General features: G+C 39.8%; 43 protein-coding genes and 1 tRNA gene (1 of these 44 running past the window's edge). 26 read left to right on the forward strand and 18 right to left on the reverse strand.

Annotated features, from left to right (window positions below):
* Positions 1–377, reverse strand: a 377-nt coding sequence (locus J4N25_RS25805; protein WP_500784473.1) for a thiamine pyrophosphate-binding protein, incomplete at its 3' end; no start/stop codon positions are given.
* A gap of 193 nt (positions 378–570) precedes the next feature.
* On the opposite strand from J4N25_RS25805, the gene J4N25_RS25810 reads away from it, so the two are divergent.
* The 4 genes from J4N25_RS25810 to J4N25_RS25825 are packed head-to-tail and all read left to right on the forward strand — an operon-like array spanning position 571 to position 8,123.
* Complete coding sequence (locus tag J4N25_RS25810; protein ID WP_207424784.1) at positions 571–3,873, forward strand: phage tail-like protein; 3,303 nt, start codon at positions 571–573, stop codon at positions 3,871–3,873.
* Position 3,874: 1 nt separating this feature from the next.
* Positions 3,875–5,086: a T9SS type B sorting domain-containing protein gene (locus tag J4N25_RS25815; protein ID WP_207424785.1), complete on the forward strand. Its 1,212-nt coding sequence runs from the start codon at positions 3,875–3,877 to the stop codon at positions 5,084–5,086.
* Between the two features lies 1 nt (position 5,087).
* Positions 5,088–6,062 carry a PorP/SprF family type IX secretion system membrane protein gene (locus J4N25_RS25820; protein ID WP_207424786.1) on the forward strand — a complete coding sequence of 325 codons (975 nt, stop codon included), beginning with the start codon at positions 5,088–5,090 and terminating at the stop codon, positions 6,060–6,062.
* Between the two features lie 9 nt (positions 6,063–6,071).
* Positions 6,072–8,123 carry an OmpA family protein gene (locus J4N25_RS25825; protein WP_207424787.1) on the forward strand — a complete coding sequence of 684 codons (2,052 nt, stop codon included), beginning with the start codon at positions 6,072–6,074 and terminating at the stop codon, positions 8,121–8,123.
* Between the two features lie 68 nt (positions 8,124–8,191).
* Here J4N25_RS25825 and bcp read toward each other — a convergent pair whose 3' ends face one another.
* The 4 genes from bcp to J4N25_RS25845 all read right to left on the reverse strand — a co-directional run bounded on the left by bcp (position 8,192) and on the right by J4N25_RS25845 (position 11,630).
* Positions 8,192–8,656: a thioredoxin-dependent thiol peroxidase gene (bcp, locus tag J4N25_RS25830; RefSeq protein ID WP_207424788.1), complete on the reverse strand. Its 465-nt coding sequence runs from the start codon at positions 8,654–8,656 to the stop codon at positions 8,192–8,194.
* A gap of 2 nt (positions 8,657–8,658) precedes the next feature.
* Positions 8,659–10,392, reverse strand: a complete 1,734-nt coding sequence (locus J4N25_RS25835; RefSeq protein ID WP_242696032.1) for a M23 family metallopeptidase — start codon at positions 10,390–10,392, stop codon at positions 8,659–8,661.
* The gene (locus tag J4N25_RS25840) at positions 10,379–10,990 is read right to left on the reverse strand and encodes a fumarylacetoacetate hydrolase family protein (RefSeq protein WP_207424790.1); all 612 of its coding nucleotides are present in this window, start codon (positions 10,988–10,990) and stop codon (positions 10,379–10,381) included. Before J4N25_RS25840 ends, J4N25_RS25835 begins: the two co-directional genes overlap by 14 nt.
* Positions 10,991–11,057: 67 nt before the next feature.
* Positions 11,058–11,630, reverse strand: coding sequence for a T9SS type A sorting domain-containing protein (locus tag J4N25_RS25845; protein ID WP_207424791.1), 573 nt, complete (start codon positions 11,628–11,630; stop codon positions 11,058–11,060).
* Positions 11,631–11,822: 192 nt separating this feature from the next.
* Between J4N25_RS25845 and J4N25_RS25850 the strand changes: the two genes are divergently transcribed.
* The 9 genes from J4N25_RS25850 to J4N25_RS25890 all read left to right on the forward strand — a co-directional run bounded on the left by J4N25_RS25850 (position 11,823) and on the right by J4N25_RS25890 (position 27,479).
* Positions 11,823–13,766 carry a KUP/HAK/KT family potassium transporter gene (locus J4N25_RS25850; RefSeq protein ID WP_207424792.1) on the forward strand — a complete coding sequence of 648 codons (1,944 nt, stop codon included), beginning with the start codon at positions 11,823–11,825 and terminating at the stop codon, positions 13,764–13,766.
* A gap of 221 nt (positions 13,767–13,987) precedes the next feature.
* Positions 13,988–15,007, forward strand: a complete 1,020-nt coding sequence (locus tag J4N25_RS25855; RefSeq protein ID WP_207424793.1) for a FecR family protein — start codon at positions 13,988–13,990, stop codon at positions 15,005–15,007.
* A 68-nt stretch (positions 15,008–15,075) separates the two neighbouring features.
* A complete protein-coding gene (locus J4N25_RS25860; protein WP_207424794.1) occupies positions 15,076–18,417 on the forward strand; it encodes a SusC/RagA family TonB-linked outer membrane protein in 3,342 nt (1,113 codons plus the stop codon).
* A 25-nt stretch (positions 18,418–18,442) separates the two neighbouring features.
* A complete protein-coding gene (locus J4N25_RS25865) occupies positions 18,443–19,993 on the forward strand; it encodes a RagB/SusD family nutrient uptake outer membrane protein (RefSeq protein WP_207424795.1) in 1,551 nt (516 codons plus the stop codon).
* Positions 19,994–20,070: 77 nt separating this feature from the next.
* A complete protein-coding gene (locus J4N25_RS25870; RefSeq protein ID WP_207424796.1) occupies positions 20,071–21,582 on the forward strand; it encodes an arabinan endo-1,5-alpha-L-arabinosidase in 1,512 nt (503 codons plus the stop codon).
* Between the two features lie 169 nt (positions 21,583–21,751).
* Positions 21,752–23,734: an alpha-L-arabinofuranosidase family protein gene (locus J4N25_RS25875; protein WP_207424797.1), complete on the forward strand. Its 1,983-nt coding sequence runs from the start codon at positions 21,752–21,754 to the stop codon at positions 23,732–23,734.
* A gap of 3 nt (positions 23,735–23,737) precedes the next feature.
* On the forward strand, positions 23,738–24,754 hold the full coding sequence (locus J4N25_RS25880; protein ID WP_369410886.1) for a family 43 glycosylhydrolase: 1,017 nt from the start codon (positions 23,738–23,740) through the stop codon (positions 24,752–24,754).
* Positions 24,755–24,983: 229 nt separating this feature from the next.
* Complete coding sequence (locus tag J4N25_RS25885) at positions 24,984–26,162, forward strand: aldose epimerase family protein (protein ID WP_207424798.1); 1,179 nt, start codon at positions 24,984–24,986, stop codon at positions 26,160–26,162.
* Positions 26,163–26,462: 300 nt separating this feature from the next.
* Positions 26,463–27,479: an endonuclease/exonuclease/phosphatase family protein gene (locus J4N25_RS25890; RefSeq protein ID WP_242696033.1), complete on the forward strand. Its 1,017-nt coding sequence runs from the start codon at positions 26,463–26,465 to the stop codon at positions 27,477–27,479.
* Between the two features lie 149 nt (positions 27,480–27,628).
* Here the strand turns inward: J4N25_RS25890 and J4N25_RS25895 are convergent, their stop codons facing one another.
* The gene (locus J4N25_RS25895) at positions 27,629–27,826 is read right to left on the reverse strand and encodes a DUF3606 domain-containing protein (protein ID WP_207424799.1); all 198 of its coding nucleotides are present in this window, start codon (positions 27,824–27,826) and stop codon (positions 27,629–27,631) included.
* Positions 27,827–28,144: 318 nt separating this feature from the next.
* Between J4N25_RS25895 and J4N25_RS25900 the strand changes: the two genes are divergently transcribed.
* Together J4N25_RS25900 and lysA are read left to right on the forward strand one after the other, a co-directional pair.
* Positions 28,145–29,458 carry an aspartate kinase gene (locus tag J4N25_RS25900; protein ID WP_207424800.1) on the forward strand — a complete coding sequence of 438 codons (1,314 nt, stop codon included), beginning with the start codon at positions 28,145–28,147 and terminating at the stop codon, positions 29,456–29,458.
* Positions 29,459–29,527: 69 nt separating this feature from the next.
* Positions 29,528–30,685, forward strand: coding sequence for a diaminopimelate decarboxylase (lysA, locus tag J4N25_RS25905; protein ID WP_207424801.1), 1,158 nt, complete (start codon positions 29,528–29,530; stop codon positions 30,683–30,685).
* Here lysA and J4N25_RS25910 read toward each other — a convergent pair.
* From J4N25_RS25910 to J4N25_RS25940, 7 genes are all read right to left on the reverse strand, one after another.
* A complete protein-coding gene (locus J4N25_RS25910) occupies positions 30,657–31,247 on the reverse strand; it encodes a chemotaxis protein CheB (RefSeq protein WP_207424802.1) in 591 nt (196 codons plus the stop codon). The genes lysA and J4N25_RS25910 overlap by 29 nt on opposite strands.
* Positions 31,229–32,056 carry a CheR family methyltransferase gene (locus J4N25_RS25915; RefSeq protein ID WP_207424803.1) on the reverse strand — a complete coding sequence of 276 codons (828 nt, stop codon included), beginning with the start codon at positions 32,054–32,056 and terminating at the stop codon, positions 31,229–31,231. The genes J4N25_RS25910 and J4N25_RS25915 overlap by 19 nt, the downstream gene beginning before the upstream one ends.
* A 1-nt stretch (position 32,057) precedes the next feature.
* Positions 32,058–32,426: a response regulator gene (locus tag J4N25_RS25920; protein ID WP_207424804.1), complete on the reverse strand. Its 369-nt coding sequence runs from the start codon at positions 32,424–32,426 to the stop codon at positions 32,058–32,060.
* 4 nt (positions 32,427–32,430) lie between these two features.
* Positions 32,431–36,045 (reverse strand): response regulator, encoded by a 3,615-nt coding sequence (locus J4N25_RS25925; protein WP_207424805.1) that lies wholly within the window; start codon positions 36,043–36,045, stop codon positions 32,431–32,433.
* A complete protein-coding gene (locus J4N25_RS25930) occupies positions 36,026–37,555 on the reverse strand; it encodes an ATP-binding response regulator (RefSeq protein WP_207424806.1) in 1,530 nt (509 codons plus the stop codon). The genes J4N25_RS25925 and J4N25_RS25930 overlap by 20 nt, the downstream gene beginning before the upstream one ends.
* A 215-nt stretch (positions 37,556–37,770) precedes the next feature.
* Complete coding sequence (locus J4N25_RS25935) at positions 37,771–38,946, reverse strand: glycosyltransferase family 2 protein (protein WP_207424807.1); 1,176 nt, start codon at positions 38,944–38,946, stop codon at positions 37,771–37,773.
* A gap of 23 nt (positions 38,947–38,969) precedes the next feature.
* Positions 38,970–39,890: a glycosyltransferase family 2 protein gene (locus tag J4N25_RS25940; protein WP_207424808.1), complete on the reverse strand. Its 921-nt coding sequence runs from the start codon at positions 39,888–39,890 to the stop codon at positions 38,970–38,972.
* Between the two features lie 67 nt (positions 39,891–39,957).
* On the opposite strand from J4N25_RS25940, the gene J4N25_RS25945 reads away from it, so the two are divergent.
* The 5 genes from J4N25_RS25945 (at position 39,958) to J4N25_RS25965 (ending at position 46,915) form a co-directional block, all read left to right on the forward strand.
* A complete protein-coding gene (locus J4N25_RS25945; RefSeq protein ID WP_207424809.1) occupies positions 39,958–40,497 on the forward strand; it encodes an Asp23/Gls24 family envelope stress response protein in 540 nt (179 codons plus the stop codon).
* A gap of 5 nt (positions 40,498–40,502) precedes the next feature.
* Positions 40,503–41,642, forward strand: coding sequence for a PP2C family protein-serine/threonine phosphatase (locus tag J4N25_RS25950; RefSeq protein ID WP_207424810.1), 1,140 nt, complete (start codon positions 40,503–40,505; stop codon positions 41,640–41,642).
* A 10-nt stretch (positions 41,643–41,652) separates the two neighbouring features.
* Entirely contained in the window at positions 41,653–41,979 is a 327-nt protein-coding gene (locus J4N25_RS25955; RefSeq protein ID WP_207424811.1) for an STAS domain-containing protein, read from the forward strand.
* A gap of 64 nt (positions 41,980–42,043) precedes the next feature.
* Positions 42,044–42,547 (forward strand): hypothetical protein, encoded by a 504-nt coding sequence (locus tag J4N25_RS25960; protein WP_207424812.1) that lies wholly within the window; start codon positions 42,044–42,046, stop codon positions 42,545–42,547.
* A gap of 75 nt (positions 42,548–42,622) precedes the next feature.
* On the forward strand, positions 42,623–46,915 hold the full coding sequence (locus J4N25_RS25965; protein ID WP_207424813.1) for a two-component regulator propeller domain-containing protein: 4,293 nt from the start codon (positions 42,623–42,625) through the stop codon (positions 46,913–46,915).
* A gap of 316 nt (positions 46,916–47,231) precedes the next feature.
* Here J4N25_RS25965 and J4N25_RS25970 read toward each other — a convergent pair whose 3' ends face one another.
* The 3 genes from J4N25_RS25970 to J4N25_RS25980 form a co-directional block, all read right to left on the reverse strand.
* On the reverse strand, positions 47,232–47,411 hold the full coding sequence (locus J4N25_RS25970; RefSeq protein ID WP_207424814.1) for a spore protein: 180 nt from the start codon (positions 47,409–47,411) through the stop codon (positions 47,232–47,234).
* Positions 47,412–47,436: 25 nt separating this feature from the next.
* Positions 47,437–47,507, reverse strand: a tRNA-Cys gene (locus J4N25_RS25975).
* Between the two features lie 35 nt (positions 47,508–47,542).
* The gene (locus J4N25_RS25980; protein ID WP_207424815.1) at positions 47,543–48,301 is read right to left on the reverse strand and encodes a TrmH family RNA methyltransferase; all 759 of its coding nucleotides are present in this window, start codon (positions 48,299–48,301) and stop codon (positions 47,543–47,545) included.
* On the opposite strand from J4N25_RS25980, the gene tamL reads away from it, so the two are divergent.
* The gene (gene tamL / locus J4N25_RS25985; protein WP_242696034.1) at positions 48,292–50,643 is read left to right on the forward strand and encodes a translocation and assembly module lipoprotein TamL; all 2,352 of its coding nucleotides are present in this window, start codon (positions 48,292–48,294) and stop codon (positions 50,641–50,643) included. The genes J4N25_RS25980 and tamL overlap by 10 nt on opposite strands.
* Here tamL and J4N25_RS25990 read toward each other — a convergent pair.
* Positions 50,640–51,176, reverse strand: coding sequence for a hypothetical protein (locus tag J4N25_RS25990; RefSeq protein ID WP_207424816.1), 537 nt, complete (start codon positions 51,174–51,176; stop codon positions 50,640–50,642). The two genes, tamL and J4N25_RS25990, sit on opposite strands and share 4 nt — an antisense overlap.
* Positions 51,177–51,505: 329 nt before the next feature.
* Between J4N25_RS25990 and J4N25_RS25995 the strand changes: the two genes are divergently transcribed.
* The 5 genes from J4N25_RS25995 (at position 51,506) to J4N25_RS26015 (ending at position 57,133) form a co-directional block, all read left to right on the forward strand.
* Positions 51,506–52,009, forward strand: a complete 504-nt coding sequence (locus J4N25_RS25995) for a CHRD domain-containing protein (RefSeq protein WP_207424817.1) — start codon at positions 51,506–51,508, stop codon at positions 52,007–52,009.
* Between the two features lie 32 nt (positions 52,010–52,041).
* Positions 52,042–52,653 carry an RNA polymerase sigma factor gene (locus J4N25_RS26000; protein ID WP_207424818.1) on the forward strand — a complete coding sequence of 204 codons (612 nt, stop codon included), beginning with the start codon at positions 52,042–52,044 and terminating at the stop codon, positions 52,651–52,653.
* A gap of 11 nt (positions 52,654–52,664) precedes the next feature.
* Positions 52,665–53,675 (forward strand): FecR family protein, encoded by a 1,011-nt coding sequence (locus J4N25_RS26005; protein ID WP_207424819.1) that lies wholly within the window; start codon positions 52,665–52,667, stop codon positions 53,673–53,675.
* Between the two features lie 73 nt (positions 53,676–53,748).
* Positions 53,749–56,292: a TonB-dependent receptor domain-containing protein gene (locus J4N25_RS26010; protein WP_207424820.1), complete on the forward strand. Its 2,544-nt coding sequence runs from the start codon at positions 53,749–53,751 to the stop codon at positions 56,290–56,292.
* 40 nt (positions 56,293–56,332) lie between these two features.
* Positions 56,333–57,133: a DUF4249 family protein gene (locus tag J4N25_RS26015; protein WP_242696037.1), complete on the forward strand. Its 801-nt coding sequence runs from the start codon at positions 56,333–56,335 to the stop codon at positions 57,131–57,133.
* A gap of 65 nt (positions 57,134–57,198) precedes the next feature.
* Here the strand turns inward: J4N25_RS26015 and J4N25_RS26020 are convergent, their stop codons facing one another.
* A protein-coding gene (locus tag J4N25_RS26020) for a porin family protein (RefSeq protein WP_207424822.1) crosses the window boundary here: on the reverse strand, positions 57,199–57,671 show its 3' portion. It continues 190 nt past the right edge of the window; 473 of the gene's 663 nt are visible here — the last part of the coding sequence; its start codon lies beyond the right edge, outside the window; its stop codon occupies positions 57,199–57,201.

Here is a 57,671-nt window from a genome sequence, read left to right on the forward strand (position 1 = left end):
GATAAGCCCTGACCTAAAGAGCCAGAAGCCATACGTATACCAGGAAGACCTTCGTGTGTAGTTGGGTGACCTTGTAACCTTGAATTCAGCTTACGGAAAGTAGCCAGCTCTGCTACATCAAAATATCCTGACCGGGCAAGTACGCTATAGAACACCGGAGAAATATGGCCATTGGAAAGGAAGAACAGGTCTTCGCCTTTCCCATCCATATTAAACTTGGGATCGTGTTTCATGATATGGAAGTACAGGGCTACCAAATAATCGGTACAACCTAGTGAACCTCCAGGGTGGCCCGACTGGCACTGATGCACCATACGGACAATATCACGACGTACCTGCGTTGCGATATCTTTTAATTTAGCTATATCTGGATTCATAATTTTCAGAAAGTGTCAAAAATAATTATTTCCCTTGAATGCCACCGTTTTAGCCCTTTTAAAATTATTAACAATTCCTTATAAATTATGTAACCTACTTAATTCTCTCACGTAAAAGGACATAAATTTTATCTAAAGGAAAATTTTTGATTAACGATGCCTCGCTAACCATTGAGTGTTAATGTTTTAGGCCATGAAGAAAAAAATGTTAAATATTTTGAATAAAAGGGCATGGGCAATTTCTTGCTTAATGACCTTTATTGCCTTTTCACAAGTAGCTAAAGCTCAGACTGGTTCTGTTGGTATTGGAACCACAAAGCCTAACACTTCGGCTATTCTTGATATTACTTCAACAAACAAAGGACTACTTATTCCAAGGTTAACTGAAAGTGAAAAGGAGACCTTGCAATCTACCGGGTCAACGAATGTTAGTGCAACGGGACTTTTGATCTATAACACTACCACTAATAAATTTAATTTCTGGCTTAATGATCGTTGGATAGAACTTACCACCAACCAGAGTTTAATTGGGAACGGCTTGTCTGCTTACCAGGTGTGGCTTAATATTGGTCATACCGGATCAGAACAAGATTTCTTGCTTTCTTTAAAAGGCAAAGATGGAGCTACCGGGCCTGCAGGCCCATCAGCTTTTGAATTATGGAGATCTTTACCAGGAAACTATTCAAAGACGGAAACAGATTTTCTTTCATCTATAAAAGGTCTTGATGGTAGAAATGGACTTAATGGAAAGGATGGACAGTCTGCTTTTGAATTATGGAAAAGTTTTACGGGAAATTCAACTAAGACTGAAGCTGAATTTTTATTGTCCCTCAAGGGTAAAGACGGTGTTAATGGCACCAATGGTATTGACGGAAAAGATGGCATAAATGGAACTAATGGCGTTAACGGCAAGGATGGGTTAAATGGTAAAGATGGCCAATCTGCTTTTGACATTTGGAGAAGTATAGCTGGAAATGAGAATAAAACGCTGCAGGACTATTTTGCGTTCTTCAAGGGTAAGGATGGTGCTGACGGAGTAAATGGAGTAAATGGGACTAACGGAGTTAATGGTACAAACGGTAGAGACGGGCAGTCAGCATACGAACTTTGGAGAAGTATCCCTGGCAATGAAAGCAAAACTTTAAGTGATTACTTTGTGGCCATTAAGGGTAAAGATGGGTCAAATGGGATCGATGGAAGAAATGGAACTAATGGCATCGATGGAGAAAATGGCCTTTCTGCATATGAGTTATGGAAGAGACTTGCCGGTAATGAAAATAAAACTGAGGAAGAATTTTTTGCTGCTTTTAAAGGCAAGGATGGCACCAACGGTACAGATGGTAGAGACGGGCAGTCAGCATACGAACTTTGGAGAAGTATTCCTGGCAATGAAAGCAAAACTTTAAGTGATTACTTCGTGGCCTTTAAGGGTAAAGATGGGTCAAATGGCATTGATGGAAGAAATGGAACTAATGGCATCGATGGAGAAAATGGCCTTTCTGCATATGAGTTATGGAAGAGACTTGCCGGTAATGAAAATAAAACCGAGGAAGAATTTTTTGCTGCTTTTAAAGGCAAGGATGGAACCAACGGAACTAACGGAAGAGACGGCCAATCAGCTTTTGACCTCTGGAAAAGTCAGGCGGGAAATGAGAATAAAACAGAGGCCGATTTCCTTTCCTATATGAAAGGTGAAGACGGAGTCAATGGACGGACAGCCTATGAAGAATGGTTGAGAGCCGGAAATTCAGGTTCAGAAGCTGTATTTCTACAGTCATTAAAAGGGCTTAACGGGCAATCAGCTGTTGAACTATGGCGACTCCTACCAGGAAATACTAACAAATCCGAAGCAGAGTTCCTGGCCTCACTTCAGGGAAAGGATGGAGTAAATATCACCAATATCAGTTTAAACGCTTCAGGCGAATTGGTGTTTCAAATGAGTAACGGAGATACCAGAAATGTTGGAGAGGTTAAAGGGAAGGATGGGGTAAGTATTACCAATGCAACTCAAAACGGCTCTGGAGAACTTCTGATATCCTTAAGCGACGGTACTATTAAGAATGCAGGGCTTGTCAAAGGTACGGATGGTACTAATGGAATTAGTATTACCAACGCAAGTCAAAATAATAGTGGAGAACTTTTGCTCACATTTAGTGATGGAAATATTAAGAACCTGGGTGTTATTAAAGGTATTGACGGGACTAATGGCACTAACGGAACAAATGGAACCAATGGAGTTAGCATAACAGGTGCGACACAGAATACTTCAGGGGAACTTATTTTAAGTTTCAGTGATGGTACGACAAAGAATGTTGGTGTTATAAAAGGTACTAATGGAACCAATGGGATTAGTATTACGAATGCATCGCAGAATCCCAACGGCGAACTGATTATATCTTTTAGTGATGGCTCTGTAAAGAATGTAGGGGTAATAAAAGGTATAAACGGAACTGATGGTACAAATGGAATTAGTATTTCAGGTGCAGCACAAAATCCGGCGGGAGAACTAATATTAAGCTTTACTGATGGAACATCAAAGAACGTTGGTTTAATTAAAGGAACAAACGGTGTTAATGGCTTAAGTATTACCGGCGCTTCACTTAATGATACCGGGGAGCTCATTTTGACGTTTAGTGATGGTTCCAGCAAGAATGTAGGTATTGTAAAAGGAGCTGACGGAATAAAAGGGGATAATGGATTAGGTATTACGAATGCTGTTATAAATACCTCGGGAGAATTAGTATTAACATTTAGTGATGCTACAGAGAGAAATGTAGGAGTAGTTAAAGGCGCTGATGGAACTAATGGTACTGATGGAACTAATGGAAGAGACGGACTTAATGGTACCAACGGGAAAGACGGTTCTAAATGGTATGTTGATAGTGACGTGCCGGCAGAAGTAATAGGATTGGAAGGAGATTACTATCTGGATAATCTTACTGGTGACGTTTATGCTAAAACGGCTTCTGGATGGGGAACTCCTGTTGCCAATATCATACCTAGCTCATCTAATGTTTGGTCTCTCGGAGGTAATACAGGAACCAGTCCGGCTGCTTCTGGTACAAGTGGGAGTTACATTGGAACGACAGATAAAAAAGACTTCATTTTTGCCACTCAAGCCATAGAGCGTATGAGGATAAAGGAAAACGGCAATATTGGAATCGCTACTACAAATCCCGGCGCAAAACTTAGCGTAAATGGTACATTTATCCTCGGACAACAAGGTTCGGTTTTAACTAAAATCCTTAAATCCTCCTCAACGATAGATGTTCCGGAGCTTCCTCCGAACAGCTCACAGAAAATTACCCTTACGATTACTGGCGCATCGGTTGGATCGACTGTAAGTATATCACCAAAGTCAGAGTTGCCAGACGGAATAATAATTAGTTATGCCAGAGTATCAACAAGTGGTACTGTAGAAGTGAAATTCTACAACGCTAGCTCAAGTGCCAAAAATCCAGATCTTATGGAATATTACATTACTGTTGTTGAATAGCATGAGATTAGCCTGGAAACATATTGTTTTTGCAGCCTCCTTGCTTTCCCTGAAGGCAGGGGCGCAAGTTGTGAATACAGGGCAATCCTTGCACTTGGATAACAATAGTTTACTTTATATTAGCGAAGGCTATCGCCATGATGATGGACAAATCTCAGGAGATGGCACTATTGAGATCAAAGGGAATATAGTCAACAATTCTTCAAATACGGTATTTGGCAGCGCGTCAAAGGCAACGGTATTTCTAAACGGAAATATCCAGAATATTAGTGGAAACCCTTTAGATTTTCCCAATCTCAAGCTAGGAGGTTTTGGAGATAAAGAACTAAAAACAAACGCTACTATTACCAGCTCTTTGTCTTTGGATGATCGCTTACTGAATATTGGTGATAACAGGCTTTCAATTATCAACCCCAATGTAGATGCGCTTAATAGAAGTACAGGTTTTATTACTACTAATGAAAACGGAGCTTTGATACGGAATACGAATAGCAATGGGCAGTACTTATTCCCATTGGGTTCGATTAAAAATAATCCGTCCTTTAAGAAGTTCAATTCGATCGATGTAAATCCCTTGTACCGGCCCGTAATTATTGAGCCTGAAAATCAGGAGTCGAATACTTATACATTAAACCTGGTTAATCAGAATCCTGATCTCTTGTATCCTGTATCGAAGAGAACATCAGATATAGAGAGAGTTAGTGATAAATACTTTTATATTCTCGATCATACATCAGGAGCATCAAAGTTTGCCACAAAGTTTTTCCAGGTAAAAGCTATTGAAAATAATGCAGCGATCGTGCAATGGTCTAAAGAGCATTCGAGGTGGGAAAAGGTATCAACCGGTGTTGAAGAAGGTATCCTCGGCGACAGGTTAGACCGCTCCCTAACTTATACTTCACCCTCTGGTACCAAAAACCAGATAGTCTCATTTGCTGATATTCCCTTTATCTTTTATAATGCTTTCTCTCCGGATGGAGATGGGAAGAATGATACCTGGCAGATCCAGAATATTGAACTTTATCCAGAGAATACATTAACAATTTTCAATCGTTGGGGCGATGAAGTGTATAGGACAAGAAATTATTCCCCTACTAATGCCTGGGATGGATCAAACCTTCAACCCGGAACCTATTTCTACGTATTAAGTGTGAATGTGAATGGTAATACCAATACCTATAAAGGATTTATTACCATGGTTAAGAAAAATTAATATGAGATTTTGTCTGCCTTTTATATTTGCTATTATCACCATAAATGTATTCGCGCAGCAAGATGCGCAGTACAGTCAGTATATGTTTAATACTATGGTGATAAACCCAGCATATGCAGGATATAAAGGCATTTTCAATGCGAGTTTATTACACCGTGATCAGTGGTCGGGATTTGAAGGTGCGCCGCAAACACAATCAATCGTAATTGATGATGCCTGGGGAAGAGATGACCGCGTAGGCCTGGGATTGGCTATTGTAAATGACAAGGTAGGAATTCAACGACATTCTTCTGCTCATGTGAATTACGCATATCGTTTGCCTGTTTCTGACAATGATGACAGGCTAGCTTTAGGTCTGTCTCTGGGCGTATCTCAATTTATGCTTAATGGTAGTGACGCTACTACCCAGGATGCTGAAGATCCTAATTTCAGTAACAGGGGTAACTACTTTGTTCCGGATGCCCGTTTCGGTGTTTATTTCTCAAATAATAAGCTCTATGCCGGGATTTCGGGAACCAACCTTTTGGCCGACGTTGTAGACTATGATAGAGTGGGGCAAAATACAATAGCTAAACAAGCTCCTCATTTTTTTCTTACAGGCGGATACTTGCTCGATATTAACGAGGACACTAAATTTAAGCCTTCTTTCTTGGTAAAGGAAGATACCAAAGGCCCTACCAGTATTGATATAAATTCATCCTTTTTACTGAAGGAGAAGCTGTGGTTGGGGGCGTCTTACCGCACGGGTGTTAATTTGTGGAAAAAAAGTAATTGGAATAACTCTTTATTTAGGCAAAATTCGCTAGTTGGAGTGGTAGAGTTCTATTTCCGGGAAAAGTTCCGTGTGGGCTATGCTTATGATTATTCATTATCGAAACTCGTAGCATACACTAACGGAACGCATGAGATATCAGTAGGAGTGATATTAAACAGTAATAGGAAAAGTTCTGCCCTGCTTACTCCGCGTTATTTTTAACTTGCTTAAATGAAGTTTACACGAGTTTTTATTGCTTGTCTTATTTTTCTTCTAGCTAACCTTTACCCTGGAAACATCTTTTCAGACAACATAGAGAAGGCCGATTACTACTATCAGAAGTATGACTATAAGCTAGCTCTGGATATCTACGAGAAGATTTACCGGAAGAAGCCATCGCTTGAACTGGCTGAGAAAATAGCTAATTGTTACAGGTTTATAAACAACTCCGAAGAGTCCGAAAGGGCCTACAAGCGTGTACTGTCTTATTCCGGTTTTGATCCTGTAAACTATAAATACTACGCCGACGCTCTCAAACAAAATGGTAAATTTGATGAAGCAAAAGCGAATTACCAGCTGTTTGCTCAGAACGTTCCTTATAGAAAGGAAGAGGGGATCCGTCTGGTGAATTCTACTGATGTTGCCAGAATGTGGCTGGAGAATCCCGACCCTAGCGTTAAAATAGAAAACCTTAGTTTCCTGAATAGCTCAAACTCTGAATTCTCTCCAACCGGTTATCTTGATGGTTTAGTTATTACTTCAGACAGATGGTTTGTTAAAGATAACAAAGGAGCCAAAAGTAAGGAGGTTTTTGGCTGGACAGGTAATCCATACCTTAAACTTTACTTTATCCCGAAAGTTGAGGCTACTGCCGATATAAACTTTTTGGATGCAACACTGAACGATGAGTTTCATAACGGACCAGCAGTGTTTACTGCCGACGGAAATGAGATTTATTTTACACGAACCGAAACACCTAAGACTACTAAAGATAGAAAGGCTGCAGTTATTACTAAAAAATTATTTCATGCAGTTAAGGTAGGTACTTCCTGGTCGAAGCCCAAACCTTTGCCTTTTAACAGTAGCAGCTATTCTGTTCAGCACCCCGCGCTTTCTCCAGACGGTACTATCCTTTACTTCGCTTCGGATATGCCTGGAGGTACAGGAGGGATGGATATTTATGCTTCCAAGAAAGCTGCTGATGGAAGTTGGTCTGACCCTGTAAGTTGCGGTCCTAATATCAATACATCGGAGGATGAGGTATTCCCAGTAGTTCGTAAAGATGGTCGTTTTTATTTTGCATCAAAAGGGCATGTAAGTATGGGGGGACTTGATCTTTTTACATCAGAAGGATCCTACGATAAGTTTTCTATTGCTGAAAACCTGAAATCTCCGCTTAACTCAACCAAAGATGATTTCGGTGTTTACTTCAAGGATGAAAAAGGAGGGTATTTCTCTTCGAACAGAAATGGAGGAAAAGGTCTTGACGACATTTATAGCTTCGACTTTGTCACTTCAACGCCCGTTCTTGCAAATGAAACACCAAAACAAGAAGAAGCAGAAGCTTTGGTTTTTGCTGTAGAGGGACTGGTAATAGACAAAGCATCACGCCAGCCTTTAGCGAATACCGAGATTGTTCTTGTTAATAGGAACACTGGTGAGCAAATTTCGTCTTTCTCAGATGTTCAGGGAAGGTTTAATTTTAATTTAAGTCCTGAAACCAGGTATGTAGTAAGTGGTAACAGAGAACGTTACTACTCAAGAAAAGAGGGTGAATTATCTACGGTAGGATTAAAAGAATCGACAGTTTTTAATGTTAAGTTCGAGTTAGAGCGAGCCGAAGATGCATACATTGTGAAGCTTGAAAATATCTACTACGATTTCAACAAGTGGAACATCCGTCCGGATTCATACCGGAATTTGAATAAAGTAGCAGCTTTCTTAAGCAAGATTAATAGTTCAAATATTCAATGTCGGGCGCATACAGATAGTAGGGGAAAGGCAATTTATAATCAGTGGTTGTCTCAAAAGAGGGCAGAGTCTGCGGTTGCTTACCTTGTCAATAAAGGTGTTGCTTCAAACAGGTTAAGTGCAGTAGGTTTGGGAGAAACGGAGTTATTGAACAAGTGCAGCGACGGGATCAAATGTTCGAGAGATCAGCATCAGTTAAACAGGAGGACTGAATTTAAGATACTGAAAGTAAAAACGAAATCTTCAACTGTTCAGCCGGCAGTAGAAACCTCTACAATGTTCTCCAGCAATACAAGGATTCAGAATAGGTAGGGAAATTTTACCGATAAAAAGAAAAGGCAGGTGAGCTAAAGCGCACCTGCCTTTTCTTTTATTAATGATTAAAGGCCCAGAAGATCCAGAACCTGTTTTGACGACTCTTTCGTGTCTACTTTATCAATGATCTTTTTGATTACCCCTTCGCCGTCGATGATAAAGGTTTTTCTCCCAGTCCCCATATATTTCTTTCCATACATGTTCTTCTCTACCCACACGCCATAGGCCTCAACAATCTGCTTGTCTTCGTCAGAGATTAGGGTAAAGGGTAAGGAATATTTAGTGACAAATTTCTGATGAGATTTCTCATCATCGGTACTAACGCCGACAATGGTGAAGCCTTTCTGCTGCAATGACTGATAGTTATCCCTGAAGTCGCATGCTTCTGCTGTACAGCCAGGAGTATCGTCTTTTGGATAGAAATAAAGGATTACATCATTACCAGCGAAATCGCTTAGAGAGACGGTATTTCCGTTTTGGTCTTTAGCCGAAAAAGCAGGAGCTTTGTCGCCTTCTTTTAATTCTGCCATAGTTATCGATAAAAGGTTGCTGAATAAAATTTAATATTTTTTTGCATATCACTTACCCTTAATTCAAAAAGATGTTTTCCAGATGAGGTAAGTGAATCAAATTTATGCCAAATGGTAGAGGTTTTCAAATCGTATTCTACCAGTACCCATTTTCCATCGATATACCCGCTAACATTCCTGACTCCCGAAAGATTATCAGAAACCTTGAATACAACCCTTTCCGCTCCGGAAAGATCTTTTCCATCACTGATATTAACCGGCCTTATGGTAGGAGCAACGGTGTCCATGGAAACATAAAAAGTACCAAATGTGCGGGGGGAACCCTTTACAAAACCATCTTGTTCATCAAAAGTTCCACCCGCGTACCCTCCATTAGCATTGACGATCACCAATTTACTTTTCAAATGAGCAGGAACCTCTTTCGTTGGCTTTATCGCTATCGTTATGTTTTCATGCAGTGGGACTAAACGAGTATGAGCGGTATGAAAGTTTGACCAGTATCCCGGTTTAGAGGTTCTCGAGTAATTGAAATTGATACTGCTGTATAAAACTCCCTTTGGGAGCGAGATCTTAAAGTCCTCCGTAGAGTATTCGTTAACTGTATTATATGGAAACTCTTTGATTCCTTGGCTAGGTTTGCTTGCTACTATCGATTCCGGATCGTTTTTCACCTGGAATTCAAGTGTGCTTGTGTTGCCTTTAACGTCTTTTACCAGATACTTTACAATATGTACATCTTCATCGTTTAATGTGATCAGTCCCCGGTTAATCACGTTCTTATAGATGCCTAAAGGATTACCTGGCTCGATAAAGCTTTTTTGAATAGTAGTACCATGAGTCAGATGCCATGAATAATCAGTATGAGAATTAACTGCCCGTGAATTACTGAAAGCAAATCTTTCAAGAACAGAGGAATATATTAATTTCTCATCCAGATATAGCTCAGTAGAATAAACGCCATTTTTGTTTCCTCCAGCTACTTGCTGATCAAAAGTCACTATTCCAAATCCGCTCTCGCCATTGATGCTAATGGTACCCTGGCTAAGCCTGTATGCTCCATTTGATCCCACCACTGAGAAAGACTTACGCGGAGTTGTAGGACTAAAATCTTGCCCGTTTAATTGATATAAGTATAGTCCGGTGATGTGTGGGGCGACATTGTCTGGCACTTCAAGACCAAATAGCTGTGGATTAATTGTTTCTTCTGTTTGACTATCCCTCAGTTCGAAATGTAAGTGCGGACCACCAGAGCTTCCTGTATTACCGGACCAGGCAATGATATCACCCTTTTTTACGGGTATCTCAATTGGCAGGAGAGGGAAATCAACGTCGAAGCTCTGCTTACGGTACTGGAAATCCTTCACCTGCAAGCTAATCCGGTCATTAAAGCGTTGAAGATGGGCGTAAACAGAAGTATAACCGTTAGGGTGTGCGATATACACCGCGTTTCCAAAACCTCCCACCTGAACCCTTAGTCGCGATATATAACCGTCAGCTACTGCGTAAACGGGATATCCTTCGCGCTGATTCGTTCTGAAGTCTAGTCCCGAGTGGAAGTGGTTAGCTCTGATCTCCCCGAAAGACCCGGCAATACTAGGTCGTAGATCCAGAGGCGGCCTAAATTCATTAGGGTATGATTTAATAGAACTACTTTCCTGAGCGAAAGCTGAAAGTTGTAGTACTGAAAATGTTAATAGAGTAAGTGCGCGTTGAAGTAAGTTCTTATTTAATCTCAAAGTCCAAAAGTTTTTCATCCTCGATATATCCCTCGAGCCTGTCCCCAATATTAATTTTGCCTACTCCATGCGGAGTTCCGGTGAAAATAAGATCACCTTTTTTCAGCGTGATAAATTGAGATACAAACACAATCAACTTTTCAAACGAAAATATAGTGTCTTTTGTGTTGCCTTTTTGAACGGTGTTGTTATTAATGTCGAGCCGGAAGTTAATATTATAAAGGTCGGAAAACTCAGATTTGGGAATAAACCGGCTGATCGGGGCAGAATTGTCAAATGATTTAGCAAGCTCCCAGGGCAGGCCTTTTTCTTTATGTTGTTGCTGGATATCGCGGGCAGTAAAGTCTATACCAAGGCCAATTTCTTCGAAATAGTTAGCAGCGAATTTTTCTGAGATATGCTTGCCTTCTTTAGCTACTTTAAGAACAATTTCAATTTCATAGTGGATATCGTTTGAAAAATCCGGGTGATAAAATGGCTTGTTGTCTTTTAAGACAGCTGTATCCGGTTTCATGAATATCACCGGTTTGGAGGGTACAGGGTTATTTAATTCCTTTGCGTGCTCAATGTAATTTCTACCTACTGCTATGATCTTCATATATGACAATAATCAACCAAATATTTTGGGTGTCGAAGATACGATAAATAGAAGAGGAAATAGTTTGTTAAAGTACAGAAATCCGCTTAACAATAGTCTCATTGCCTACTACAAGGCGGATGAAATAGTAACCACTGTTTAGCTTATTATTGATATTGAAAGAACTGGTCTGTTCGCCTGCGCTCATTTTTTGAGATAGCAAGGTAGCTATTTCATTACCCAGTACGTCCATTATCTTAATCGTAACGTTAGAGTCTTTATTTACATTATACGTTAAATTAAGCTGTTCGGCAACCGGATTGGGATAAACTTTAACATTACTTACTATTTTCAGGTCCTGCTGTTGTGCCGGTTTTGCTGGAACTGTTGATGCGGTTGTGGGTGTACTATTAGTACTTGGTACTGCTGCTGGCTTAGCTGCAGTAGGTTTGAAAGGAGTAATTTCCACATTTATACCACTTTGAAGGTAAACCGGACGTTCCTTACGAGTATCGGAAATCTTTGAAGAAGTTTTTATAACTTTTTTTGAAGTATCAACTACACCAAGGCTTCTTGCCGAGAGAGCAAAATTGTTTACGGAAGCCTGAAGGTTGATCAGGACAAACGTGAACATAAAAGCGAGTGAGTAAAATTTCTTCATATTATTATATAACAAATCTATGAATTAATTATTAAAACTTGATTTTCGCGATACTATAATTAGCTTTTTTTAACAAAAATTAACAAAAATGGAGCCAAAGGAAGTGTAATTGTAAAAAAACAAACTACTGAAAATCACCTTTGTTTATTAAAAGTCATAATGTACATTTGTCCCCGTTTATAACAAAAGTAAGTGGCACATCACAAAGATCTTCACAAGCTTTCCGCCGCCGGTCTACTCATCAGTCTTGGTATTATTTATGGGGATATCGGAACGTCCCCCCTCTATGTTTTCTCTGCAATTATTGGTGAAAGAAGCATAATAACTTCGGAACTGATTTTGGGAGGAGTGTCCTGTATCATCTGGACGTTAACATTACAAACAACAATAAAGTATGTTGTAATTACACTCAGAGCTGATAATAAGGGTGAAGGAGGCATATTCTCTCTCTTTTCTCTTGTAAGAAGGAGGGCAAGATGGCTAATTATTCCGGCCACCATCGGAGGCTGCGCACTATTAGCTGATGGTATCATCACACCTCCCATTACAATATCCTCAGCAATTGAAGGGTTGGCCTTAAAGTACCCGAATATACAGGTAATGCCGATCGTGATCGCAATACTTACGGGCTTGTTCGTTATACAGCAATTTGGAACAAACCTTGTTGGAAAGGCATTTGGGCCAATAATGTTTATCTGGTTCACCATGATGGCGGTTCTGGGTTTAAATTATATTGTTACCTATCCAGAAATTCTCAAGTCCGTTAACCCTTACTACGCGTATAAATTACTTACCAGCGATAACTACAGTGCTTTTTTCATTCTAAGTGGTGTTTTTCTTTGTACTACCGGGGCTGAAGCACTTTATTCAGATCTGGGGCACTGCGGTCGCTCTAATATCCGGATAAGCTGGATCTATGTTAAGACGTGTTTGATCTTGAATTATCTAGGCCAGGGTGTTTGGCTTTCGCAACACGTGGGTACCACCTTGCATGGTGCAAAACCCTTTTATGAACTTATGCCGGAGTGGTTTCTGATCTATGGGATTGCTATTGCTACAATGGCAGCAGTGATCGCTAGTCAGGCGTTGATCACTGGTTCATTTACTTTGATTGCGGAAGCAGTTAGATTGAACCTTTGGCCTAAGGTTAAGATCAACTATCCTACTATTACCAAAGGGCAGTTATATGTACCTTCAGTAAATTGGCTACTATGGGCGGGTTGCTTGGTGGTTGTTTTCCTATTTGAGGAGTCGATACGGATGGAGGCCGCTTATGGATTATCTATCACTGTGACCATGCTAATGACTACCATTTTGGTAGCTATATACTTGAAAAGGCGGAAATTCCCCACTTATTTAATTGCTATTTTCCTTGTCGTGTATGGAGTTATCGAGCTTACCTTTTTAAGTGGTAACCTTGCTAAGATCTTACATGGCGGTTGGTTCACCATACTTTTAGGATCTATATTGTTTTCGGTGATGTGGTCCTGGAGTGAAGCCAGGAAAATTAAAAACCGGTTTGTAAAATTTGTGGAGATAGATGATTATTTCCCAATCCTGAGCGAACTGGCGGATGATAATACTGTACCAAAGTATGCTTCCCAGCTTATTTACCTGACCAGTGCAAATTTCAATTCTGAAATTGAATCGAAAATAATGTACTCAATTTTGCAGAAGCAGCCTAAACGCGCGGATGTTTATTGGCTGGTGCATGTGGATGTAACAGATGAGCCGTATACAACAGAATATAAGGTAGATTTCTTAATCCCAGGAAAACTTATACGAATCGACTTTAAGCTTGGATTCAGAGTGGAGCAACGAATTAACGTACTTTTCCGGCTTGTTGTAGAGGAACTGGTTAGAAAGGGTGAAGTGGATATTACCAGTCGTTACCCTTCACTTAACAAGCATAAAATAGTTGGTGATTTTAGATTCATTATCCTGGAGAAAGTACTATCAAGGTCGAATAATTTAAGTTTTAGGGATAAAATTATCATGGCATATTATTTTGTGCTTAAAAAGCTAAGTTTATCTGAGGAACGTGGGTTCGGTTTGGACTTAAGTTTTGTGACAGTGGAAAAAGTACCGTTGATCATCACACCGCCAGACGAAATAAAGTTGAAGCGGATCGGTTAGATCTGAACAAATACAAGAGGCGGAGAAATTCGCCTCTTTTTATTTTTGCCCCTACTGATAAGAGTTTTTCTGTTTTGCTCTTCCTGTAAAGAAAACTATATCCTTTCATTTTCAGGTCATTAGTGACAAGTTCTTAAAAAAGCGAAAAAAAAATAAAAAATCTTTGGTAAAAATCAGGGGGAGGTGACTATTGTATATAAAACCAATTATAACAGGATTATATGCAATCTCAAAAGTATACTCTTGATGAACTGATCGTTGACCCTGATTTCATTTCCTGGGTTAAAAATCAAAAAGAAGTAGACGGCCGGAAATGGCTAGAATGGTCTTTGACTAATCCTGAAAATTCAAGAATTTTAGCAGAGGCGAGAGAACTTGTCCTTGAGTTATCTTTGGATGCGGATGAGCCGGAGCAGCAGGAATTGGCCGATCTTTGGAACAGGATTGAGGCCAGTAACCAAATCTGGGATCAGAAACAAGGAAATAACCATTTCTGTATACGTTCAATAGTTACATCCTGGTACAAAGTTGCTGCAGTTGCAGCAGGCTTGTTGATGCTGGGTGTTTTTGCTAAAATATATTTAATTCAAAGTACCTCAGAACAAAAAACAGCTTTTGGAGAGCAAAGAACAGTTATTCTTCCCGACAGTTCTGTTGTAGTTTTAAATGCCAATTCAACTATAGAATATGCAGAAGGGTGGCAGCAAGATAAGCCACGGGAAGTTTTTCTGGACGGGGAAGCATTCTTTTCTGTAACTCATAAAAAGAACAGTCAGAAATTTGTTGTTCATACAAAAGATCTTGATGTACAGGTTCTCGGAACTAAGTTCGATGTAAATACCCGCCGTAGTCAGACCAGAGTTTTCCTTAAATCAGGGAAGGTCAAGCTTTATCTAACCCAGATTGACAACAAGGAGGTTGACATGAAGCCAGGAGATATGGTGCGCTATACCACAAGTCAGAAGGCTATAATTCGCAAAAAAGTTGTTAAGCCGCAAATCTATACAGCCTGGTTAGAGAAGAAACTTGTTTTTGAAGATACTCCTTTGCTTGAAATTGCTCATTTGCTGGAAGATAACTACGGGTATAAAGTACAATTCAATCACCAGGAATTAGAATCACTCACATTCACCGGTTCCATCGAATCGAATGATGTAGATCTATTGCTAACCATATTGCAAAAAACATTTAACATATCAATCATTAAAAAGGAGGGCAATCTTTTTATAGGTAAAAAGTAAAACGTCAGAACTAACTAAAATATTAGCAACCAATTAAGTACAACCAATTATTAAATATCAAGTTACATATGAGAAGTTCTATACTGAAACAGGTGACAGTATTACTAACAGCTTCCATCAGCTGTTGGCAAAACAATGCTTTCTCTCAATCTTATGCTTCGTTAGGCAGGGAAAGGATTGACTCGACGATCCCGAAAAGTGAAAGTCCGAGACAACTAGTTGCTTTGCTTAAAACACTAGAGGGACAGTACAATGTCCGCTTCAATTACAACAGCAAGTTGGTTAAAGACAAAGCTGTTTATCCATCGACTATTCCAACCGAGGGACCACTGGAAGATGTATTACAAAAGGTGCTTGAGCCTTTTAGTCTCTCTTTCGAAAAGGTTGAGAACAACAGCTACGTTATTCTTAGATCTTTCTCATCAGAGAAGTTAGCATTGACGGTGAAAGGAAAAGTTACCGATACTAAAGGAGAATCTTTACCAGGAGTGGCTGTGAAGTTGAAGGGAACTACAATTGCCGCCACTACCGATATCAACGGAAATTATACCCTTAATCTGCCTGATGGTAATGGAGTTCTTGTTTTTACCTATGTAGGTTTTAAAACCATAGAAGTCGCAGTAAATAACAGAACAACAATTAACGTTTCCCTGGCTGATGATACAAAGACGCTGGACGAAGTTGTTGTTGTGGGGTATGGTAGTCAGAAGAGGTCTGATATTACGGGTGCAATTGCAAGCGTGAATGTGAGTGAAATGAAGAAAGTGTCTACCAATGATGTTGGTCAAATGCTTCAGGGCCGGGTGGCAGGTGTTACAGTAAATTCAGACGGGCAGCCTGGAGCCTTTCCTCAAGTCCGGATCAGAGGTATAGGAACTTTTGGAAATTCTGATCCATTATACGTTATAGATGGCGTGCTAATAGAAGGCGTCCCAAGGGATTTTAATCCGAATGATATAGAGTCAATGCAAGTATTGAAAGATGCTTCGGCAGGAGCAATCTACGGATCAAGAGCTGCTAACGGGGTAGTAATTATTACAACGAAGCAAGGAAAGAAAAATACGCCATTGAAAGTAGAGTATAGTGGATATTATGGAATAGATAAGATCCATCAGATCATGCCTGTAACAAATGCAGCAAACTACAAAGCATTAAATACAGAGTCGCGCTTGAATGCAGGTATGGGACCATCACCTGCTTATGATCCAAACTCACTTTATTTTGATAATAATGCTATCGATACAGACTGGCAGAAAGAAGGGTTGAAGTTAGGAAGTAGGCAAAATCACAATGTAAACTTGTCTGGGGGCGGTGCTAATACTACTTATAGCGTTTCTTTAGACTATTTTGGAAACAAAGGAACATTTGTAGGAAATGGACCTGATTATAACCGCTATACTGGAAGAGTAAATACAACGGGCGAAAGAGGGATCTTTAAAATAGGCCAATCTTTCTTTTATGCACACTCTGAGGAAAATGCACTTGTTACGGGAGATGGGATTCTGCCTGGCGGAAGACCTCCTCTAATCAACGATCTTGTATTTGCCATACCTACTATGCCTCTCTATGACCAAGCAAATAAAGGAGGATTCGGAGGAACTGAAACGTTTCGTCAAGATGCCATATCTCTGAATGGTATAGGATTCAATAGTTTAATTAACAATACTACTGTTGTTGACCGGGTTTTCGGAAATGTATATGGAGAGGTTCATTTACTTAAAAAAGACAGTCATAATTTAAAATACAAGTTGAACTTTGGTTATGACAAAGTTGTAGCCAGAGATCAAAATTTTGTTCCGCAATTTTATCTAGGTTATTTTTTTCCAAATCTCGTTGCTCGGTTTAACGATAATACCAGAGAATATACCAATAATCTTATTGAAAATACCTTGAATTATGATTTTAAGAAGGACAAGCATAGCCTTTCCTTTTTAGTGGGGCAAACTTTCCAGGATTATAATACTGCAATTAGGTATGGTTATGCTGAAGGCTTCTCTGAACCCTATCTACCAAACTTACACAATGGGCAGTCTACTACATCCGATTCGTTTGAATCAACATTCCGACTAGCATCCTATTTGAGCAGACTAAACTATAATTACGGTGATAAGTATTTGTTGACAGCCTCTATGCGCCGAGATGGATCTTCAAGGTTCGCGCCTGTAAATAGGACTGGTTATTTCCCATCTGTGGCTGTAGGTTGGAGGATAACAAACGAAAAGTTTTTCCAAGAGGCTAAATCGGTAGTATCTGATTTGAAATTAAGAGCAAGTTATGGTGTGCTAGGAAATACTAATATTCCAGACTATCTGTATATGCCATCTATCAATTCAACAGTGCCGTATTCCATTGGAGATACCCGGGTGATTGGAGCAATCCAGACTAATGTAATTGACAGAAGTATTAAATGGGAGAATAAAGTTATGTCTAACGTAGGTTTTGACGCTTCTCTTTTCCTTGGCAAGCTTGATTTATCAGCAGAATATTATTCTAGTAAAACGACTGATGCTTTAGTAGGAATTCCAACTTCATTTACTGTTGGTTCTATTAATAGGAATTTAACCGTAAACGGGGGAACCTTAAGAAATTCCGGAATTGAATTTAATGCTGCTTTCCATAAAAATAAAGGTGAGTTCAAATACGATGTTTCTGCGAATTTAACTACAATTAGGAACCGGGTACTAAATTTAGGTGAAGGCGTTGCTTCCAGGGAAGGGTTAGGTTCCATTACAGAGGTAGGCGGAGAGATTGGTAGGCACTACGGATATGTGGTAGAAGGTATTTTTCAGTCTCAGGATGAGATAACTAAACATGCAACTCAATTTCCGGGTACAGCACCTGGCGATTTGAAGTTTAAAGATCTCAATAATGATAACGTTATTAATGCCTTGGATAGAACCTATTTAGGTAGTGCAATTCCAAAGTTTACATACGGATTGAATTTTAACGCTAATTATAGAAATTTCGACTTCACACTATTCGCTTCTGGAAGTGCTAAGTTTAGAATTCATAGCCGCCTTTATAGCGATCTTATGCATAGCGGTGGACGCCAGAATTATCATGAGGATATGTTAAACCGGTGGACAAGCACAAACACAAATACGAATACTCCTCGGGTAATTGATAATGATCCTAATGATAACGGAAGATATTCCAATCGTGAAGGTTGGCTACAAGATGGTACATTCCTTCGTATAAATACTATTGCCTTAGGTTATACATTACCGAAAAATTTAATAAAAGGAGTTTCTAGAGTACGTTTAAATCTAACTGGTCAAAATATTTATACTTTCCAGAAATATAAGGGGTACAATCCTGATTTTACATCTGGAGTGTGGGAACCAGGTTGGGATAATGGATCATTCCCTAGGCCTAGAACAATTATGTTAGGTGCCCAATTCGGTTTCTAGTAGTAAGGTTTTTAAAATTATAGACATGAAAAAATTAATTCAATATATAGCGCCATTACTTCTACTAACAGCATGTGATAAGAAGTTGGATGTAGTTAACCCCAATTTAACAACCACTTCAACTTTTTGGAAAACAGAAAGTCAAGCTTTTGCTTCTGTAACAGCTGTATACAATGCATTAATCACGGATGGTAGTTACCAAAGATCATTTCCAGGTTTAACGGACAGTAGGGGAGATGATTTTACAGGAGATAGTCCATGGACAGATTTAGTTCAAACCGGACAATTTTTGATTCCAACCACTTCAGCTCCTGTAGAATGGATTTGGAGAGACTTCTATATGGTAATTTTCCGAGCTAACCAGGTTTTACATTATGTTCCTTTAATGGAGGAAAGCGTTTTAAGTAAATCAAAAAAAGACCGGATTTTAGGACAAGCGTTTTTTTTAAGAGGGTTGGCTTATTATAATTTAGCAACTACTTTTAAGAACGTTCCCCTGTTGACAGGTCTTCCGCCTGAGGACCTAAAAACGTATAACGCTGCAGCTGCCACTGACGAGGATTTGTGGAATCATATTATTTCTGATTTCAAGACAGCCGAAGGCCTGTTACCAATTTCCTACAATAACGTTGAAGGACAAGATAGAGGCCAGGTAGGGCGAGCAACAATGGGTTCTGCAGCCGGGATGTTAGCCAAGGCTTACTTATACCGGAAACAATGGCAGTTAGCAGCAGATCAGTGTGAGAAGTTTTTCAATGGCCCATTGAAAGGAGTGTACTCTCTTATGCCTAATTATAGAGACAACTTTTTACCTACTAATGAAAATAATTCGGAGTCTTTATTTGAAGTTCAATTTAATGAGAAAGTAGGTTCGGTAGCTAACTGGACAGGTGAACCTACTTCAACATGGCGGCAATTCGAAGCTTTTTCTATCACGTATGCAATGGAAGGCGTAGGGTTCTCAGATTATTTGCCTACCCGTTGGATATACAACGAGTACAAACTGGAAAAAACTATAGAAGGAAAAAGCGATCCCAGATTGCTTGCTACTATAGCTTCTTATGAACCTGGAGATAATTCAACAAGAGCCTACGGTCGAGAATGGTTTAATCCTACTGATAGAATTTACCCGCGTAAATACACTTATGATGGAATTGCAACTACTGAGTCTTTCGAAGCTAGCGGGATTAATTACAGGGTACTGCGGTATGCTGACATTTATTTAATGTATGCTGAAGCGTTAAATGAGTTAAATAGGACTGCTGAAGCGTACCCATATATTCAGGTCGTACGATCAAGGGCGAAACTTCCAGACCTTGCAACGACTAAGCCCGGCCTAACACAAGTTCAGATGCGGGATCAACTTGCGCATGAAAGAGCATTGGAGTTTGCAATTGAGGGCCAAAGAATTAATGATATTATTCGATGGGGATGGTTATACAACCCAACGAAATTAGCCGAGCTTAAGGCACATGATCCAGATTTTAACACATGGACTCCAGGAAATGAGTATTTACCAATTCCTCAGGCAGAATTGAATGTTAATAAAGCATTAACACCGAATCCAGCTAATTAAATGCTAAAAAGGCACGTCATAATACGGCGTGACTAAGAAAGGACTTTTGTATAACCAATTACGATAAAGGAAATTTTATGACTAGTGTAATTAAAAGAGTTTTAGCTCTGGCACTCATATCTACTACCGTCCTTACAAGTTGTAAGGATGATAAAGAACTTTTAACAGAGACTGATAAGGGCGCTTTAGACAAAATATTTGCGGAAAAGCCTTTTAATATTGATAATCTATCAGATCGGTACGATGCAATCGGCGCTCCATACTTCGCTTCGATATGGGGATCTTATAATGTACATGATCCCTCAATAATTAAAGAAGGTGATACCTATTATTGCTACTCTACAGATGTAGCAGTGGGAGGGGCGGTAAAACCGGGTATTCAGGTTCGTCAATCAAAAGATCTTGTAAATTGGAAATTTGTTGGCTGGGCCTCTGAAGGAAATCCTAAACAGGCAGCAGATTATATTAAATCAAACGGAGGAACACCCTTCGATGGAGTATGGGCACCATATATCCTAAAAGTTGGCACAGAATATAGATTATATTATTCTCTTTCTTCTCCTGATCCTACTCCCAGGTTAAGTGCCATAGGCTTATTAACCTCAACCTCTCCAACTGGTCCCTGGACAGAGAAGGGATTGGTTGTAGTATCGAAAAATGACGCAAGTATTCAGACCAATGCTATAGACCCAACGGTAGTAATAACACCTCAAGGAGAGCATTATATGTATTATGGATCTTCCTGGGATGGAATTTATGTTTTAAAACTCAATGCTACTACTGGTTTAGCTAGCGTAGCAAATGATAAGGGTAAACGCATCGCTCATAGAGGAGTAACCGGAGGAATGGCGAATGGTAATATAGAAGGACCTGAAATTATTTATAACCCACAGCAACAGATGTATTACTTGTTTATCTCTTATGATTGGTTATCTACCAAGTATAATGTGAGAGTGGCAAGGTCAAAGAGTCCAACCGGACCCTTTAAAGATGTGTTTGGAAATGACGTAAATCGCTTTGCAGACATTGAGCCAGTTCTGGTAGGCCCCTACGCTTTTAACGGACATCAAGGATGGCAGGGTACTGCTCATTGTTCTGTATTTTCCGATGGCAACGGGCAGTATTTTATGGCCCATCAGGGAAGGCCAGCTGAGGCGAGTTATTTCATGAACCTTCATGTTAGGCGCATGTTTTGGCTACCCAACGGTTGGCCTGCCGTATCACCTGAGAGATATGCCAATGTACCGCAAACTCCAATTACCCGTAACGATATCGTAGGTAAGTATGAGAAGATTCTCCACTTTTACGATGTAGTGCCTGGCTATGCAACAGAGCAAACAGATGCACAAATCAAACGGACTTTTGCTATTGATGATTTAAGAGCTGATGGCACTATCGGTGGAAATGCAGCAGATACATGGACCTTTAATGCTCCTATCCTGAGGACAAGTTTTGCAAACGGGGCATTTGTTGATAGTCTCTATGTATCGCGCGAAAGGGACTGGGAAAATAAAAAACCTTCAACTATTGTCTATAGCGGAAGAAACAGTGCAGGTAACCTTTCTATCTGGGGTAAAAAAATAGAATAGTTAGTTTAAATTGGTTAGTCCCTGCTGCCTGATTTTCAGCAGCAGGGTTTTTACTTTCTAAAACAAGTTTTTAATTGTTTTTTTGACATTTAATAATTTTCATATATTTAAGAACCAATTATTAATTACTAAACAAACACACAAAAGCGGTTTCAAGCGCATTTAAAACATGAAAAGGAATTTCAATTTACTTTGTCTGCTAGGGCTTTCCCTTGGGGTAGCAGGTCAGAGTTTAGCACAGGTTAAAAAATTTACTGTTAAAGCGAACGAAGTAGGTGCTGCTGTTCAACCAACCATGTGGGGTGTCTTTTTTGAAGATATCAACATGGGGGCTGATGGAGGCATTTATGCAGAACTGGTTAAAAACAGGTCCTTCGAATTTAACAAACCTTTGATGGGATGGACAGTGCAGGGGAATAAGAATGAAGGCGATCTGCTTATTCTTAACCGGCAGGAATTAAAGGCTTCCAATCCGAGATTTCTAAGGGTGAAGGTTGATAATAGAAGAAAAGGCGACTTAGGGATTCAGAACGAAGGGTTTCGGGGCATGGGGATCAAGCAAGGTTTGAGATACGATTTTTCCGTTATGTATCGTCAGGCAAATGCAGGAGTCAAAATGCATCTGGAGTTAATTGACTCAAAAGGTAATGTGATCGGATCAACGGTATTTACTCCAACACAGTCAGGTCCCGAATGGAAAAAACAGGCTATAAGTTTCAATGCTACAGCAACAGAACCTAAAGCTAAATTTAATATTTGGTTTGAAGGAAATGGAACAGTTGATCTGGATATGATCTCTTTGTTTCCATCTGATACCTGGAAAAATCGTCCTGGAGGTTTAAGAGGAGATATGGTTCAGCTACTCGCAGACATGAAGCCGGGATTTATCCGGTTTCCGGGGGGCTGCATCGTAGAAGGCTCTGACCTTTCTTTACGTTATCAGTGGAAAAAGACAGTTGGGCCAGTGGAAGATCGCGAACTGATTATCAACCGTTGGAATTTTGAATTTGCCCATCGCCCCGCTCCGGATTATTATCAAACTTTCGGGCTAGGTTTCTTTGAGTATTTTCAACTAGCTGAAGATATAGGCGCAGAACCTCTTCCTATACTTAACTGCGGAATGGCATGTCAATTCAACACTGCTGAAGTTGTTCCTGTTGACGAATTAGGTCCATACATTCAAGACGCTTTGGATCTGATTGAGTTTGCAAACGGAGATGTAAATAGCAAGTGGGGTAAATTGCGTGCAAGCATGGGCCACCCAAAGCCTTTTAACTTAAAAATGATGGGTATAGGCAACGAGAATTGGGGACCTCAATATCTGGAACGGCTTAAGCTCTTTACCAAGGCAATTAAGGAGAAGTATCCTGATATTAAACTTGTGAATAGCTCAGGTACAGATCCGAATGGAGAGCGCTTCGATTATCTTAACGGAGAGCTAAGAAAAATGGGTGCAGATTTTATTGATGAACATTACTATCGTCGTCCGGAATGGTTCCTGGAAAATGCCAGCCGTTACGACAACTATCCACGCAATGGATCGAAAGTTTTTGCAGGTGAGTATGCTGCCCAAAGTGATAAGACTGTAAGTGTTGACAATAAGAATAATGTTAAAACGGCAATTTCGGAAGCGGCCTTTCTCACTGGTCTTGAAAGAAATGCAGACGTAGTGCACATGGCATCCTACGCACCTCTTTTTGCTCACATCGACGGATGGCAGTGGACGCCTGATATGATCTGGGTGGATAATCTCCGCTCCTATGGAACACCTAACTACCATGTACAAAAATTGTACTCTTTAAATAAAGGGACTAATGTTGTGCCTATTTTATTGAATGGGCAGAAGGTAACAGGACAAGATGGTTTGTACGCATCAGCTGTTGTTGATAAGAAAACAAATGAATTGATCTTGAAAGTTGTTAATACAACGGATAAAGAGACTGAAGGAGCCTTCTCTTTAGAGGGGGGTAATAGATTACAATCAAAAGGGACGCTTACAGTATTAGGCGCTTCAGACACTGAAAAGGTGAATACATTAGATAAACCTTTCGATGTTAGTCCTAAGACCGAGCCAATATCAGTTAAACAGCAAGGAATAACGGCTAAACTTGCTCCCAATTCATTAAATGTTATTAAAGTAAAAATGTTATAACACGTGTTTAAGCTATTCAAAAAAATTTGTTGCTTGTTCCTGATCGGGGCAAGCAACTTTGTTTTCGGACAGGATTTGAAGCAAAATATCTCTGTTCACGATCCTGTTATGGCAAAACAAGGGGACAATTATTATCTCTTCTGTACAGGCTGGGGGATATCTGTTTGGTCTTCTAAAGATTTGAAGAACTGGAAAAAAGAGAAAGCGGTATTTGCGGAAGCACCACAATGGGCAATTAAAGCCGTCCCTGGCTTTAAGGGACATATCTGGGCCCCCGATATCGCCTACTATAACGGAGAGTATTATTTATATTATTCTATTTCGGCCTTCGGGAAAAACACATCCGCAATTGGTTTGGCTACTAATAAAACTCTCGACCCTTCTTCAGCTGATTTTCGGTGGGTGGACCATGGAAAGGTAATTCAGTCTTACCCCGGAGTCACTAATTGGAACGCAATAGACCCGAATATTGTAACCGATAAAAAAAATAAGCCTTATTTACTGTTCGGCTCATTTTGGGATGGACTGCAACTGGTGGAATTAAGTAAGGACGGCAAATCCATTATCGGTGATTCAATCAGGCTTAAAACAATAGCAAGCCGAAAAAAAGATCCAGAGGCAGCAAATCCACCAGCAATAGATGATAATCCTGTGGATGCGGGTGGTAATTCTATTGAAGCTCCGTTTGTCTTTAAAAAAGGGAAATATTATTACCTTTTCGCTTCAATTGATTATTGCTGTAAGGGTCCTAAAAGTACTTACAAGATGATTGTCGGACGATCCAGGTCGGTAGAAGGTCCATACTTAGACAAAGAGGGTATTCCTATGGCTAAAGGAGGAGGGTCAACTGTGCTTCAAGGAGATAGTAAATGGTATGGTGTAGGGCATAATTCAGCTTATACTTTTGATAAAACAGATTACCTGATATTTCACGGTTATGATGCCTCTGATAATGGCATTCCAAAATTGCGGGTGGAAAAGATGAACTGGAAAAACGGTTGGCCAGTGGTGCAAAAATAATAATAGTTCATAAGTTGCTGTAAAACGTCTTTATTATGAAGGTGCATGCTGAATTTGTTTGAGGAAGCAATGCGGAATATAGATTGGAAAGAAGTAAAATACTATATTGCGCCGCCGCTTGTGCAAATACTATTTGAGTCGCGGTACATATTACCTTTTTAGTGATTAGCAAACACTTATTGATATTTTTAACATTATTATAAATCTTTTTAAAAACCTATTTGTACTCATGAAATCGAACTTATTGCTAATTTTGGCGGCCGGTATCGTAGGGCTGTCGGCATGTACAAACAACTCTAATAAAACGACAACATCTAACGCAGATTCAGATTCTGTATCAAAAACAGTTATGATTCCAGACAGCAGCAATTTTTCAGCAACTATTGACGGAAAGCAAGCAGGCTTATTCGTTTTAAAGAACAACAACAATGTACAAGTTGCAATAACTAATTATGGTGGCCGTATTGTGAGTATTCTTGTCCCGGATAAGGATGGAAAGATTGTAGATGTAGCACTTGGATATGATAAAGTTTCAGGTTATCAACAAGTTAATGAGCCTTATTTTGGCGCTTTGATTGGTCGTTACGGTAACCGTATTGGAAAAGCTACCTTTACTTTGGATGGTAAAGCTTACAAGCTTCCTGCAAATGATAACGGTCAATCCCTTCATGGAGGGCCAAAAGGTTTTCATGCTCAGGTTTGGGATGCAAAGAAGGTTAATGATTACACTTTAGAGTTAACCCGCCTGTCTGCTGACGGAGAAGAAGGTTATCCTGGCAATTTAACTGTTAAAGTAGTTTATACCTTAACTGACGATAATGCTATAAAAATGGATTATACGGCAACTACTGATAAAGCTACCGTACTTAACCTGACCAACCATGCTTACTTCAATCTAAACGGTGAGGGTAATGGTGATATTAACGATCATATCCTTACTATAAATGCCTCTAAATTTACTCCGGTAGATGCAACACTTATTCCTACAGGAGAGCTAAAAGATGTAGCAGGTACTCCATTTGATTTCACAAAACCAGCGGCAATTGGTTCTCGTGTTAATGCAGATGATGAGCAGTTGAAAATGGGTAAAGGTTACGACCATAATTTTGTTTTGACGGATGGTTCAGAGAAGCTTAAACAAGCTGCTTTTGTTGTAGGGCCGAAAACCGGTATCACTCTTGAAGTTTTAACAAATGAGCCAGGAATTCAATTTTATGGAGGTAATTTCCTTGACGGAAAATTAAACGATTGCAAAGGTGGTAAACCTTATCAGCACCGTACAGGCTTTTGTTTAGAGACTCAACATTTCCCTGATTCTCCAAATAAAGCATCTTTTCCTAGTACTACTTTAAAGCCAGGAGAAACGTATCAAACTACTACCTTGTATAAGTTTGGAGTTCAAAAGTAAAATCTTGAACAAATGATATCCTACAGGCGCTGTGCTACTTAGCACAGCGCCTGTTTGCTTTTATAGGGGCTTGGCAAACTTCTGATTTTCTTTTATGTTGATAAGAAATAATATCAGTGACGCCATCAACATAACGGGCTATAATTGGTTTAAGATCCTCATGTGGTTTATTTTCAAATCTCATAAGGAGGATTAAAGAAAAGTTGACGATCTCATAAAAAAATTGACTTTTATAAAAATTAAGATTTGATCACCTTTATAAAAATTATTCTTGAAATTCTGGCCTGTCTGGTATTGACAATGTCCCTCCTGCCTTTAGTTCGTAATGATTACTGGGCCTTCCGGGTTTTTGAGTATCCGCGCTTTCAAAAGTTGATCCTGACAGCTCTACTCCTCACCGCGTTTATTGCAAGGCTTTTGGTAGGAGACCAGGTCACTGCAGTTTTAATATTTACGGCTTTGCTTTCTTGTAATCTAATTTATTTATTTTATCAGATCTACCCATTTCTGGGCTTTGCTAAAAGGCAAGTTAAGCGAGCGACAGAAGTTATAGAAAACCAAAGCATATCTTTGATTACTGCTAATGTTTACCAATATAACAGGAATGATAAAAAGTATATACGGAATCTGGAGCTGCAAAACGCCGATGTAATGTTGCTTTTGGAAACAGATTCATGGTGGCAAAGCTCCCTCTCAATTCTGAAAGAGAAATATCCGTATTATGTAGAAGTTCCTTTAGAAAATACCTATGGAATGATGTTGTTCTCAAAACTTAAATTTGAGGATCACAAAGTGGAATACCTGGTCGAAAAGGAAATTCCTTCAATCCATGTCAAGTTGATGCTGCCCTCAGGTAAAAAAGTGCAACTTTATTGTGTTCATCCGACACCTCCGGTGCCAAATGAAAATCCCAGATCAACCGAACGTGATAAAGAGTTGTTGCTAGTAGGAAGGCTGGCCAGAAAAAGCAATTTGCCCGTAATTGTTATGGGAGACCTTAATGATGTGGCTTGGAGTTATACCACTGAGCTTTTCTCCAAATACAGTGGGCTACTGGATCCGCGCAAGGGAAGAGGATTCTTTAATACCTTTCATGCCTGGTATCCCTTTCTTCGCTTTCCCCTGGATCACGTGTTCTGTTCTGTCGATTTTAAATTGATCGATATAAGGAAGCTAGAGGCCTGCGGCTCCGATCACTTTCCGATGTATCTAAGATTACAATATGAAAACACAGCGGCAATTGAGCAGGAGGAGCCGAAACCAGATCTGGAAGAGAAGGAACTTGCCGAAGAAAAAATTGCTAAAAAAGCTGGTTGAAGGATCGTTTAAATACCAACATCAGATAGAAGCTCCGGGAGTAGAGTGACGAACCGAAGTTATGGAACGGATCACTTGTTCTTGTGCCATTGAAATTACACAAAAAAGCCCCGATTCGTCAGGGCTGCTCAAAAATGTTACGTTGTGCCTTAGCTTAAGCGGACTTTATTCGAGTTGACAAGGTATGTATACACCTTTGAAACTGAATTACTCCCCGAAAACTTCACTGCACTTTTTACAGTTTCTTTAGTTACTCCCCATTTGTTCGCCCAAAAGGTTACTTCATCCTCCGCAAACATACTGATCAGCTCCTGATCTTTGCTGGTTAATAGCTTAGTGTTATTCATAACAGGTGGGTTTATATTAATAGTAGAATTCGATTTTTCGGGATTTGTTTTAGAAAAAATAAGAAAAAAAGATCCCAGGATGGTAAAGGAACATCCAGGGTTAGGAGAGATTGGAGGGTGGGTTTCAGGTTGTAGTCTTTGCAAAATTTTTGCCAAACTTATTTTCCAAGATAAATTATAAGGGGAGCTTAAATTCTAAAGCTTTTGACTAATTTTGCGCCAAATTATAGAACCTGTAGAATTGTTTACTAATAATAAGTGAACAATAATTAGTGCATGGGTTATTTAGGTTCATCTCATCAAAATATATTGCTTTAAATGAAGATCTTAAAATTTGGAGGAACATCAGTAGGAAGTCCCGAGCGGATGAAAAAATTATTAGACATCATCCGTCCGGAAGAGAAGCAGATCGTCGTACTGTCTGCGGTATCAGGAACCACTAATAGCCTTGTAGAAATCTCACAAGCTTATTTAGACGGAGATAAGCGAAAAGCTAAACAATTAACTGATGCTTTACATGAAAAATATAAAGTATTTGTTCAGGAATTGTTTGCTACTGAAGATGGAAAGAAGAGAGGCGTTGAGTTAATCACTTACCATTTTACCCTTATTGGTTCTTTAGATACTGAGTTGTTTACTCCGGTTGAAGAGAAAATCGTTCTGGCTCAGGGTGAATTGCTTTCTACAGCCTTATATCATTTTTATCTAGCAGAGATTGGAGTTAAGTCTGTTTTACTGCCAGCTCTTGACTTTATGAAAATAGATGAGGACAATGAGCCGATCGTGGAATATATTGGGTCTCATTTACAAACCCTTTTAGATCAAAAAGCTGAAAATACTCTATTCATCACGCAGGGATATATTTGTAGGAATGCTTTTGGGGAAATTGATAATCTTCGCCGTGGAGGTAGCGACTTCACTGCGTCGTTGATTGGTGCTGCAATCCGTGCTGATGAAGTACAGATCTGGACCGACATTGATGGAATGCATAACAATGATCCTCGTGTTGTTCAGGGAACAAAGCCAATTGCTCAGCTTTCTTTTGATGAAGCAGCCGAGCTTGCATATTTTGGAGCAAAGATATTACACCCGCAAAGTGTATTCCCTGCGCAGAAATATAAGATCCCAGTTCGTTTATTAAATACGATGGACCCTGCTGCTCCTGGTACTTTAATTACCAATGATAGCGAGAAAGGCATCATCAAGTCGATTGCAGCGAAGGACGGAATTACAGCTGTAAAAATCCAATCGAGCCGCATGTTGCTCGCCTATGGTTTCCTTAGAAGGGTGTTTGAGGTATTCGAGCGTTATAAAACTCCGATCGACATGATCACTACATCTGAAGTTGCTGTATCATTGACGATAGACGATACAAAATACCTTGCAGAGATCACTAAAGAACTTGAAGACTTTGGTACGGTAGAGGTGGATCATGATCAAACGATCATCTGTGTTGTGGGCGATTTTTCTTACAATGCTAACGGGTTTACTTCAAGTACTTTCTCAGCCTTGGCAAAGGTGCCTATCAGAATGATTTCTTACGGTGGAAGTAATTATAACATCTCTTTACTCGTTAAATCTTCCGACAAAGTTGAAGCTCTGCAAAGCTTGCACAAAAACTTATTTCAGTAAATAATTTCTCTTTTAGGAGAAATACTAATATTTCAATTCCCCCTTTTAAGGGGGATTTTTTTGATCATCATGCTTAATAAAGATACTCTTTCGGCTTTTCAGCAACAGGAAACCCCCTTTTACTATTACGATCTTAATTTACTTCAGCAAACTCTTGATTCCTGTAAAGAAGCTGCGGATAAGTATGACTTTCATGTGCATTATGCCATGAAGGCTAACTTTAACCAGAGAGTTATTGAAAAGATAAAGGAGGTTGGCTTCGGAGCAGACTGTGTGAGTGGAAACGAAGTTAAAAAGGCGATAGAGGTTGGGTTCGCTCCGGATAAGATTGTTTTTGCAGGGGTAGGTAAGTCGGACAGGGAGATTTCTTTGGCCCTGGAAAATGACATCTTCTGTTTCAATGTAGAATCAGTTCAAGAGCTTGGAGTTATTAATGAACTTGCAGCTTTGGCTGGTAAAGTAGCTAAAGTTGCGTTACGTATTAACCCTAACGTAGACGCTCATACGCATGCCAATATTACCACCGGCCTTGAAGAGAATAAATTTGGTATTAATCAATGGGACCTGCACGCCTGTACAGATGCATTAAAGACTTTACCAAACGTAAAATTGATTGGTATTCACTTCCATATTGGTTCTCAAATTACTAATCTGACTGTTTTCAAAAGCCTCTGTGTAAAGGTTAATGAAATCAGTAGTTGGTTCGAAGAGCGTGGTTTTCACTTGAGTATTTTAAATGTAGGCGGAGGCTTGGGGATTGACTACCATAATCCGGACGAGAAACCTGTTGCTGACTTCGAGCATTACTTCCAGATCTTTGACCAATTCCTTGAGAGAAAGGCTGGGCAGGAAGTTCATTTTGAGTTAGGCCGGGCTTTGGTTGCACATTCCGGCACGTTAATAAGCAGAATACTTTACGTGAAGAACGGGATTAAGAAACATTTTCTTGTGCTGGATGCAGGAATGACCGAGCTTATGCGTCCGGCATTATATCAGGCTTATCATAAGATCGAGAATATATCGAGAACAGAAGGAGAGGTGGTTAAGTATGACATTGTTGGTCCGATCTGCGAGTCGACCGATTGCTTTGGTAAAGAAGTAGAGATGCCTGCATCGTTACGAGGGGATTTGATTGCTATCCGCTCGGCTGGCGCTTATGGGGAGGTGATGGCGTCAAGGTATAACCTTAGGGAGGACGTCAGGAGCTTTTATTACCAAGCTGATTGATCAGCTCTGCCATCTTGTACTTGGATAGAATGTAATCAGGCTTCATTTTACTTAAGGCTTGCGCGGGCATATACTTAATTTCAGCTTCTTCCGGATCCTGAACAATTGTTAGTCCGCCTGCTTGTTGAATAGCCTTCAATCCGGCACTTCCGTCTGCGTTTGCTCCCGATAGAAGGAAGGCAGCTGTCTTATCTTTATAAACATCTGCTGCTGTCTGGAATGTTGCATCAATGGCAGGTCGCGAATGGAGGATCTTTTCAGAATAATCCAAAGAAAGAGTTCTGTCATCCTCTATGAGAAGGTGGTAGTCGGCCGGCGCCAAATAAATAATTCCTGGCAAAATATCTTCCTTTTCTTCGGCTTCCTTTACCTCCCAGCTAGTTCGGGAAGCCAGTAATGCTGTTAATGTAGATTCAAAACTGCTTTTGCGGTGAATAATAATGATAATAGCGAAGGGAAGATCTTTTTTAAGATCTGGCAAAATTCGAAGGATAACCTCCAGGGAGCCAGCTGATCCACCTATCAGGACCAGGTCGATTTTCCTTAAGCTATCTTTCTCCATATTTTCTCCTTTGCATTAATAGCTTTATAATGAGATGCAACAGAGGAGAATCGAAGGGTTTCTTTAGATCCTAAAGCGAGGAAACCAAGATTATCCAGACTTTCCGTAAAAAGTTCAAACACCCGGGTCTGCAGTTGTCTGTCAAAGTAAATTAAAACGTTACGGCATAGTATCAACTGGAACTCGTTGAAGGAACGGTCTGAAACGAGGTTATGGGTGGAAAATATCATTTTACTGCTGAGCGAACTTTCAAACTTGGCCATATCATAGTTCGCAGAATAATAGGATGAAAATTCCTCCTTGCCTCCCGAATTGATATAATTCTCCGAGTATTGTTTCATCTGGGTTAGAGGAAAAATTCCATTGCTAGCACGCTCAAGTACTTCCGGATTTATATCTGTAGCATATAGAAGCGACTTATGCAATATGTTGGCTTCCTTAAGCAAGATGGCCATAGAAAAAACTTCCTCGCCTGTAGCGCAGCCCGCATGCCAGATCCTGACTACCGGATAGGTACCTAAAACCGGCAGAACTTCTTCCCTTAATGTTTTATAAAAAGAGGGATCCCTAAACATTTCAGTTACAGGAACTGTAATTTGTTCCACAAACCTTCTTACATATTGAGGGTCGTGCATCAAGCGGTAACGGAATTCAGCAAAGCTTGGAAAGCGATCCAGTGTGAAAAGGCGATTTATCCTACGTTTGAGAGACGCCTTTGAGTAATCGGTGAAATCGTAACCATGATGCTCAAGCAGATCGTTCAAAAGCACTTTTATCTCATCATCCTGTACAACTTTCAGCTCAAACATCTTATTTTAAGTATTCATCTATTATTAACATTAAGGAATCCACATTTACAGGTTTTGATATATAAGCGTTTGCACCAGCCTCCAGGCACTTCTCCCTGTCGCCAACCATTGCCTGGGCAGTAACCGCAACAATAGGCACCTGAGAAATATTGTCTCCTAGCCTGATCACTGATATCGCTTCATAACCATCCATGTCGGGCATCATCATATCCATAAGAATAATGCCAACTTCAGTGCTATGAGCGTAAAGAAGGTCTAATCCCTCCTCGGCGGTAGTGGCAGTAAGACAGGTGAAACCTTTAGCTTTTAGTACGGCCTTTAATGCGAAGATGTTTCTAGGGTCGTCGTCAATAATTAAAATACTCTTCATTGACTTAAATATTTTTGTTGTAAAGCCATACTCTTAGCAGGGAAATCAGTTGATCAATATCCACTGGTTTCGAAATGTAGTCTGACGCACCAGCTTTTATGCACTTCTCCCTGTCTCCGGTCATCGCTTTTGCCGTTACAGCAAGTATTGGGAGATCGCGGTATTTATAATTTTTCCTAATCTTGGAAGTAGTTTCATAGCCGTCCATCTCTGGCATCATCATATCCATCAAAACTACATCAACCTGAGGATTCTCTTCCAGGATTTTTAAAGCTTCCTTACCGTCAGTAGCAGAAAGAACTTTCATTTTAGCCTGTTCGAGGGCCTTAGTAAGCGAAAAGATATTCCTTACATCATCATCTGCAATAAGTACTGTCTTATTCTCTAAGACCTCATTTAATTCAGCGAGGTTCTTTTTGCTGCCATTCTCCGCAGGATGTTTCTCCTCGATCAAATGCAGGAATAAAGCAACCTCATCAAGGATTCGCTGGTAGGAGTGGGCTGTTTTCATTACAATACTGTCAGCGTATTGCTTCAGTTTTTTTTCTTCTGTTTTCGAAAGATTTTTGCCCGTGAAAATGATGATGGGCAAGTTCTCCAATCCATCATTCTTTTTGATTTCCTCCAGAGCCTGATATGCATTTGGATCAGGAATTCCCATATCCAGTATAACGCAATCCACATTCCTGTCTTTTAGGGCAGAAACACCTTCATTAACAGATTCTTTTATTTCTGTTACAACCTGGAAGGTTGAGAGGAAGTAAGCGAGAGCTTCTGCATGCTTGGTGTTTTCCTCAATGATCAGCACCTTTTTCGGATGCCTGTTGAGGGCATCTTCCAATTTGCTAAACATGTTCTGCATTTGCTCTAAAGCAATCGGCTTATTAATAAAGTCTACCGCACCTTTAACAAGGCTTTCTTTTTTTGCATCCAGGGCCGACATGATGTGGACGGGAATATGTCTGGTATCCTGACTCGACTTAAGTTCTTCCATTACCTCCCAACCATCCTTCACGGGCAGTTGAATGTCGAGCAGTACGGCAACCGGTTTGTAATGACGGGCCATCTGTATCCCATAATCGCCCTGAGTGGCTACAATACCTTTATATCCTCGCTTCCGGGTGAAGCTCAATAAGGTTTTTGCAAAGTTCAAGTCATCTTCAACGATCAAAACAACAGTCTCTCCGGGTTTTATACTTTCCCTGTCATCGGCAACTATTTGCGGAATTTCTGCTACTGGTATCCTAGGCGATGCTTCTTGAGCAGCAACGCTTGCTGGAGGCGCAGGAGTCTCGGTTTCAGCTGCGGGTGTAGAAAGCCGTCCTGCGGTTAAATCCACCGAGGCACTGCTTCCCTCAACCGGCAATACAACGGAAAATTCACTTCCTTTATTAGCTTCGCTCTTTAACGAAATATCTCCTCCCAAAAGCCGCGAAAGCTCGCGACTAATAGACAACCCTAATCCAGTACCTCCATACTTTCTTCTGGTAGAGCCATCCGCCTGCTGGAATGCCTCGAAAACTTGTTTTTGTTTTTCCGCCGGAATTCCAATCCCTGTATCTGTTACTGAAAAACGCACAAACTTGTTATTCCCTTCAGGAACGGAGATTGAAAGCTTCACAAAGCCTTTTGCTGTAAATTTAAGGGCATTAGAAAGAAGGTTTTTTAAGATCTGCTCCAGACGAAGTTTATCAGTGATAATGCCCGATGGAGTATCAGAGCTGACTTCAAATTGCAAGTCGAGGCCTTTATCTCTTGCGATAGGGGTAAATAAGCCTTTCATATCACTCACTATTTCCTGAAGCGAAGTTTCTACAAATTCAAGCTCCATCTTACCTGCTTCGATCTTTGAAAGATCAAGTATTTCATCGATCAGAGATAAGAGACCATTTCCCGAACTTTGAATTACTTTCGCGTATTCAATTTGATCTTCATTCAAGTTCTTCTCCGGGTTCTCGGTCATTAGCCTTGACAGCAGGAGAATGGAGTTAAGAGGAGTACGTAATTCATGCGACATGTTGGCCAGGAACTCCGACTTATATTTGGTGCTCAACTCCAGTTCTTCTGCTTTGCGCTGTATCTCAAGGTTGCGCTCCACGATCAGCTGATTTTTTTCTTCTAATGTGCTGCTCCTTACCTCAAGTTCTTTATTCGCCTGCAATAATTCCTCTTGTTGTACTCTTAGTTCTTCTTCGGAAGATTGGAGCTTAAGCGCCTGGGCCTCTAATTCTGTATTCAAGTTTTCTAGCTCGGAGTGTTGGGCCTGCAGTTCCTCTGATTGTGCTTGCGTCTCTTCCAAAAGCTGTTGTAACCTCTTCCTGTTTTGTGCAGTAATGATGGCCAGACCTATGCCTCTGGAGATACTTTTGAAGTAATCCAGATGACGTTCTGTATATTCTTTAAATGAAGCAACTTCAATTACACCCACAAGCTCGTCATTTTGCACAATAGGTAAAATGTACAAATGGGCGGGTTTAGCCTCACCACTCGCATAAGTAATTATGATACCTTCTTCAGACGGCTGATCCAGCTTTATCGGCTTTTTACTTGAGGCCACTTGCCCTACCATACCCTCACCGATCTCGATCCGTTGCTTTTTATTGCGATTTAACGCATAACCAGATACGAGTTCCAACTGATCAATTTCGGTAGCAAGGTAAAAGGCACCTACATGACTGTCGGTGTATTCGACCACGCAACTAAGAACGTCGCCTGTAAGTTGATCAAGATCTTTCTCACCCACCATCGTTTCGTTCAGAGCAGCTATACTACTTTGAAGCCATTCATTGTCAGAAAGAACGGTAAATGAATATTGGAGAGATTCGGCCATTTTGTTCAAAGAAAGTGCAAGGCTTCCTAAGGTGTCTTTTTCGTTTTGGTCTTCAATCTTTATAGTATAGTTTCCGTTTGAAATTTTATCTGCTACGCCTTCGATGATTTGCAATCGTTTGGTCACTTCCTGATCTTTCTCACTAAGTTGCAGGTACAGTTCAGTGCGTTCTTCTATGTCTTTCTTGGCCCGGAAGTAGGAAACTAGGGTAATGATGATAGACATTATAGCGGCAAGAACGATCAGGATTGGAGTGAAGATGGCGAACTTGTTCATCTTCTCAGTCCTTTCCTTTAGAAGCCTGTTCTCCTCAGCGACCATCTTTTTTACAACGGCCCTGGCCTGGTCCATGTAGATCTTTCCTGAGATCATGTCCTTTACGTCTGCAGACCCTACACTTTTTTTATAGTTAAGAACCTGGTCCAAACGTTTGAGGCGTTTTAAGGCAATATTTTGCAACACGTCAGAGTTTCGCTGCTGCGCCTCGTTGTCGGCAGTCAACTGCCTTACATGAGCTATTGAAGACTCCGCTCTTTCGAAGGCTCCGTTATATGGCTCCAGGAAATCATCTATACCCGTAAGCAGATATCCGCGCTGGCCGGTTTCGGCATCCTTCAGAATAGAAATTGTATTTTCTAATTCCCTGATCACTTCATTTGTCCTGTCAACTTGCTTAGAGCTTTGGAGAAGATTTTGAATACTTATATAAGATGCAATTGAACTTACCAGCAATAGTAACAGCGATAAGCCATAACCTAATTGCAGATTTTTAGTTGCAGTTGATTTCATTGATGCTCTTTTCCTGATTTGTCTTAATGTTCAGTCTCTGGTAGATTGGTAAAGTAAAGTAAAACTCGGAGCCTATACCCTCCTGGCTGGTCACACCAAAAGTTCCATTATGTCTGCGAATTATTTCAGAGCAAATATAAAGCCCTATTCCAAGTCCCTGGAACCGATGAGAGTTCTCCTCCACTCGGTAGAATTTCTTGAAGACATCGTTGATTTTTTCAGTGGGAATGCCTACTCCTTTATCTTTAATAGTAACTTTTACAAAATTATCAGGAGTAAGCTCTGTGCAAACTTCCACTATTTTATTATCTGGGGAGTACTTAATGGCATTAGTTAGGTAGTTGATCAACACTTGTTCAATACGAGTATCGTCTCCAAAAATTTTAACCTGATTGTCTCCCCTCAGAGAAATAGTATAATCGGGATTTGTTTGCCGGGTTATATCTATTGTGCTCTCAATTAGGGGCGCAAAATCGAATTCCTTTTTATTAAAGGCCATTTTACCGCTTTCAATTTTCGAGATGTCGAGCAGGTCTACAATAAGGCTCTGAAGTTTGTCTAATTGAGTCTGAGTGCGTCGCAGATACCGCGCACTTTCTGGTATTCCTTCATTCTGGTCGGCACCCATAGACCGTTCTAGCAATTGCATATACGCTTTTATGCTGGTGAGGGGAGTCTTCAGCTCGTGACTTGCAATGCTTAGAAACTCGTCCTTTCGTCTCTCTGCCTTTTTCTGCTCTTCGATATCCGTGAAGGTACCAACCCATTTAACAATATGATCCCGTTCCTTTATTGGTGTTGCACGAAGAAGGTGATAGCAATACTCGTCATTGGCTAATTTCTTGATCCGAACCTCCAGATTTACGTTTTTTCCGAGCTCCACAGCTTCCTTCCAATTCTCTTCGATACTAGCATCTTCTGGATGTGCTTCAGGAAACTCGCTATCAGATGCCGAATAGGTGTACCAATGTTGATTAACAAACTCAATCTCTCCATTAGCACGGGCCGTAAACGCAATTTGTGGAAGGGTTTCAAGTGTTGATCTTAATTCCTGAACACGTTCTTTTAACTCAGATTGAGCTTGTTTTCTAAATTCGATCTCTTCCCTTAAAGCTCTTTGAATTTCGTTAAGCTCACGAGTTTGTTCATATAAGCGGTAAAATGTTTTAACCTTAAGCAAAAGAATGTCCGGATCAACCGGCTTCGTAATATAATCTATACCTCCCGAGGCGTAGCCCTTAGTAATAAATTGCTTGTTGGTATTTACAGCTGATAAGAAAATTATCGGAATGTCTTTAGATTTGCTATAACCAGATATTGTTTCGGCAACTTCAAACCCGTCCATTCCGGGCATTTGTACATCTAGTATAATCAGCGCATAGGATCTCTTTAATATTTTTTTTAATGCCTCCTCTCCTGAAAGGGCAGAATCGACTTCAAAGCTGTTTATCTCTAATATTTTTTTTAAGGAAAAAATATTCTCCGGTTTGTCATCAACTATTAGGATCATTATGTGGCAAAGTTCATCTTTTGATCAAAAAATAGCCCCTTATTAAGCATGTTACTCTTTATAGTAGAATAAACGATAACATTGAATTGGGTGGTTTAGTTTTTGAAAAATGGAGAAAGACTTACTTTAGAGTTTGATCTAAATGGTGTTGCTAATTTTCAACCGTGTAAGGTTTTAGGTGCCAGTTGTAAATGTTTTAACTGGCACCGGTTGCATTATTCTTTTCTTTTTGCTTTTTCCCAAACTGCGCTCTGCTGCTTACGGAAATATCTTATAATTCCTGCAAGTACTGCGTAGTTCATTACACAAAAATAGTATGGTATGAATAAGATCTTAATCCTTAAATTCTTCTTTTCAAATAAATAGCCTATGAACGCCATCACATAAAATAAGACCTGCGCAACGAGAAGGTGCTGGAAAAGTAGCTCGGCAGGTTGAAAGGCGATTAATATGTTCAGGATCAAAGCGAGAATTAATAAGAAGGGAGTAATTGTCCACCGGAGGACACGGTGACTCACATACTGGAAGCTTAAGGTGCCGTACTTGAAGATGTTGAATAAGCTTTTCAGCCAGATGATTGATTGTATACCTCCCGCAGCAATCCGCACTTTTCTTTTCAGCTCTTCCGATACGTCGGCAGATGCAGTCTCAGATGCATAAGCTTCCGGCTCGTAAATAATTCTATAACCTTTCTCTGCAATAAGCATTGAAATCATAAAGTCGTCGAGTATCGCATCCTTGCTTACGGGTTGGTATAAGTTTTTCCTCACACTAAAAAGTTCTCCAGCCGCGCCAACTACCGAGTACAGTTCTGAATCCCATTTTTTAAGCGTAGATTCGTACTTCCAGTAAAATCCTTCCCCTGCCGCACTTGCATCTGCTTCTTCACCGGCCATCACACGTTTCTCGCCAGCAACGGCACCAACGTTAGGATCAGCGTAATGACGGCAAATATTGATTAGAGCATCTTTATTGAGGTATGTGTTAGCATCAGTAAAAACAATTACCTCTGTATGTACCTGCTCAACAGCTCTGTGAACCGCTGCAATCTTTCCACTTCGCTCAGACCTGTGCAACAGTTTCAGCTGAGGAAACTCATTGATAATATCAGGGGTTTTGTCATTCGACCCATCTGTGACAAATAGAATGTCTAGTTTTCCTTCAGGATATGCTAGTTGAAGGGTATTACTGATCTTCTCCCGAATAAACCCTTCCTCGTTATAAGCAGCGATGACAAGAGTACAACTGGGCAGATCTTGAAAATCCACCTCGGGAATTGCTCGTTTGCCTTTAATGGCCCGTCGCACCTTAATTAGGAAGTATAGGAGAATACCATATCCCAGAAACGTGTAGAAAACGATAAACAGGGATAGCCAGAAAGTAAATTTCATTCGATATATTGCTGGTTGAAGTGTTAAATTTTATTGATGGGGAAACCTAATTCGTTACTGTCTTTTTTATGCGTGATATTCCACCAGATCGCGCGGAAAAGCTGTTTAGCCAGATCTGTCCGCCCTTCTTTTATGTAATTAAGTAAGTTCCGGGGCGATACCAGTAGCCCGAAATGACAATAGAATATCAGCCTTGACAAAAGTGGTGCGTTTCTTCGGATAAAAAGGATTCTGTTCCTGTTCATAAAAAACTCTTTTAGAGGACTTTTCCGGCCAACAGAAACCGACTCTTTATGGTAGATCAGGGCTCGAGGTTCCACCCAGATCTCGAATCCTGCTTTTTTAATACGCTCGCACCAATCCATTTCTTCATAATACAAAAAGAAGTGTTCGAACATAACCCCTGCTTTCTTAATTGCAGAGCTTCTGATCATCATGGCTGCCCCATGAGCAAAGCCTGTAGGACCAGTTAGATTGTCGTACTGCCCCTGGTCAACTTCAAACTCGCCAATAGTTTTATTTCTGGCCGTATTAAAGTTCATTGAAGTGAAGCCCACGTACTGCAGGGTATCAGGCTGATCAAAAAAACGTATTTTAGGAGATACCATACCCACTTGTGGATTGTTATCAAGGACAGAAACAAGTGTTTCTACCAGTCCCGGCGTAAATTCGGTATCGTTGTTAACCAGGAACAGATAATCCCCACTCGCAGCTTCGATCCCCAGATTATTCCCTCCGGCAAAACCCAAATTCACATCAGAGCGTATAAAGGTTACGTCATGGTACCTGGAAGTCCATTTGGGGACGTGATCATTTTTGCTGCCATTATCTACTACTATTATTTCAATGTCGGGATAACGGTTCAATAGCGAAATAGAGTGAAGAAGCTCTTCTGTTACTTTAGGCTGGTTGTAATTAACAGTAATAACTGAAACTTTATTCATTTAAATCCGAAAAACAATTTTTACGCTATTTAAACGGGGAAGATACAATTTAAATTAAAAAAGCGGTTTGGAAAAGAGAAATAGCCTGGATCATCAATTAGCCCGCTTTGCGGAGTTGGATAATAACGTAGTGTCGATTGAAAAAAAACTAGACGAACTGATTATACTTTTAAATGAAAGTGATCTGGATAGCCAAACTGTGCAGCGATTCCAGTCGAAGTTTAACTCCGCCCTGTCGAAGGAGGAAGATAGGTTTAAAGCATTTCAGAAATTAGACGATCCATGGGCATCCCGTCTTGAGATGGTCGATGATCTGGAGAACCTCCTATCAACCTATCAGGTGGATAGCAAGGCTTCGAAGAAATATCTGTATGCCGAAAGGTTGTTGAAACTAGTCCTGATACTTACATCGATTGTTCTTATTACCCTTGGTTTTGCGCTTATAGTGCTTCCTCAGCCTGCAGAGTTCGAAATGTTCACCATTTATTACTTCACAACAGATGATGGATTTACATTAATGGATCTGATTGCTCTGTTAATTGTGCTGGCTGGTGTATATTTGCTCATCAGATCTATTATTCGTACCAATCATAATAGCGCTGACTAGATCATATGCCTCAATCCCAGAAAAAAATTCTGCTCGTTGATGATGACAGGTTTATCTTGACGCTATTCGACAAGGCCTTAAGTACGGAGGGATTTCAGTGTTTATCTGCCAATTCCGTGGCTGATGCATTAGAGATATTGAAGACAGAGCTTCCTGATATCATTCTTTCCGATTATCAAATGCCAGGAACGGATGGTTTTGAGTTCAGATCAGTTGTTTTAAACGATAAACGACTGAAAAATATTCCGTTTGTATTCTTAACCTCGTATACCGACAGGGATATGATTCAACGGGGGCTTGACATGCTTGCTGTGGATTACATCGATAAAGAAACACCAGTAGCCCTGGTAGTTTCTAAATTGAATAATATTCTTCAGGCTATCCGCAAGCAGCATGAGAAGTCAATGAACGAAATACGGGTAGCAGCAGAGGCATTGAATTTAAGTTCTGTTCCTTCCGGACCACCAGTTGTAGAGGGGTTCAAAGTCAACTTCCTCTATAAAAGTTTCGAAGATTATCCTGGGGGAGACTTTATAGATTTCATACGCTTCGATAACCGTTTTACCTTTATGATCCTGGGTGACGTAATGGGTAAGAAATGGGGGGCTTGGTTCTTCTCTTTTAATTTTCTCAGTTATATACGGTCTGCCATCAGGCTTTGTGTCTTTGATGGAGACCTTTCAACTGCCAGCATTATACAGAAGATAAACAAGGTTATTTTTATGGATCCAGTGCTCGGAGATGTTCTGTCTACATTGTCCTTACTCATGATAGAGCACGAAACAGGGAAGGTGTATTATTCAGGCGCTGGGGACCTTCCCCTGATCTGGTATAAAGCAAAAGAAAAGAAGAGCTTAAAAGTTAACTCCTCAGGCCTATTATTAGGTGTTATGCTCGAAGGTCAGTACAATGAAGAGCTCATTGAGCTTATGCCTGGTGATCAGCTTTTGGTAATTTCAGATGGTATGATTGATTTTGAGGAAAATGGTGAAAAGAAGAGTGATTACGATCTGTTCTTTAATTTAATTCAACCTATGCTTGGCCGAGAGGAGACCCTCGATATGATAAAAAATGTAACTTTTTCTGATAAAAAAAGTAAAGAGCTGGTAGACGACTGTAGCTTGCTATTCATCGAAAGAATTTAAAATAAATAAAATGTTAGAAACTTCACAACACAATAACTACACAGTTGCAAAATTATTGATTAAAGAAGCCAATCTGGATGTGGCAGATCAATTTAAAACGGAAATGCAGCAGTTGGTAGATAAAGGAAGTAGCCAGATAGTGGTAAGTTTTGAAAATGTTGTATATGTGGATAGTTCCTTTCTTGGTGCTCTTGTATCCGTATTAAAGTACGCAATGTCAAAAGGTGGTGATATTGCCGTGGCTGAACTAAATAAGGATATAAATAATTTGTTCAGTTTAATCAGAATGAACAAGGTTTTTAAGGTTTACAATACAGTCCCGGATGTTTTTGCATAAGAATAAACTTTCGTCAACAACACATATTGAAAGAGATTTTCTCTTTTCAAATGACTCTAAAGTCATGTTTTCGCTGTTGAACGAAATTATTTCTTTTGTGAAAATTCATTTCCCGTCTGAGGTTTACGAGGACAAGATTAGCGATTGCAAGCAAGCCTTGATTGAATTGCTTACTAATGCTGTAAAACACTCCAATACAGATACATCTTCAATTTCGGTAGTTATTGAAAATCATAAGATTGAGTTGATGAAATTAGATAAAGGCAGGCCTTTTTACCTGGAACATTACACAGGGTGGCCTCCTATCAGCTGGCCTTTATCTAAGCAATATATAGGTGAAAAAATTAAAATATATAACGATGATTTTTCTCACCTTCATGCAGTTATTCAAAACGAAAATCGAATTGCTTTTGAACTGGAGGAATTTCCTATGGAAAGCGTGAATCTGGATACAAATCTCATCGAACATTATGGATTAATGATCCTGACAAAAATATCGAACCATTTTTACTACGTTCGTGATTCAGCTTCCAATACCAATTTATTTCACGTAACCATCAATATTTAATAAGTATTGAATCGTGCTTCAGGCTTCTAGTGTACCCACGCTTTGAAGGATTTGATGATAGTTAGCCTCCTTTTTATGCATACTGATTATTTACGAAATATAAGGTTTCTTTACGTATCTCTTCTCGCTGTAATGTTATTTCCTGTGCTTGTTTATTCGCAGGATAACGATTTGAGGTTTAGGAGAGTAACCACAAGAAATGGTTTGTCTCAAAGTAATGTTACGAGTGTTGTAAAGGACAAAAAGGGCTTTTTATGGATTACTACCCGCGATGGACTCAACCGGTTTGATGGTAATGATTTTAAGGTTTATCGTTACAATCCTGAGGAGCCGAATAGCATATCCAGTAATTACCAAAGTAGCCTATATCTAGATAGAAGTGGTCAGCTCTGGATTGGAAGTAATGCAGGCTTGGACCGGTACGATCCTTTGAAGGATAACTTCATTCATTATCCCTATAAGAAGACTCTTCATGTAAAGGCAATTTACCAGGATTCTAAGAACAGGATGTGGATAGGATCTAAGAGCGGCTTTTTCTTGTTCAATCCAACTAATGGTATTTATAAGGAGTTTCTTCATGCGGATGGTAATCCTGCCTCCATAGGAGATGATGATATTAATTCCATTACAGGGATTGATAACAAGATTTGGCTAGGAACGGCCAACGCAGGTATTAGTATTTATGATCCTGAGAAAAATACCTTTACCAACCACCTTTATAATTCATCCGACCCCTCCAGCATAGGAGCGAAAAATGTAAAAAAGATAATTCAGGATAGACGAGGAAATATTTGGGCTGCTACCGAGGGAGGAGGCTTATCCTTATTTAATCCTGCATCAAAATCTTTTAAAAGCCTAAAAAATAGTCCTGGTAATCCAAATTCCATCGGGAGCAATCATCTTATCGCATTAGCCGAAACCAGCGACGGACGCCTATGGATCGGGTCCGAGGCTGAAGGTCTATCTATTTACGATCCAATAGCAAGAAAATTTTCAGTTTACAAGCACGATCCATATGATAGCCGGACTCTTTCTCATAATACTGTTCGAAATATTTACGAGGATCCAGACGGGACTATTTGGCTATGTACTAATAGCGGCGGTATTAGTTTCTTAAGTAAGCAGGCAGACATGTTTAAACACTACAAGTCTATAGCCTTAAAAGAAAACAGCCTCAGCAGTAATCTTGTAAAATGTGTTCTTAAGGATTCCAGGAATCATGTTTGGGTGGGCACGGAAACAGGTGTTGATGAAATCCTTCCCAACGGAAAGTATAATCATTACAAGCTCGGTGGCACTAAAAGTGGCTTAGTAAGTAATAACATCAATGCAATTGCCCAGATCAATAGTGAGGAGATAATGTTCGGAACTCATGACAAGGGAATCTGTGTTTTCAACTTTAAAACAGGTAAATGGCGTTCATACTTGCACGAATCAACTAAAAGTAACTCTCTATCAGATAACAGGATCTATTCAATTTTCGTTGATAGTCGCCAAAACATTTGGATTGGTACATGGATGGGAGGATTGAATCTTTTTGATGCTAAGACGGGAACTTTCAGGGCATATAAGAACAGGCCAGGAAATAGCAGAACAATTGCTTCAAATGTTATTTATGATATAAAAGAAGATAAAGGAGGCAACTTATGGCTGGGTTCGGATAAGGGTTTACTTTATTTCAATACGCGGAACAATGTATTTCTGCAATACAAACATGAGGCTAAGAACCGGAACTCTCTATCTAATAATCTCATCAATAGCTTATCGGTTGACAGATCGGGGAATGTTTGGATTGGAACCGCCGGGGGAGGATTGAACTGTTTAAATCCCAAAACCAGCAAGTTTAAAGTAGTTAGCGAAAAACATGGTTTACCTAACGATAATATAAATGCTGTGGAAATAGACAGCAAAGGTGAATTATGGGTAAGTACTAATAAGGGGGTTGCAAAATATAATCCTGCAACAGAAAAGGTTATTTCTTATCAGATGAGTGATGGCTTACAGAGTAACGAGTTTCTGAGGGGGGCATCATATAAAGCCGCCGATGGGGAGATTTTTTTTGGTGGAGTAATGGGCTTTAATAGCTTTTATCCAGACAGGATCATTATAGATACTGTACCTCCAAAGATCGTTTTTACCAATTTATATCTTTACAATAAACCTGTAGCTCCAGGGAAAAACTCTCCATTGAAAGAGTCGATTTCAGAAGCAAAAGAGGTTAGGTTAGTGCATGATCAAAAATATGTTACTTTCGAATTTTCAGCCCTTGAGTTTTCGTCTAGTGGCAAAGTTCAGTATGCATATCGATTGGAGGGCTTTGATTCGGGGTGGATTTATTTAGGCAATGAACGTAAAGCTACTTATACAAATTTGCCTCCTGGAGAGTATTTTTTCTGGGTTAAAGCTACCAATAGCAATGGGTTATGGAATGAAAAAGGAATTTTTATTAAAGTTATTATAGAGCCGGCTTTTTGGGAAGCCTGGTGGTTCAAAGTATTGATTTTGACCATAGTTGTTGCAGGGGGACTTTATGGAGATAAATATAGGATAAGAAGGATTCGGGAGCAAAGGCAACACCTGGAAAAGCTTGTAAAAGAGCGAACAGAAGAGATCAATAAGCAGAAAGAAGATCTTGAGCAGCTAAACAGTGAGTTGCAGCATAAATCTGAAGAGCTGCAGGCTCAGTCAGAAGAACTGCAAAGCCAGTCAGAAGAGCTCCAGAGCCAGTCGGAAGAATTACAGGAAGTTAACCGGGAGCTGCTTTGCCAGAAAGAACAGGAAAATCAGGCACGTTTAGAAGCTGAACTCGCACGTCAGGATGCAGAAAAAGCAAATCAGGCAAAAAGTGTGTTCCTGGCAACCATGAGTCACGAGATCAGAACCCCGATGAATGGCGTTTTGGGAATGACGGCCCTTTTGTGCGAAACAGAGCTTAATGAAGAGCAAAGAGAGTATGCCGATACTATATACAGCAGTGGAGAAGCTTTGCTAAATGTTATTAACGATATCCTCGATTTTTCAAAGATCGAATCTGGTAACATGGAGTTAGATCCTCACGATTTCAATTTGAGACAATGTGTTGAGGAAGTGTTGGATCTGTTTTCCAGTAAGGCTGCTGTAAGTGGTATTGATCTTATTTATCATCTGGATCCCGCTATTCCTTCTATGGTTGTAGCGGATGGGATGAGGCTACGGCAGATCCTGATCAACCTGGTTGGTAATGCCATTAAATTTACAAGCCATGGTGAAGTATTCTTAAGCGTAAGCGAAATACAAACAACAGGACATGGCTTTAGTCTCAAGTTCGATGTAAGGGACACTGGAATTGGAATACCTAAGGAGAAGATAGAATCTTTATTTAAAGCTTTTTCTCAGGTTGACTCGTCTACAACGAGGAAATATGGAGGGACAGGTCTTGGTCTTGTTATTTGTCAGCGCCTCGTACAACTGATGGGCGGAGATATTACGGTATCAAGTGAGTTTGGAAAAGGTGCTACCTTCAGCTTTTATATAAGTGCTGAGGCAAGTGCGAAGAGCGATCTGGCAAGTGTTACTTACGATTTGTCTGGTCTTGAAGGCAAAAAGGTGTTGGTGGTTGACGACAACCAAACGAATCTGAAAATACTTAAAATTCAGATGGAGCAGTGGAAGTTGGTTCCAGAATTAGCTTCCTCTGCAGAACATGCTTTGGGTCTACTATCCAGCAGGAAGAAGTACGACCTCGTGATCACCGATATGCAGATGCCGGAGATGGATGGAGTGGATTTGAGTAAGCTTATTAAGAGAAACCACGCTTCGTTGCCTATCATTCTTTTAAGCTCTATCGGAGATGAGACCAAAAAGAAATATCCTGATCTCTTTGCTTCAATACTTACCAAACCCGTGAAGCAACAACACCTGTATAAAGTGATCCAGAAGGAACTTTCGTCTGTAGTGGAATTGCCAATAGCTGCGCCTGCTGCACCAAAAGTATTGTCTGAGGATTTTGCTTTGAAGTATCCATTCAAAATCCTTGTTGCTGAGGATAACCTGGTAAACCAAAAATTAATAGTTAAAGTGCTTAATAAGCTGGGATATGTACCTGACCTGGCAGAGAATGGGCGAATTGCTCTCCAAATGCTCGATAAGGAATTTTACGAGATAATCTTAATGGATGTACAGATGCCCGAATTAGATGGATTGGAGACTACTAGACTTATTCGAAAGAATTATACACGGCAGCCGCAAATAGTGGCGATGACTGCCAATGCTATGGTAGAGGACCGGGAAGAATGCCTTAAAGCAGGCATGGATCACTATATATCCAAACCTGTAAAGTTGCAGGAGCTTATTAGTTATTTGGAGACTTTATCAACAGAAAAAGCATAGTAGATCTTAGAGCGTGTGCAGGTCTTAGCATTAACCTTGAGCACATGCTCTGATCATTTAAAAATCTTACTTATTCTTCGTCTTTCCTAATCGGGGCGTTTATAATCTCATAAGCCATCCAGGCAAATATGATAAGGAATACTATCAGCACTAATACCATTGAATTCTCTTTCTAGTATAAATACGCTTTGGAAGGTAGTTTGGTATAGATGGAGTATAATAGTTAAAGGAAGAAGGCTTAGAAGAGAAATTGGTTTAAAATAAAAAAGCGCTTTTAATAAAAAAGCGCTTTTTTATATGGTTCGAAAAGCTTTAATTACTTTGCTTGTGCTTCGATTTGAGCTAAAACAGCATTGTTCTTTGCGATCTGGCTTTTAGCAGATTCTTGAGAACGGCTACCTAATTCAAGGTTACGACCTAACTTAAGAAACTGAACCTCCAGGCGCGATACCGTTTTATTCTTTCTGTCTTTTCTTTTTAAACGTGTAACTCCCATGGTATTCTTTTTAAAATATTTACTGAGGTCGGAAGCGGATTCGAACCGCTGTAGGAGGTTTTGCAGACCTCTGCCTAGCCACTCGGCCATCCGACCATTTCCTTGTTTTTAAGGAACGCAAAAATAGTAATTTATCTCTTTATGTCAAATGATTTTCTTCTTATTTCTGAACAAAAAATCGAAGCGGCAATTGCAACATTCAGAGATTCTGCTTTTCCGAACCTTGGTATAGTCACTGATTCAGTTACTTCCGCTATAATTTGCGTTGAAATCCCCTTGCCTTCGTTACCTAAAATAACAAGTCCCTCTTCTTTAAAATTCTTAGTATAAATATTTTCACCGTCTAATAATGCACCGTAAACGGGCAATTTAACCGCTGCCAGAAAGGGCTGCAATTCCAGATAGGTGACCCTTACTCTAGAAAGGGAACCCATAGTAGCCTGAACTACCTTTGGATTAAAAACATCTACTGTATCATTTGAACAGATTATATCTTCGAACCCGAACCAATCTGCTGTTCTGATAATTGTACCCATATTGCCCGGATCTTGTATGCCATCTAAAACCAATGAGAATTTCCCTTTAAAACTTTCTGGCACGATAGCCGTTTTTTCTGGGATTTCAACCAGAGCGAGAGCATGCTGTGGGGTTGTCAGAGCACTTAGTTTTTTTATTTCGGCATCCGTAACTTCATGAATTTTTACTTTTTGTGTTAATTTGCTAAACCTTTCGAGGTAGTCCGCAGTGCAATAAATTGAGGATACCGTATAATCAGAATTTAAAAATTCAGTTATTGATTTTACGCCTTCTGCAATAAAGAGCCCTTGTTCTTTTCTTTGTTTTTTTTGTTGTAATGCATTTACAAAACTAATTTGAGATTTTGAAAGCATATTTAAACGTATATAATTTCCTGCTTGCAAGTATAGCGCTTTTGCTGCTTATCTTTTCTGGTTGTTCACCTACGCGCTATCTAAACGAAAATGAAGCTCTTGTTAGAAGTTCAAAGATAAAGGGAGTAGACAACCAATTTACAGAAGAAGCAGGTTTGTATATTCAACAAAGTGTTCGTCCTAATTCGCGTTTAAACCTTGCATTGTATAATCTTTTGAATACTAAGGACGGTAAGTATAGAACAGACAGGATTAAAGATATCGGGGAGGCTCCTCATATTCTCGACTCTACTATGGTAGAGATATCGAGAAATGAAATCGAGAAGTTTCTTTTTAAAAAAGGTTTTTTTAGAGCTAAGGTGAAGGCAGAGGTTGAAGTTCAAAAAAAGAGAGCCTTTGTAACGTTCGTCGCAACGCAAGGTCCCTCTTATAAATTGCGGAATTACTCCTATGAAATTCCTGATTCTGCCGTGAAGGATCTGTATTCATCAAGGCGAAGTGCTTTTACCCGGATAAGTGAAGGGATGCGTTATGATGAAGATTCTCTAAAATATGAAAGCATGCAAGTATTTGATATGCTTAAAAATAACGGCTACTATGATTATGTGCAGCAATACATGCACTGTCTATTAGATACCAATATTGGAAATCATTTGGTTGATGTAAACGCTATAATTAATAATCCCCCTAACCGGGACCGGCATTTGGTCTATAATATTTTTAATACGAATATTACTGTAAATACCAGTAATGGAGATTCGCTTTCAAGAAAGGGCCCAAAATCTCTGGTTGTAGATTCTCAATATTATTTTAAAGATTATTCTGGCCGTTTCAGGTTCAAGCCATTTTCAAAATATATCTTCTTCAACAAATTTGATCTCTACGATAACGAAAAACGTGATCTGACCTATAACCGTTTGTACGAGCTGAACGTCTTTAAAAACATTTCCATAGAATACACGAAACGCAAAGACGACTCAACAAATCTTGATGTTAACATTCTGGCTACTCCTTTAAAAAAAATGAGCAATAGGGTGGAGGGCGAGTTCACTTTTAATTCAGGAAGCAGCGGTTTTAACATCGGAAATACCTATTCGAACAGAAATGTTTTCGGAGGAGCAGAACAACTTGACGTCAAGTTCCGTTACGGCATCTTGCGTGATTGGCGCGATCAGAACAGGTTGTATAACAGGGATTTTCAAATTGGGGCCAATCTTACTTTCCCACGTCTGCTAGCGCCATTCCGTATTCCTTCTATGGGCCGTTTTGGAATTCCCAGAACAACGATCTCCAGTAGTCTTCAAGTTTCGGATTGGAGTAATGCTCTCTCGAATAGGCTATTTATAAACTCCATTACTTATAATTGGGCAGAAACACCATTCAGGTTCCATAGTTTAACGCCAATCAATATAGAGTATCGCGATGGGAGACTAGATCCTGCCTTTAGAGATACTCTAATAGAGCAGGGAAACCGAATTTACGTTGAAACGAACGACAGGCAGTATATAAATTTAGGAAGCCAGTATAGCTTCACATTCAATAACATCAAATTGAATAGCTACGAGAACTTTATTTATTTCAGAAATTTTACTGATGTTGGTGGAAATACCCTGGCCCTGCTAGCCAACGCACTTGACCTTCCTAAGAATGGAGGGGTTCGAACACTTTTCAGATTGCGCTACCTTCAATATGCTAAAACGGAGTTTGATTTAAGATTATATAGAAGTTTAGGGGGCGAACGCCAATTTATTGCGAGACTTAACCCCGGAGTTGCTTATCCTTACGGAAACATTTCAGATCTTCCCTTCGAGAAGAAATTTTTTGTAGGTGGGTCTACAAGTATAAGAGCATGGCAAGCGCGAACCCTGGGACCAGGAAATTATAACAGAGCCGTAAGAAGTCAGGAGATTCGCGAACGTTTAACAAACCTGGATCAATTGGGGGAGATCAAGTTGGAAGGCAACTTCGAATACCGGTTCAAGATGCTCGACAATCTTTTTGGTGCAAAATTAAAAGGGGGGGTGTTTGCAGATTATGGAAACGTTTGGACTTTCAACAAACTGGGTGATGTTCCTTCCGCCAAAGTTCAGCTTAAACTTAATGAGCTGTTTAATCAGATAGCAATAGGAACCGGGGCAGGATTACGTTTCGACCTTGACTACTTTGTATTCCGGTTCGATGTGGGTGTTAAGGTTAAAGATCCTCAGTTTGGAGATGATGATCAGTGGGTAATCAAGCATCTGTTTAATAACAGAGAATTTAAAGATCAGTATAGACAAACAAACTCACCAGACAGATATGGTTTCCTGCAATATAATTTCGGTATCGGTTTGCCTTTCTAGAAGAAAAACGATTTTAAACCTTCATATAGGGTCTCGAAGAACGTCGGGAAGCTGAGTCCGTTCTTTGAATTGAAGAAGAACATTGCTACAAGAATAATTATTCCGTAGATAAGAAACCTCTTGAACAACCCGGATAATACTACAATAGCAATCGGTATTAACACAAGAAGCTTGAGGTTTATTTTTATCGGAGTTAACGAGTCTGCTTTTTTCCATACGTAGTAAAGCCTGGTCACAGAGGTGCTATCATTAATATGTTTTAAATAGATGAATGTCGATTTTTCTATCGGTTGCGGTGTGATGGCTACACCCTCGTTAAACCGGAGGTCTTGCTTAAATCCATTGATGTTGAATTGATATCTCCCAGACACTTCCAAGGGAGTTTCATTGCTGTCGGTTGCTATTATTGCCAGCTTATCATTTCTCAATAGACTTTCTTTGATAATGAAATTGCTGAGCCTCCCCGGTTCAGCGCACAAAGCAACCAATGTCAGACAAAAAGAGAATATAGTAAGGGTAATGGTTTTTTTCATTAGAGTAATCTGTTTTATTGTATGTAATAATTTTCTGCAAACAAAGCGAAGTTGTTTCCCCCAGCTAAGATAAAGCTACCTTCAACATCCGCTTTTTTTCTTTTCGTTTGAATGTATTCTTTATAAGGGACTCATTTTGAATTTTGTTCTAATAAGCTTACCTCGTTTCTCGTGCAAAACGGCACAATAATAAAATAAAAGAATTTCTTTTTGACAGGTTTTAGTTTTCTAAAATGGTCTTCAAACTGGTACTTCAATATTTTCCTAAATTATAGGACCTTTTTTTGATCTAGCTGTCCTATATTTAATCATTTAGAAATATATGAGGTTTGGGAAGAATAAGTGAATCTGTAAGCATCAGCAGGGCTAGACAAAATACTCTTTTAGGGTTTCTTTTTCTTCAATTTGCAATAGTAGCTTGTAGTAAGGAAACTTTGCAGATGGAGGAGGTGACCGTGAAGCCACCTTTAAAAAGTTATAAGGTGACTGCCCGGTTAGATAATAAGCAGTCTGGAACTAGTTCAGAGGCGAAGGGAATCTTTACTGGAAGTTATAATGAGAGAACGAAGATCTTAACCTATAAGATCGAGTTTACCGGGATAAATCCCAAATCGATAGAGGTGAAAAAAGGCCCTCGTGGAACGAGTGGATCTTTGGTATATGAACTCCCCCGGAAAGCTTCAAGCCTTTATGAATCTGGACAAGAGGGACAAAGACTCCTAACAGCCTTACAGGAGAGAGACCTGATTAAGGGGAACTGGTTCATTATTATTTGTACAGAGAAGTATCCGCTGCAGGAAATTAGAGGTCAAATTACTTTAAAGAGTGAGTGATCTGGATTAATTTAGTGACCTACTCTTTTTCAATGGTAATAGAACCTGCGGGACCAAATAATGATAATGATTACGAGATCCTGTCTCTCATTAAGCAAGGAGATAGGCTTGTCTATGAGGGGTTTTACAAAAAGCACTATAAAACCCTGCATATCCTTGCCTTTAGCTATGTAAAAAGACATGAGATAGCAGAGGAAATTGTAAACGATGTATTCATTAACATTTGGAACAAGGCTGCAGATATTGCTATAAACCAGTCTTTTAAGAGTTATATTGTCAGATCCGTAGCTAATGCTTCAATTAATTATATAAAGAAAGAAAAGGTGTATGCAGAAAAGCAGGAAAAATACACCAGGTGGACTGAAAATACGTTAAGCTTAGAGGAAGATATGGAAGAAAAAGAGCTCGTCCTGCTGCGGCTTGAGAAGGCTCTTGATCTTTTGCCTCCCCAATGTAAGAAAGTGATGATGATGAGCCGTTTTGAAAAGTTGAAGCAACAGGAGATCGCCGATCGCTTAAACATTTCAATAAAAACGGTAAAAAACCATCTCACTTATGGTTTTTCGAAGCTAAGAGATACTCTTTCAGCTGACGGAATTGTTATTACGCTGCTCATTTTTATTGTATTCTCACTAATAATATAACATCCATGGAAATGCAGAATAATTTTAATGAATATGCTTTTACTCTCATAGTTGATGAGTTTGATGGTAATATTTCAGAGGATCAAAAAATGGAATTGCAGGCCTGGAGGCAATTATCAGCGGAGAATGAAAAGATCTATCAGGAATTTCATTCAATAAAGTCAGAGATTGATGCACTTGCAGCATTTAAAGAGATTGACGTAAATGCTTCATGGAGCAAGGTTAATGAAGGGTTAGATGCAAGAGTTTTCAATCTAAGGGGATCTTCTTCAGAAAGAAAAGCGCGTGCTACTGGATCATCAACTAAGAAAAGCTACAAATGGCTCTATGGCCTTGCTGCTTCAGTTATATTTGTAATTGGTCTTCTAATGTTCAGGTCTGGGGGATTAGACAGATTAGAGACAGGCGCGGGAGAACATAAAAGAGTTACTCTTCCGGATGGTTCATGGTTGGCCCTGGCTGAAGGAACAGTGATTCAATACGACAGCTTGGGATTTAATAATAAACGGGAATTAATCTTTGTTAAGGGAGAGGCCTTTTTCAGGGTGATCCACAACCACGAAAAGCCATTTCTGATCAAAACGGACGAGGCTACCATCCAAGACCTTGGAACTGATTTTTTCGTTACAAAAAACAAAGAATCAGTTAAGGTTATGGTTAGTTCAGGTACAGTTGCCTTGAAAGCACTAGCTACTGGAGAGTCCAGGATTATATCGGCGGGGCATTCAGGCCTCTATTCGAGTAATGATAAGTCTCTCACTGAAAAGCCAGACACAGGAGCCCACGAGGTACAAAGGCTTAATAAACAGCTTACGTTTGTGAACGCCGATTTGATGGAAATTGTTAACAAGTTAAAGAGCGTTTACGGAAAAAATATAGTAATAAAAGACAGGTCTTTGATGCATAGAAAATTAACCGCTCCCTTGTCTTATCAAACAGTGGATAGTGCACTTTCTGTTATCGCTGCATCACTGCAGGTGAAAGTAGCTCGTTCCGGTTCTGGCTTTGTTATTATGAAATAATTGATCAAATTTTTGTACTAATCACCAAATTGTAATATAATAGCCTGTTAAGACCATCTGAAGGGTAACAGGTATGTTGTTTAGGAAAGACCTATTAGTTTTCTTTTTTCTGTTAGTTTCATTAGTGGCTAAAGGTCAAGTACAGGTTTCGTTGGCAAAACCCCTTACCATTTCGTTTAAAAATCAATCGTTAAAAGCTGCTTTACTCGATATTCAGGCCAAAAGCCATGTTAATATTGCTTTTGATCCTGGTATCATCCCTTTAAATCCAACTATAACCCGCGATTTCAACAATATGACAGTTGCTGAGATCCTTTCAATAGTTTTGCATCACGGAAACCTTACTTACACTATCGTGGCTGACCGGGTTGTTGTACTAAGAGAAAGGATTCAGTATTATACAATTGATGGTTATGTTACGGAAGAAGAATCGGGTGAACCCTTGATCGCGGCTGGAATATATATCCCCGAACTTAAGATCTCCACACTCACTAATCAATACGGCTTTTATTCTCTTACTGTTCCTGCTGGCGCGTACGAGCTAATTATTTCCCATATCGAGTACCAGGGCTTTAAACGAGTTGTAAAAGTTGAAGAAGATAAAAGATTATCATTTCATTTAACAATCAAGCAGAACAAGTTGAAAGAGGTGGTTGTGGCACCTAACCTTAAACCGGATTCTTTAACTGTTAATCAGGGTATTTGGAACTTAGGTCACGAGCAGCTGAAACAGATTGCGTACTATGCCGGAGAGGTAGATGTAATTAAGGCGCTGCAAATGCAAAATGGAGTTAAGGCCCTTACGGAAGGAAGCTCAGGGTTGTTTGTCAGAGGTGGTAGTATCGATCAGAATTTGATCATGCTGGATGAGGCGATGATCTATAATCCTTCCCATCTGTTCGGTTTAGTTTCTATATTCAATCCCGACGCCATTAAAAATGTTCAGCTATATAAAGACTTTATGCCAGCTTCCTTTGGTGGGCGTCTCTCTTCCGTATTAGACAGCCGCATGGCCGACGGGAACAATAAGGAGTTTCATGTGAAGGGCGGTGCTAGCTTATTGTCATTAAGAGCAGCGGCCGAGGGGCCAATTATAAGAGAAAGAGGTTCCTTCTTACTCACATTTAGAAGAAGTTTACTTGATCTGATCAATAAGGATTACAGGATCGTTAATCCTAACTCTACTTATTATGATGTAAACCTCAAATTGAACATGCAGCTGGACCGGAATAATAAGGTGTTTTATTCTTTTTATGGTGGGAAGGATAAGCTTTTCTCTGAAAACTCCTTTGGCAACCGCTGGGGTAATCTAACATCAACATTTCGTTGGAACCATGTTTTTAACTCCCGGATATTTTTCAATTTGTCGGCCATTTATAGCGACTATAAAAATAATCTCGATCTAAATTCTGATACTCTGGCGGAGAAAAAGCAGTGGCAAACAGGAGTAAAGGATATAACCCTTAAGGGAGATCTTACATTTTACCGTAACCCTTTTCATGAAGTCAAATTTGGTGGCCTTGTTACCAGACACAAGTTTAACCCTGGTAGTATTGTAAATTCTGTCTTTCTTGAAAATAATATTCCCATTAATAAGTCATGGGAGTTTGGCACCTACGTCTCTAATAAGTATTCTTTCAACGATAAGGTTACAGCAGTTGTAGGGTTGCGATTATCGGGGTTCAGTAATGCCGAGGAAAGGTTAGGAGTGTATGACGAAAATGAAAATTTGATAAAGGCATACGAGCATAGCCTCTATTGGGGAGCCGAACCAAGAGCAAACGTTTCAATATGGCTAAAGAGGAATCATTTTACACACTTCACCTATAATCGTAATTACCAATTCCTGCAGCTTGTTCAAAACAATGAGCTAGCCTTCTCCTCCCTGGAAACCTGGCTTCCTGTAGCTAAGAAAACAAAGCCCCAAAACTCCCATCACTTTTCCTGGGGATATAGCTATCAACCAATAAACTACTCCCTTCGAATCAGTACATTTTACAAACATTTAAATAATCAGGTTGAGATACTTGAGCATACCGAACTTATCCAAAATTCCAGGATACGTGATTTTTTAAGATATGGGAAAGCCAGATCTTATGGATTAGAAGTTGGTTTCAACAGGCAGATCGGCAAGCTAACAGGAGGAGCGGGCTATACCTATTCCCGTACAGTAAGAGCCTTTAGGGACGTAAATAATGGAATGAGATTCCCTGCTAACTTTGATATTCCAAACGATTTCAAGACTAATCTTAGTTACGCTTTTAGCAATCAATTGAGGTTGAATAGCTTCTTCACCCTGGCCTCTGGTAGGCCGACTACCTTGCCAGTGGGCTTTTACTTTCACGGTGGAACGCAAGTACCTATTTATGAAGATAAGAACAATTCCCGTTTCCCAATTTTTCATAGGATGGACTTGTCCTTTCAATATACAGCTCCCGTTAGTCATGCTGCAAAACATAGCTGGAAACATTCCTTCTCGGGAGGAGTGTATAACGTTTATAACAGACGAAATCCCTTGTATTACAGGATTTCTCAAGCAACAACTACAAATAGTTTAGGTGTTGTAAATTCATCAACAAGAGTACTACCATGGGTAGCTTATTCATTTATGTATTAGCATGAAGGTGGGCGCTTTTTTAATTTCGTTATTGGCATTCATGCTTGTTCTTAGTTGTAGAAAAGAGAACGCAGAGGAGGCTCACTTTACTAAGAGGAAGTATGATTATGATATTATTATCGAGGGTGGGATAAATACAATGCAAAGAAATCAGTATATCAAACTAACTGCACCGTCGTATAATCCCGACTCGCTTCCCACTCCTATTGATGGTGCTGAAGTTTTGGTAAACGACGGGCATAGGGACATCCTTTTTAAGCTTACCTCTAGTCCTGGAATTTACTCAGGTAATGTGGCTCAAAACCAGAGGTATAACCAACCCTACCGGTTGACCGTAAGATACAAAGGAAAGGAATATACAGCTATCGATTCGCTAATTCAGGTAGTTAATATAATTGATGATTTTATTCCACTCAGTATCCTTCGTTATCCTGATAAACGACTCGAACTTAATATCCCAAAACATACCTTCGGCTTTAATAGTGCGGCGAGATGGTATATCGGTAATAAGAATCAACCTTCCTGGCAACCCTCTAAATTTGATAGTGTCAGCTACTCTTATACTCATTCTTTCGGGGTACCTAATTCCATTTACCCCTTATTGAATCAAAAAAGGAAGGAGTGGGTAAGTCCGGGTGAGTTCATAACCATCTATAAATTCTCTATGTCTGACGCTTATTCAAAATATCTTTACTCCGTCTTCCTTGAAACGGATTGGCGTGGAATTTTTTCAAGCTCTCCCGCTACAATAAAGGGAAATATTAGTAATAGGGCAATGGGTTTTTTTTACGTGACCGATGTTGATATAAGAAGGTATAGGATTAGTGAGCTGATACAATAATTAGTGATGGCAAAAAGAAAGCCTCACAGGGGAGGCTTTCTTTTTGTTAATGTGTTAATAAATTCTTAGAATGCGTAACCAACCGAGAATGACCAAACCCTGTTAGTTTGTTTCATATCCCTGCTAGTGTTTTTTGGTCTCAGGTCATTGATACCTAACCCGTAACCTGCACCAATATTAAATCCGTTATTTAACTGAAAACCTCCAATGAAGTTGAAACCCATATCAAATGATTTCAGATCTTTTCCAACTTCGTCGCCAAACTTTACATCGCTTGTAGTTTCGTTGCCATTGGCTTTGTTCTCTATTTTATTTTGACCTGCAATTCCATAAGCTGCGTATGGTCCTGCACCAACAAAGAAATTAGTTCCTGAGCTGGTTAGCGGAAGTTTAGCTACCAGGTTAAGAGGAACTTCTATCCACATAGTGCTTTGTTTGTATTCATTAGTTCCATCGTCGCCAAACTCACCACCTTTTCCCTGTAACGATATACCTGGTTGGAATGAGAAGTTTGAACTCAAAGCGATATCACTATAGC

Source organism: Desertivirga brevis, from assembly GCF_017355835.1.

Coding starts and splice junctions, on each gene's coding strand:
- J4N25_RS25920 (WP_207424804.1), bottom strand. CDS start 32,426: ATGAAGAGTATTTTAATTATTGACGACGACCCTAGAAACATCTTCGCA.
- J4N25_RS25925 (WP_207424805.1), bottom strand. CDS start 36,045: ATGAAATCAACTGCAACTAAAAATCTGCAATTAGGTTATGGCTTATCG.
- J4N25_RS25840 (WP_207424790.1), bottom strand. CDS start 10,990: ATGAAGATCATAGCAGTAGGTAGAAATTACATTGAGCACGCAAAGGAA.
- J4N25_RS25965 (WP_207424813.1), top strand. CDS start 42,623: ATGCATACTGATTATTTACGAAATATAAGGTTTCTTTACGTATCTCTT.
- J4N25_RS25970 (WP_207424814.1), bottom strand. CDS start 47,411: ATGGGAGTTACACGTTTAAAAAGAAAAGACAGAAAGAATAAAACGGTA.
- J4N25_RS25815 (WP_207424785.1), top strand. CDS start 3,875: ATGAGATTAGCCTGGAAACATATTGTTTTTGCAGCCTCCTTGCTTTCC.
- J4N25_RS25870 (WP_207424796.1), top strand. CDS start 20,071: ATGACTAGTGTAATTAAAAGAGTTTTAGCTCTGGCACTCATATCTACT.
- J4N25_RS26000 (WP_207424818.1), top strand. CDS start 52,042: ATGGTAATAGAACCTGCGGGACCAAATAATGATAATGATTACGAGATC.
- J4N25_RS25885 (WP_207424798.1), top strand. CDS start 24,984: ATGAAATCGAACTTATTGCTAATTTTGGCGGCCGGTATCGTAGGGCTG.
- J4N25_RS25960 (WP_207424812.1), top strand. CDS start 42,044: ATGTTTTCGCTGTTGAACGAAATTATTTCTTTTGTGAAAATTCATTTC.
- J4N25_RS26015 (WP_242696037.1), top strand. CDS start 56,333: ATGCTTGTTCTTAGTTGTAGAAAAGAGAACGCAGAGGAGGCTCACTTT.
- J4N25_RS25890 (WP_242696033.1), top strand. CDS start 26,463: ATGTCCCTCCTGCCTTTAGTTCGTAATGATTACTGGGCCTTCCGGGTT.
- J4N25_RS26010 (WP_207424820.1), top strand. CDS start 53,749: ATGTTGTTTAGGAAAGACCTATTAGTTTTCTTTTTTCTGTTAGTTTCA.
- J4N25_RS25860 (WP_207424794.1), top strand. CDS start 15,076: ATGAGAAGTTCTATACTGAAACAGGTGACAGTATTACTAACAGCTTCC.
- J4N25_RS25950 (WP_207424810.1), top strand. CDS start 40,503: ATGCCTCAATCCCAGAAAAAAATTCTGCTCGTTGATGATGACAGGTTT.
- J4N25_RS25895 (WP_207424799.1), bottom strand. CDS start 27,826: ATGAATAACACTAAGCTATTAACCAGCAAAGATCAGGAGCTGATCAGT.
- J4N25_RS25875 (WP_207424797.1), top strand. CDS start 21,752: ATGAAAAGGAATTTCAATTTACTTTGTCTGCTAGGGCTTTCCCTTGGG.
- J4N25_RS26005 (WP_207424819.1), top strand. CDS start 52,665: ATGCAGAATAATTTTAATGAATATGCTTTTACTCTCATAGTTGATGAG.
- J4N25_RS25845 (WP_207424791.1), bottom strand. CDS start 11,630: ATGAAGAAATTTTACTCACTCGCTTTTATGTTCACGTTTGTCCTGATC.
- J4N25_RS25810 (WP_207424784.1), top strand. CDS start 571: ATGAAGAAAAAAATGTTAAATATTTTGAATAAAAGGGCATGGGCAATT.
- J4N25_RS25900 (WP_207424800.1), top strand. CDS start 28,145: ATGAAGATCTTAAAATTTGGAGGAACATCAGTAGGAAGTCCCGAGCGG.
- J4N25_RS25915 (WP_207424803.1), bottom strand. CDS start 32,056: ATGTTTGAGCTGAAAGTTGTACAGGATGATGAGATAAAAGTGCTTTTG.
- J4N25_RS25980 (WP_207424815.1), bottom strand. CDS start 48,301: ATGCTTTCAAAATCTCAAATTAGTTTTGTAAATGCATTACAACAAAAA.
- bcp (WP_207424788.1), bottom strand. CDS start 8,656: ATGGCAGAATTAAAAGAAGGCGACAAAGCTCCTGCTTTTTCGGCTAAA.
- J4N25_RS25955 (WP_207424811.1), top strand. CDS start 41,653: ATGTTAGAAACTTCACAACACAATAACTACACAGTTGCAAAATTATTG.
- J4N25_RS25930 (WP_207424806.1), bottom strand. CDS start 37,555: ATGATCCTAATAGTTGATGACAAACCGGAGAATATTTTTTCCTTAAAA.
- J4N25_RS25940 (WP_207424808.1), bottom strand. CDS start 39,890: ATGAATAAAGTTTCAGTTATTACTGTTAATTACAACCAGCCTAAAGTA.
- J4N25_RS25865 (WP_207424795.1), top strand. CDS start 18,443: ATGAAAAAATTAATTCAATATATAGCGCCATTACTTCTACTAACAGCA.
- J4N25_RS25825 (WP_207424787.1), top strand. CDS start 6,072: ATGAAGTTTACACGAGTTTTTATTGCTTGTCTTATTTTTCTTCTAGCT.
- J4N25_RS25855 (WP_207424793.1), top strand. CDS start 13,988: ATGCAATCTCAAAAGTATACTCTTGATGAACTGATCGTTGACCCTGAT.
- J4N25_RS25910 (WP_207424802.1), bottom strand. CDS start 31,247: ATGGAGAAAGATAGCTTAAGGAAAATCGACCTGGTCCTGATAGGTGGA.
- J4N25_RS25935 (WP_207424807.1), bottom strand. CDS start 38,946: ATGAAATTTACTTTCTGGCTATCCCTGTTTATCGTTTTCTACACGTTT.
- lysA (WP_207424801.1), top strand. CDS start 29,528: ATGCTTAATAAAGATACTCTTTCGGCTTTTCAGCAACAGGAAACCCCC.
- J4N25_RS25990 (WP_207424816.1), bottom strand. CDS start 51,176: ATGAAAAAAACCATTACCCTTACTATATTCTCTTTTTGTCTGACATTG.
- J4N25_RS25820 (WP_207424786.1), top strand. CDS start 5,088: ATGAGATTTTGTCTGCCTTTTATATTTGCTATTATCACCATAAATGTA.